This is a genomic window from Micromonospora cabrerizensis (genome assembly GCF_022230955.1).
Taxonomy (GTDB): Bacteria; Actinomycetota; Actinomycetes; order Mycobacteriales; family Micromonosporaceae; genus Micromonospora; species Micromonospora cabrerizensis.
In genome coordinates this window covers 1-53,458 of sequence record NZ_JAKKFI010000024.1, presented here as the reverse complement: position 1 = coordinate 53,458, position 53,458 = coordinate 1, and the positions used below count along the sequence as shown (strand labels likewise).

General features: G+C 71.6%; 48 protein-coding genes and 1 tRNA gene. 32 read left to right on the top strand and 17 right to left on the bottom strand.

Annotated elements, in window-relative coordinates; genetic code table 11:
• The 4 genes from LADH09A_RS03070 to LADH09A_RS03055 all read left to right on the top strand — a co-directional run.
• On the top strand, nt 1-700 hold a 700-nt coding region (locus LADH09A_RS03070; RefSeq protein ID WP_238643207.1), incomplete at its 5' end, for a TolB-like translocation protein.
• 224 nt (nt 701-924) lie between these two features.
• Entirely contained in the window at nt 925-1,692 is a 768-nt protein-coding gene (locus LADH09A_RS03065; RefSeq protein ID WP_238643206.1) for an SGNH/GDSL hydrolase family protein, read from the top strand.
• Nucleotides 1,693-1,694: 2 nt separating this feature from the next.
• A complete protein-coding gene (locus LADH09A_RS03060; RefSeq protein ID WP_238643205.1) occupies nt 1,695-2,141 on the top strand; it encodes an imidazolonepropionase-like domain-containing protein in 447 nt (148 codons plus the stop codon).
• A gap of 91 nt (nt 2,142-2,232) precedes the next feature.
• The gene (locus LADH09A_RS03055) at nt 2,233-3,135 is read left to right on the top strand and encodes a sulfurtransferase (protein WP_238643204.1); all 903 of its coding nucleotides are present in this window, start codon (nt 2,233-2,235) and stop codon (nt 3,133-3,135) included.
• Between the two features lie 82 nt (nt 3,136-3,217).
• Here LADH09A_RS03055 and LADH09A_RS03050 read toward each other — a convergent pair whose 3' ends face one another.
• The 3 genes from LADH09A_RS03050 to LADH09A_RS03040 form a co-directional block, all read right to left on the bottom strand.
• On the bottom strand, nt 3,218-4,399 hold the full coding sequence (locus LADH09A_RS03050; RefSeq protein ID WP_238643203.1) for a hypothetical protein: 1,182 nt from the start codon (nt 4,397-4,399) through the stop codon (nt 3,218-3,220).
• On the bottom strand, nt 4,396-4,944 hold the full coding sequence (locus LADH09A_RS03045; protein ID WP_238643202.1) for a SigE family RNA polymerase sigma factor: 549 nt from the start codon (nt 4,942-4,944) through the stop codon (nt 4,396-4,398). The genes LADH09A_RS03050 and LADH09A_RS03045 overlap by 4 nt, the downstream gene beginning before the upstream one ends.
• 68 nt (nt 4,945-5,012) lie before the next feature.
• Entirely contained in the window at nt 5,013-5,594 is a 582-nt protein-coding gene (locus LADH09A_RS03040; protein ID WP_238643201.1) for a TetR/AcrR family transcriptional regulator, read from the bottom strand.
• Between the two features lie 106 nt (nt 5,595-5,700).
• Here LADH09A_RS03040 and LADH09A_RS03035 point away from each other — a divergent pair, with 106 nt between their 5' ends.
• Complete coding sequence (locus tag LADH09A_RS03035) at nt 5,701-6,858, top strand: FAD-dependent oxidoreductase (protein WP_238643200.1); 1,158 nt, start codon at nt 5,701-5,703, stop codon at nt 6,856-6,858.
• On the opposite strand, the gene LADH09A_RS03030 is transcribed toward LADH09A_RS03035, so the two are convergent.
• Nucleotides 6,855-8,102: an MFS transporter gene (locus LADH09A_RS03030; protein ID WP_238643199.1), complete on the bottom strand. Its 1,248-nt coding sequence runs from the start codon at nt 8,100-8,102 to the stop codon at nt 6,855-6,857. The two genes, LADH09A_RS03035 and LADH09A_RS03030, sit on opposite strands and share 4 nt — an antisense overlap.
• A gap of 122 nt (nt 8,103-8,224) precedes the next feature.
• Between LADH09A_RS03030 and LADH09A_RS03025 the strand changes: the two genes are divergently transcribed.
• The 5 genes from LADH09A_RS03025 (at nt 8,225) to LADH09A_RS03005 (ending at nt 16,093) form a co-directional block, all read left to right on the top strand.
• Entirely contained in the window at nt 8,225-10,012 is a 1,788-nt protein-coding gene (locus LADH09A_RS03025; protein ID WP_238643198.1) for an HSP90 family protein, read from the top strand.
• A 2-nt stretch (nt 10,013-10,014) separates the two neighbouring features.
• Nucleotides 10,015-12,906 (top strand): tetratricopeptide repeat protein, encoded by a 2,892-nt coding sequence (locus tag LADH09A_RS03020; RefSeq protein ID WP_238643197.1) that lies wholly within the window; start codon nt 10,015-10,017, stop codon nt 12,904-12,906.
• Nucleotides 12,907-12,989: 83 nt separating this feature from the next.
• Complete coding sequence (locus tag LADH09A_RS03015) at nt 12,990-13,589, top strand: TetR/AcrR family transcriptional regulator (RefSeq protein WP_238643196.1); 600 nt, start codon at nt 12,990-12,992, stop codon at nt 13,587-13,589.
• 72 nt (nt 13,590-13,661) lie between these two features.
• Entirely contained in the window at nt 13,662-14,999 is a 1,338-nt protein-coding gene (locus tag LADH09A_RS03010; protein ID WP_238643195.1) for an acetyl-CoA carboxylase biotin carboxylase subunit, read from the top strand.
• Between the two features lie 182 nt (nt 15,000-15,181).
• A complete protein-coding gene (locus tag LADH09A_RS03005; RefSeq protein ID WP_238643210.1) occupies nt 15,182-16,093 on the top strand; it encodes a hydroxymethylglutaryl-CoA lyase in 912 nt (303 codons plus the stop codon).
• 60 nt (nt 16,094-16,153) lie between these two features.
• Here the strand turns inward: LADH09A_RS03005 and LADH09A_RS03000 are convergent, their stop codons facing one another.
• Entirely contained in the window at nt 16,154-16,714 is a 561-nt protein-coding gene (locus tag LADH09A_RS03000) for a snapalysin family zinc-dependent metalloprotease (RefSeq protein ID WP_238643194.1), read from the bottom strand.
• A 168-nt stretch (nt 16,715-16,882) separates the two neighbouring features.
• On the opposite strand from LADH09A_RS03000, the gene LADH09A_RS02995 reads away from it, so the two are divergent.
• The 3 genes from LADH09A_RS02995 to LADH09A_RS02985 all read left to right on the top strand — a co-directional run bounded on the left by LADH09A_RS02995 (nt 16,883) and on the right by LADH09A_RS02985 (nt 22,433).
• Nucleotides 16,883-18,415, top strand: coding sequence for an acyl-CoA carboxylase subunit beta (locus LADH09A_RS02995; RefSeq protein ID WP_238643193.1), 1,533 nt, complete (start codon nt 16,883-16,885; stop codon nt 18,413-18,415).
• Nucleotides 18,416-18,493: 78 nt separating this feature from the next.
• Complete coding sequence (locus LADH09A_RS02990; RefSeq protein WP_238643192.1) at nt 18,494-19,642, top strand: acyl-CoA dehydrogenase family protein; 1,149 nt, start codon at nt 18,494-18,496, stop codon at nt 19,640-19,642.
• A gap of 124 nt (nt 19,643-19,766) precedes the next feature.
• The gene (locus LADH09A_RS02985) at nt 19,767-22,433 is read left to right on the top strand and encodes an ATP-binding protein (RefSeq protein ID WP_238643191.1); all 2,667 of its coding nucleotides are present in this window, start codon (nt 19,767-19,769) and stop codon (nt 22,431-22,433) included.
• 257 nt (nt 22,434-22,690) lie between these two features.
• Here LADH09A_RS02985 and LADH09A_RS02980 read toward each other — a convergent pair whose 3' ends face one another.
• Nucleotides 22,691-23,194 (bottom strand): MarR family winged helix-turn-helix transcriptional regulator, encoded by a 504-nt coding sequence (locus LADH09A_RS02980; protein ID WP_238643190.1) that lies wholly within the window; start codon nt 23,192-23,194, stop codon nt 22,691-22,693.
• Nucleotides 23,195-23,293: 99 nt separating this feature from the next.
• On the opposite strand from LADH09A_RS02980, the gene LADH09A_RS02975 reads away from it, so the two are divergent.
• Both LADH09A_RS02975 and LADH09A_RS02970 read left to right on the top strand, forming a co-directional pair.
• Complete coding sequence (locus LADH09A_RS02975) at nt 23,294-23,875, top strand: YceI family protein (RefSeq protein WP_238643189.1); 582 nt, start codon at nt 23,294-23,296, stop codon at nt 23,873-23,875.
• 289 nt (nt 23,876-24,164) lie between these two features.
• The gene (locus LADH09A_RS02970) at nt 24,165-25,643 is read left to right on the top strand and encodes a glutamate-cysteine ligase family protein (protein ID WP_238643188.1); all 1,479 of its coding nucleotides are present in this window, start codon (nt 24,165-24,167) and stop codon (nt 25,641-25,643) included.
• A gap of 140 nt (nt 25,644-25,783) precedes the next feature.
• Here LADH09A_RS02970 and LADH09A_RS02965 read toward each other — a convergent pair whose 3' ends face one another.
• Nucleotides 25,784-27,166: a hypothetical protein gene (locus tag LADH09A_RS02965; protein WP_238643187.1), complete on the bottom strand. Its 1,383-nt coding sequence runs from the start codon at nt 27,164-27,166 to the stop codon at nt 25,784-25,786.
• Nucleotides 27,167-27,288: 122 nt separating this feature from the next.
• Here LADH09A_RS02965 and LADH09A_RS02960 point away from each other — a divergent pair, with 122 nt between their 5' ends.
• Together LADH09A_RS02960 and LADH09A_RS02955 are read left to right on the top strand one after the other, a co-directional pair.
• Nucleotides 27,289-27,987 carry a PASTA domain-containing protein gene (locus tag LADH09A_RS02960; protein ID WP_238643186.1) on the top strand — a complete coding sequence of 233 codons (699 nt, stop codon included), beginning with the start codon at nt 27,289-27,291 and terminating at the stop codon, nt 27,985-27,987.
• A gap of 158 nt (nt 27,988-28,145) precedes the next feature.
• Nucleotides 28,146-29,024: a PASTA domain-containing protein gene (locus LADH09A_RS02955; protein WP_238643185.1), complete on the top strand. Its 879-nt coding sequence runs from the start codon at nt 28,146-28,148 to the stop codon at nt 29,022-29,024.
• 7 nt (nt 29,025-29,031) lie between these two features.
• Here LADH09A_RS02955 and LADH09A_RS02950 read toward each other — a convergent pair whose 3' ends face one another.
• Both LADH09A_RS02950 and LADH09A_RS02945 read right to left on the bottom strand, forming a co-directional pair.
• Nucleotides 29,032-29,493, bottom strand: coding sequence for a hypothetical protein (locus LADH09A_RS02950; protein ID WP_238643184.1), 462 nt, complete (start codon nt 29,491-29,493; stop codon nt 29,032-29,034).
• A 98-nt stretch (nt 29,494-29,591) separates the two neighbouring features.
• A complete protein-coding gene (locus tag LADH09A_RS02945) occupies nt 29,592-29,876 on the bottom strand; it encodes a hypothetical protein (protein WP_088950844.1) in 285 nt (94 codons plus the stop codon).
• A gap of 625 nt (nt 29,877-30,501) precedes the next feature.
• On the opposite strand from LADH09A_RS02945, the gene LADH09A_RS02940 reads away from it, so the two are divergent.
• From LADH09A_RS02940 to LADH09A_RS02930, 3 genes are all read left to right on the top strand, one after another.
• Nucleotides 30,502-31,383, top strand: coding sequence for a helix-turn-helix domain-containing protein (locus LADH09A_RS02940; protein WP_030487606.1), 882 nt, complete (start codon nt 30,502-30,504; stop codon nt 31,381-31,383).
• The gene (locus LADH09A_RS02935) at nt 31,353-31,574 is read left to right on the top strand and encodes a DUF397 domain-containing protein (protein ID WP_238643183.1); all 222 of its coding nucleotides are present in this window, start codon (nt 31,353-31,355) and stop codon (nt 31,572-31,574) included. Before LADH09A_RS02940 ends, LADH09A_RS02935 begins: the two co-directional genes overlap by 31 nt.
• A gap of 214 nt (nt 31,575-31,788) precedes the next feature.
• On the top strand, nt 31,789-32,187 hold the full coding sequence (locus LADH09A_RS02930) for a hypothetical protein (RefSeq protein WP_238643182.1): 399 nt from the start codon (nt 31,789-31,791) through the stop codon (nt 32,185-32,187).
• Here LADH09A_RS02930 and LADH09A_RS02925 read toward each other — a convergent pair.
• The gene (locus LADH09A_RS02925) at nt 32,155-32,754 is read right to left on the bottom strand and encodes a hypothetical protein (protein WP_238643181.1); all 600 of its coding nucleotides are present in this window, start codon (nt 32,752-32,754) and stop codon (nt 32,155-32,157) included. The two genes, LADH09A_RS02930 and LADH09A_RS02925, sit on opposite strands and share 33 nt — an antisense overlap.
• Nucleotides 32,755-32,971: 217 nt before the next feature.
• Here LADH09A_RS02925 and LADH09A_RS02920 point away from each other — a divergent pair, with 217 nt between their 5' ends.
• Nucleotides 32,972-34,528, top strand: coding sequence for a S8 family peptidase (locus LADH09A_RS02920; RefSeq protein WP_238643180.1), 1,557 nt, complete (start codon nt 32,972-32,974; stop codon nt 34,526-34,528).
• Nucleotides 34,529-34,592: 64 nt separating this feature from the next.
• On the opposite strand, the gene LADH09A_RS02915 is transcribed toward LADH09A_RS02920, so the two are convergent.
• The 3 genes from LADH09A_RS02915 to LADH09A_RS02905 form a co-directional block, all read right to left on the bottom strand.
• Nucleotides 34,593-35,402, bottom strand: coding sequence for a WecB/TagA/CpsF family glycosyltransferase (locus tag LADH09A_RS02915; RefSeq protein ID WP_238643179.1), 810 nt, complete (start codon nt 35,400-35,402; stop codon nt 34,593-34,595).
• Entirely contained in the window at nt 35,399-36,514 is a 1,116-nt protein-coding gene (locus tag LADH09A_RS02910; RefSeq protein ID WP_238643178.1) for an NAD-dependent epimerase/dehydratase family protein, read from the bottom strand. Before LADH09A_RS02910 ends, LADH09A_RS02915 begins: the two co-directional genes overlap by 4 nt.
• Before the next feature lie 64 nt (nt 36,515-36,578).
• Nucleotides 36,579-36,664 (bottom strand) — tRNA-Leu (locus tag LADH09A_RS02905).
• A gap of 207 nt (nt 36,665-36,871) precedes the next feature.
• Here LADH09A_RS02905 and LADH09A_RS02900 point away from each other — a divergent pair.
• Genes LADH09A_RS02900 through LADH09A_RS02865 form a run of 8 tightly spaced genes read left to right on the top strand, consistent with a single transcriptional unit; the run spans nt 36,872 to nt 46,588 of the window.
• The gene (locus LADH09A_RS02900; RefSeq protein WP_007454122.1) at nt 36,872-37,660 is read left to right on the top strand and encodes an FHA domain-containing protein; all 789 of its coding nucleotides are present in this window, start codon (nt 36,872-36,874) and stop codon (nt 37,658-37,660) included.
• A gap of 6 nt (nt 37,661-37,666) precedes the next feature.
• On the top strand, nt 37,667-38,152 hold the full coding sequence (locus LADH09A_RS02895) for an FHA domain-containing protein FhaB/FipA (protein WP_110562905.1): 486 nt from the start codon (nt 37,667-37,669) through the stop codon (nt 38,150-38,152).
• Entirely contained in the window at nt 38,149-39,618 is a 1,470-nt protein-coding gene (locus tag LADH09A_RS02890) for a PP2C family protein-serine/threonine phosphatase (protein ID WP_238643177.1), read from the top strand. The genes LADH09A_RS02895 and LADH09A_RS02890 overlap by 4 nt, the downstream gene beginning before the upstream one ends.
• A gap of 30 nt (nt 39,619-39,648) precedes the next feature.
• Nucleotides 39,649-41,139 (top strand): FtsW/RodA/SpoVE family cell cycle protein, encoded by a 1,491-nt coding sequence (locus tag LADH09A_RS02885; RefSeq protein ID WP_238643176.1) that lies wholly within the window; start codon nt 39,649-39,651, stop codon nt 41,137-41,139.
• Complete coding sequence (locus LADH09A_RS02880; RefSeq protein ID WP_238643175.1) at nt 41,136-42,641, top strand: peptidoglycan D,D-transpeptidase FtsI family protein; 1,506 nt, start codon at nt 41,136-41,138, stop codon at nt 42,639-42,641. Before LADH09A_RS02885 ends, LADH09A_RS02880 begins: the two co-directional genes overlap by 4 nt.
• The gene (locus tag LADH09A_RS02875) at nt 42,641-44,050 is read left to right on the top strand and encodes a serine/threonine-protein kinase (protein WP_238643174.1); all 1,410 of its coding nucleotides are present in this window, start codon (nt 42,641-42,643) and stop codon (nt 44,048-44,050) included. Before LADH09A_RS02880 ends, LADH09A_RS02875 begins: the two co-directional genes overlap by 1 nt.
• Nucleotides 44,047-45,864, top strand: coding sequence for a Stk1 family PASTA domain-containing Ser/Thr kinase (gene pknB, locus LADH09A_RS02870; protein WP_238643173.1), 1,818 nt, complete (start codon nt 44,047-44,049; stop codon nt 45,862-45,864). The genes LADH09A_RS02875 and pknB overlap by 4 nt, the downstream gene beginning before the upstream one ends.
• A gap of 28 nt (nt 45,865-45,892) precedes the next feature.
• Nucleotides 45,893-46,588 (top strand): SanA/YdcF family protein, encoded by a 696-nt coding sequence (locus LADH09A_RS02865; RefSeq protein WP_238643172.1) that lies wholly within the window; start codon nt 45,893-45,895, stop codon nt 46,586-46,588.
• A 21-nt stretch (nt 46,589-46,609) separates the two neighbouring features.
• Here LADH09A_RS02865 and LADH09A_RS02860 read toward each other — a convergent pair whose 3' ends face one another.
• The 4 genes from LADH09A_RS02860 to LADH09A_RS02845 all read right to left on the bottom strand — a co-directional run bounded on the left by LADH09A_RS02860 (nt 46,610) and on the right by LADH09A_RS02845 (nt 50,289).
• A complete protein-coding gene (locus LADH09A_RS02860) occupies nt 46,610-47,260 on the bottom strand; it encodes an aminodeoxychorismate/anthranilate synthase component II (protein WP_238643171.1) in 651 nt (216 codons plus the stop codon).
• A 2-nt stretch (nt 47,261-47,262) separates the two neighbouring features.
• A complete protein-coding gene (locus LADH09A_RS02855) occupies nt 47,263-47,541 on the bottom strand; it encodes a hypothetical protein (RefSeq protein ID WP_238643170.1) in 279 nt (92 codons plus the stop codon).
• A 4-nt stretch (nt 47,542-47,545) separates the two neighbouring features.
• A complete protein-coding gene (locus tag LADH09A_RS02850; protein ID WP_238643169.1) occupies nt 47,546-48,439 on the bottom strand; it encodes a class E sortase in 894 nt (297 codons plus the stop codon).
• A 1,049-nt stretch (nt 48,440-49,488) separates the two neighbouring features.
• Nucleotides 49,489-50,289, bottom strand: coding sequence for a DUF881 domain-containing protein (locus LADH09A_RS02845; RefSeq protein WP_238643168.1), 801 nt, complete (start codon nt 50,287-50,289; stop codon nt 49,489-49,491).
• A gap of 220 nt (nt 50,290-50,509) precedes the next feature.
• On the opposite strand from LADH09A_RS02845, the gene LADH09A_RS02840 reads away from it, so the two are divergent.
• The 3 genes from LADH09A_RS02840 to LADH09A_RS02830 all read left to right on the top strand — a co-directional run.
• On the top strand, nt 50,510-50,773 hold the full coding sequence (locus tag LADH09A_RS02840) for a cell division protein CrgA (protein WP_088950861.1): 264 nt from the start codon (nt 50,510-50,512) through the stop codon (nt 50,771-50,773).
• Between the two features lie 208 nt (nt 50,774-50,981).
• Complete coding sequence (locus tag LADH09A_RS02835; RefSeq protein WP_238643209.1) at nt 50,982-53,180, top strand: (Fe-S)-binding protein; 2,199 nt, start codon at nt 50,982-50,984, stop codon at nt 53,178-53,180.
• A gap of 117 nt (nt 53,181-53,297) precedes the next feature.
• Nucleotides 53,298-53,458: CNNM domain-containing protein (locus LADH09A_RS02830; protein WP_238643208.1), on the top strand; the 161-nt coding region annotated here is incomplete at its 3' end.

Sequence of the window (53,458 nt, the reverse complement as noted above, 5' to 3'; positions counted from 1 at the left end):
CGGTCGGCGGGCCGCGTGGGTGGAGGCCTCCGCCGGCCGGCTGGTGATCAGCGACTTCGACGGCACGAACCAGCGCGCCGTCCCGACCCAGGGTCAGCAGACCTGCGCCCCGAGCTGGCTCGACTCCGGGCGGGTGCTGTTCGGCCTGGGCCGGGAGAACGACTGGACGGTCGTCGCCGTCAACGCCGACGGCACCGGCCGGAAGGTGCTCGCCAACCGGCAGGCGACCTGCCCGACGGTGTCCGGAGGGTGGATCTCCCGGTTCACCGACCGGGCGGTGCACGTCCGCGACGAGCGGGGTGCCGAACGTTCGATCACACCGCGCGTCCCGAAGAACCTCGTCATCGACGCGGTGGCCGGGATCTCCCGCGACGGTCGGTCCCTGGTGATCAGCACCCACGTGCCCAGTGCCGGTGGTTGCGCCTGCGGCTGGCAGTTCCGCACCTACCAGGTCGACGGGGCCAGTGGGGCGGCCACCGAACTGGCGCCGTTCGATCGGGCCTGGAGCAAGCCGACCGGCCACGGCCAGGCCATCGACGCGGTCACGCTGGCCGACGGTGATCTGGTGGTCCAGGTCAACACCGCGACGCCCGCCGACGACGCGCCGGCGTACCAGCTGGTCCGCTACGGCGCCGACGGCCGGGTGCGGGCCGGCGCGGCGGTTCCGGCCGGTCACCCGTGGGGTGGCCTGCTGGGCTGAGCCAACCGGTGCACCGCCACCGGTACGACGGGGACCGGCCGCTCACGTGGGTGGCCGGTCGCTCCTGTCGACCGCCTCGGCGCAGGCCGCCGGCATCGGGCGGCGGGGGTTGTCGCACGACCGGCCCATGACCTCCGCCACGTCCGCCGATCGGGGCGGTATCGAACGTGCCCGCGGTGAAAGACTGGTCGCCGCAGGCAACGAATGGCGTAAGGGGGGCGCGGGTGCGCTGGCGCAGTTTTGTCGCGGTCGGGGACAGTTTCACCGAGGGCATGGACGACGCGTACCCGGACGGCACCTACCGGGGATGGGCGGACCTGGTGGCGACCCGGCTCGCCGCCGACGCGGGCCCCGACTTCCGGTACGCGAATCTGGCCATCCGCGGCCGGCTCTTCCCCGGCGTGGTCGCCGAGCAGGTGCCGGCGGCGGTGGCGATGAAGCCCGACCTGATCAGCTTCGCGGCCGGCGGCAACGACGTGCTGCGCCGCAACTTCGACCCCGGCGCGCTGGTGGCCCGCTTCGACGAGGTGGTCCGGCAACTGCGCTCGGGCGGCGCGGACGTGCTGCTCTTCCGGTTCGCCGACGTGATGGCCCGACTGCCCGGCCAGCGTCTCGTCGCCCCCCGGGTGCAGTTGCTGAACCAAGCGGTCGGCGAGACCGCCGAGCGGCACGGGGCGATCATGGTCGACCTGTACGCCGACGACACCTTCCTCAACCCGATGCTCTGGAGCACCGACCGGCTGCACCTCTCCCCGGCCGGCCACCGCCGGGTCGCCGGGCAGGTGTTGAACGCGCTCGGTGTCGGGTGCGACGAGGAGTGGCTGATGGTCCCGCCGCACCCGGCCCCGTCGCCGTGGCTGGCCGCCCGGGCCGCCGACCTGCGGTGGGCCGGTCAGCACCTCGCGCCGTGGGTGCGGCGGCGGCTGACCGGTCGGTCGTCCGGCGACACGGTGACCGCGAAGCGCCCACTGCTCGGGCCGATCGTCGGCTGACCGTGCTCACCCTTCACACCGCGCCGCTGCTCTGGCGGGACCGGGTCGGCGAGGCGGTGCCGGAGCACGCTGTCCTGGTGGGCGGCGACCGGATCGAGGCCGTCGGACCGTTGGCCGAGCTGAGTGGGGCGTACCCGGGCGTTCGGGTCCGCCAATGGCCCGGCACCCTGGGGCCGGGTCTGCTGCACGACGGCCCGCTGCCGGCTGCGCCCACCCCACGCGAGCGGGTGCACGCGCTGCTGCGGAACGGAATGACGGCGGTGTTGGCCGAGCACCTGACCGACCCGCTGCTGCGGGCTGCCGTCGACAGGAGCGACCTGCTGGTGCTGCCCGTCGCGGTGTCGGCGGCGCTGCTTCCGGGCGGGCGCGCCGACCTTGCGGTTCACGGTGTCGACGGTGTCTGCCTGGTGACCGTGGTCGCCGGGCGCATCGTCCACCGCCGCGCCTGAACGGCACTATCAACGTTCCCCGCACCACATCTGCGGCCCCCGATCGTCGATGGCGGGCGTTCTGGTCGCAGTGCGGCGTAGTTTGGGGATCATGTCTGTGCCGAGCGATCCCGATCCCCGCCTCCAGTCGTACGCGGACCCGCAGCGGCTGGTCACCACCGAGTGGCTGGCCGAGCACCTGGGCGACGAGGGCCTCGTCGTTGTCGAGTCCGACGAGGACGTGCTGCTCTACGAATCCGGTCACATCCCCGGTGCCGTGAAGGTCGACTGGCACCTGGAGCTGAACGACCAGGTGACCCGGGACTACCTGGACGCGAAGAGCTTCGCCGAGCTGTGCGCCGCGAAGGGCATCGGCCGGGGCGACACCGTCGTCTTCTACGGCGACAACTTCAACTGGTGGGCCGCGTACGCCCTCTGGGTTTTCTCGCTCTTCGGCCACGCCGACGTGCGACTGCTCGACGGCGGTCGGCAGAAGTGGATCGCCGAGGGCCGCGAGGTGACCCGCGACAAGCCGGCTCGGCCCCGCGCCGACTACCCGGTGCCGCAGCGGGACGACGCGCCGCTGCGGGCCTACCGTGAGCAGGTCATGGCGCACATCGCAGCCGGCCGGCCGCTGGTCGACGTCCGGTCGCCGGGTGAGTACACCGGCGAGACGCTGCACATGCCGGACTACCCGCAGGAGGGCGCGCTGCGTGGCGGGCACATCCCGGGTGCGGTCAGCAAGCCGTGGAAGTCCGCCGCCAACGAGGACGGCACCTTCAAGTCCGCCGACGAGCTGCGGGCGATCTACGCCGACCAACTGGGGCTCAGCCCCGACGACGACGTGATCGCGTACTGCCGGATCGGTGAGCGGTCCAGCCACACCTGGTTCGTGCTGCGGCACCTGCTGGGCTACCCGCAGGTGCGCAACTACGACGGCTCGTGGACCGAGTGGGGCAACCTGGTCCGGGCACCCGTGGTCAAGGGCGACCAGCCCGGCGGCCTCGCCGCCTGACCAGCCCCGCTGCCTGAGCTGGCCGGCGGCCTGAGCGGCTCGGCCGTCCCCGCGCGATCACACCGTCGCGCGGGGGCGGCGCTCAGCCGGCAAGCGCGATCGTGCCGCGCAGGTCGCGGACGATGCCGGTGATCTCGCCGGTCTCCGGGTGCCAGCGCGCCAGCGCAGCCGGCTCCAGCCGAAGCAGGACGGCACCCTTGTTGTCCCAGCCCAGCACCTCGCAGCAGCCCTTGGCGCGATCCCGACCCAGGTCGAGCAGGTGGGCCACGGCACCCGTTCGCGCGTCCAGCACGGCCGCCCCCTCGGCGCCGTCGATCTCGCTGTTGGTGATCCACGCAGCGCGGGCCAGCCGCTCGCCGTGCAGCCAGCCCCGGCCGTAGAACTCGTTGACCTGGAACGGCGACGGCAGCGCCGAGGCGGTGACCGGCTGTTCGGCGCGAACCGCGCCGTCCTGGGCGGTCCGGGTGCGCAGTTTCAGGCCACCCCGCTCGCCGATCATCTCGATCAGCGCCGCCTCGCGGCCGGCCGCCGGGTCGGGTGCGACCACGTCCCAGGCCGAGACGCCGATGGTGCTCGCCGCGTCGGAATCCCGCTGCACCGCGTACGTCCGGTTGTCGCCGCCCACCAACACCCGGTCGCCCGACCAGACAACCAGCTCCAGGTAGCCGTCGAGCGGGATCCGGCGTACGCCCGGCCTGACGAGGTCGACCATGACCAGCTCGTTGGTCTGCGCGAAGGCGGCCCATCGGCCGTCCGGCGAGAGCACACCCGGCTTCACGGCGGGCGCCTCGTTGCCGCCCGCGTCCCTGGTGGGGGCCAGCGTCACCACGTCGAGACTGCGCACCACGCCGTCGTCGCCGAGCACCCGCACCGGGCCGTCCGCGTGATATTCCTCGTCCACCGGCTGGAACAGCGCCAGCGCCCGCTGGACCGGTCGCTCGGAGAGTCGCACCGTCGCCGGGTTGCCGAGCCGGGCCAGCGGATCGGGAGGGAAGGTCAACTGGGCGGGGGGCCGCTGCACGGGATCGGCGTGGGTGGGCTCGACGGTCGGCGCCACCGGATGGGTCGATGGCGGATCGACGGGCGGTCGCAGCAGCGCCACCGTGCCACCGCCGACCAGTGTCACGGCCAGGGCGACGGCCCCGACGGCCCGCCGATGACGCCGGGTACGCCGAGCCCGCTCCCATCCGACGGCGGCTGGCTGACTGGGCAGTACGTCCTCGACGCTGACGGTCAGCAGTCGACGCAGCTCCTGCTCGTTCACGGGTTCACCTCCAGGCCGTTGGTCAGGTCAGCCGAGCGACGGCTCGGACGGACATCCCGGGCGAGGTCCGGGGCAACCTCGCGGAGTCGGCGCAGCGCAGCGTGACACTGGCTCTTCACGGTGCCGACGGTCACCCCGAGCGCCTCGGCGGTGGCGACCTCGGTCAGGTCCTCGTAGTAGCGCAGCACCAGCACGGCCCGCTGCCGAGGTGGCAGCAGGCCCAACGCGTCGTGCAACGTCAGCCGCAGCGCGCCGTCCCGGTCGTGGGCCACCTGCTCCGGCGGCGTGGCGCTGAGCCATTCCCGCCGCCGGCGCCGCCACCACGACACGGCGTCGCGGTAGAGGATGGCCCGCACGTACGCGGAGGGGTCGCCGTCCCGGACCGAGGACCAGCGCAGCGCGAGCTTCAGCAGCGCGTCCTGGAGCAGGTCTTCGGCCTGGTGCCGGTTGCCGCAGATCAGGTACGCCGCGCGCAGCAGTCGGTGTTGGTGGGTCTCGACGAAGGCGAGGTAGCCGTCGCGTCCGTCGCTTCTCGTAGCTGCCATCCGCCCCCCTTCCGGCTGTCGCGATGCGCGTCACCTGGCAGACGCACGGGAAGGGGGAAAAGGTTGGGTCAGCTCCCCGGCGTTCCGGTCAGGTAGCGCTGGAGGGTCGGTGCGACCCAGGAGACCAGGTCCTCCGGCGTCGTGTCCACCATGGGCGGCAGGCGGACCACGTAACGGGTGTAGGCGAGGCCGAGGATCTGACTGGCCACCAGGCCGGCACGTCGGGCGGTCGTGGCCGGGTCGGTGCCGAACGTGGCCACGGCCGCGGTGAGCTGGTCGGCGAAGATGCCCCGCATCCGTTCGGCGGCACCGGGGTTGGTGCTGGCGGCCCGCAGCAGCGCCACGAGTGTCTCGTCGCCTTCCCAGCGGGTGAGGAAGTGCCGGACCAGCGTCTCACCGAGCTGTTGGGGTGGCACCGCGGCCAGGTCGGGCAGTCGGAGGTCGAACTCGGCCGCCGCCGCGAAGAGCCCCTCCTTGCTGCCGTAGTAGCGCATGACCATCGACGGGTCGATCTGGGCGTCGGCGGCGATGGCTCTGATCGTGGCCCGCTCGTAACCGTCCGCCGCGAACCGTTCCCGGGCCGCGCGCAGGATCGCCGCCCGGGTGGCGTCCGAGCGGCGGGGAGAGGTCGGCTGGGCAGGCGCTGTCATGTCAACGACCGTATGCCAACACCTGTTGACAGGCAATCAATAGGGATCTAGCGTCGCCAACAAGTGTTTGCCAACAAGTGTTGGCAACGGTCTTCCGGAGGTGGCCATGCTGCCCACGAGCACCGACGTCCTGGTGGTGGGCGCAGGCCCCACCGGCCTCGCCGCCGCGCTGACGCTGGCTCGGCGCGGGGTCGGGGTGACCGTGCTGGACCAACTGGCCGAGCCGCCGATCACCTCCCGCGCGGCCGTCGTGCACGCGTACACCCTGGAGGTGCTGGACCGGATCGGCGCTGCGGCGCCGCTGGACGCCCAGGGCGTGCGGACGCCGCGCTTCACCGTGCGCGACCGGGACCGGGTGCTGCTGTCGGTGCCGTTCCACGAGTTGCCGTCCCGGTTCCCCTACGCGCTGCTGGTCTCGCAGTCGGTCACCGAGGCGGTGCTTCTCGGGCAGTTGGCCGACCTCGGCGTCCGGGTGCGACGGCCGTGCCGGTTGACCGGGTTGACCACCACCGGTGACGGGGTGCTCGCGCAGGTCGACGGGGAGACGCTGCGCGCCCGGTTCGTCGTCGGCGCGGACGGCCTGCACAGCACGGTCCGGCAGTTGGTCGGCATCGGCTTCACCGGCCCGAGCGAGGAGGAGTCCTTCGTGCTCGCCGACGTACGGGTGCGAAGCGTTCTGCCCCGCGACGAGGCGGCGCTCTTCCTCGCCCGCTCCGGGCCGCTGATCTGGGCGCCGCTCCCGGACGGGGTGGTCCGACTGGTCGCCGCCGTGGCGGTGGCCCCGGCCGCGCCAAACGAGGCGTACCTCCAGGCGCTGCTCGACGAACGCGGTCCGAGGCGACGACCCGACCGGGTGACCGAGGTGCTCTGGGGCTCCCGGTTCCGGGTGCACCACCGGATCGCCGACACGTTCCGCGCCGGGCCGGTGCTGTTGGCCGGAGACGCCGGACACGTGCACAGCCCGGCCGGCGGGCAGGGCATGAACCTCGGCATCTGCGACGCGGTCGCCCTCGGCACCGCCCTGGCGGACGTGCTCGACGGTGGTCCGGACGCGCTGCTCGACGACTACACCGCCCGGCAGCGGCCCATGGCCGAGGACGTGCTGAGCTTCGCCGCCGGGCTGACCCGGCTGGCCACCGTCTCCCCGGCCCGCCGGCCGGCCCGTGACGTGCTGCTGCGGCTGCTCGGTGCCGTGCCACCGTTGCGCCGACGGATCGCGCTGCGCCTGTCCGGGTTGTCCCACCGGGATCGCACGCCGCACTAGGACGCCAGGTCCCGCGCGACCGGCACCGACTGGGCACCGACGGGCGGGTCGGTCGGCCGCAGTGTCCGCCACGCGGCCAAGGTGACCAGCGCGAACGTGCCGGCCGCCGCACCCGCCACCGGCGCCGTCCCGTACGCGGCGGCGGCCAGCCCGGCGAGCGCCGCACCGATGGGTGCGGTGAGCAGACCGACCATCCGCTGGGCCGCGCCGACCCGGCCGAGCAGCCCGGCCGGCACGTGCCGCTGCCCGTACGACGCCCACAGGCTGTTCCACACCACCGTCCCAGCGGCGAAGACGGCCAACGCGAAACCGCCCGGCACCGGATGCCGGGCCAGCGCGAACCCGGTCAGCGCCACGGTCTCCGCGGCGAGCACCACGCACAACGCCGGCACGGTGCCGAGTCGGGCGGCGAGCCGACCGGACCCCAGCGCCCCCGCCACACCCCCGACGATCGCGGCGGCGGCGAACAGTCCGTACCCGGCCGGCGGCACCCGTAGCACGTCCAACGCGTAGAGCACCAGCACCGCCATGATCCCGCTGATCGCCAGGTTGCTCGCGGCGGTGAGCAGGGTGACCCGCCACAGGGTCCGGTGCGCGCGCAGCCAGCGCAGCCCCTCGACGATCTCGCCCCACACCGACCCACGGCGTGCGCCGGGCCGGGCCTGCGTGCCCCCGACGGGCGCGAGGGCCAGCACGAGCAGCGCCGCCGCGGCGAAGGTGACGGCGTCGAGGACGAACGGGAGGGCCGGGGCGACGGCGAAGAGGACACCGGCGGCGGGTGCCCCGAGGAAACCGCCGGCGACCGCGGACCCCGCCTGCAGTCGACCGTTCGCCCGGGGCAGCGCGTCCGGTGGCACCAGCGCGGGCAACAGCGCGAACGAGGCGGAGTCGAACAGCGTGCCCAGCGTGGCGAGCAGGAACGCCGCGACCAGCAGCACCAGGACACCGACCCGGTCGAGTGCGACCGTCACCGCCAGTGCCGCCACCACGACGGCACGCGCGCCGTCGACCAGGGCCATCGTCCGCCGGCGGTCCCAGCGGTCCGCGTACACGCCCCCGAGCAGACCGAAGAGCAGCGGCGGCAACTGACCGGCCACGGTTACCGCCGCGATGACCCGGGGGTCGCGGGTCACGGTCGCGGCCAGCAGGGCCAGTGCCGGCGTACGCAGCGCGTCCCCGAACCGCGACGAGACGGCGGCGGACCAGAGCAGCCGGAAGTCCCGGCCCAGAGCTGAGGAGGTCATCCGGTGACCGTGCGGGTTCGACCGGGTCGAGGGTCAAGCAGCCGGGCGAAAGGGGGACGCGTGTGTCGGTGATCATCGGTACGGTGGGCGCCGGCATTTCGGTACCGGGGGAGAAGACACGCGTGGACCACACCTTCCAGGTCGACCTTCGTGGCGTGGTCGACCTGCTCAGCCATCACCTCTACGGCAGTCCGCGGGTCTACGTCCGAGAGCTGCTGCAGAACGCGGTGGACGCGATCACCGCGCGGCGCTCGACCGAGCCGGACGCGCCAGCCCTGGTCCACATCGAACCTCCCGAGATCACCGGCGACGGCACGCTGCGGGTGCACGACACCGGGATCGGCCTCACCGAGGCGCAGGTGCATGAGCTGCTGGCCACCATCGGCCGCAGCTCCAAGAGGGACGAGCTCGGCTTCTCCCGCCACGAGTTCCTCGGCCAGTTCGGCATTGGCCTGCTCTCCTGCTTCCTGGTCGCCGACGAGATCCAGGTGTTCACCCGCAACGGCGAACACCCCACGGTCCGCTGGACCGGTTACGCCGACGGCCGGTACGCGGTGAGCCTGGCACCACCGGAGGCCGCCCGCGCCGAACCAGGCACCACCGTCACGCTGGTGCCCCGTTGCGACGCCGACCAGTGGTTCACCACCCCGACCATCACCGACCTGGCCCGGCTCTTCGGTTCGCTGCTGCCGGTCACCGTCCGGGTCGGCGACGTGGTGACCACCACCGGTGAGCCGCCGTGGCCGACTACGCCGGGCGCGCCGGTCGACCGGGCGGCGCTGATCGCGTACGCCCGGGAGACGCTCGGCGTCGACCCGTTCGACGTGCTGCCGTTGACCGTGCCGGAGGCCGGGTTGACCGGTGTCGCCGTCATCCTGCCCACCCCGGTGAACCCGGCGGCCCGTGCGGGGCACCGGGTCTACCTCAAGCGGATGCTGCTCACCGAGCACGCCGACGGGTTGCTGCCGGACTGGGCGTTCTTCGCGCACTGCGTGGTGGACGCCACCGAGCTGCGCCCCACCGCCAGCCGGGAATCCCTCTACGAGGACACCCTGCTGACCGCGACCCGGGAGGCCCTCGGTGACCAGGTACGCGGCTGGCTGGTCCGGTTGGCGCGGCACGACCCGCACCGGCTGGCCGAGTTCCTCCAGGTGCACCACCTGGGTGTGAAGGCGTTGGCGCTGCACGATGACGAGATGCTCCAGCTGGTCGACCGGTGGTGGCCGATGGACACCAACGTCGGCACGCTCACCCTCGCCGAGTTCCGGGAGCGTTACGGCGTGCTCCGCTACGCGGCGAGCCTGGACGAGTTCCGCCAGCTCGCCGCGGTGGCTGCCGCCCAGGATCTGGCGGTGGTCAACGGCGGCTACACGTTCGACACGGAGCTGATCGAGCGGCTGCCGGCGGTGGACCGCTCGGTGCTGATCGAGCGTCTGGAACCGAGCGATCTCACGACCCGCTTCGACAGCCTCGACCCGCAGGTGGAGCTGGCGCTGCGGCCGTTCCTCACCGCCGCGCAGCGGGCCGTCGAACGTTCCGGCTGCGAGGTGGTGATCCGGGCGTACGACCCGGTGTCGCTGCCCGCGCTGTACCTGGTCAGCAGGTCGGCGGCGTTCAACGACCAGCTCGCGGCCAGCCGGGACCGGGCCGACGAACTGTGGGGAGGGGTCCTCGACGCGCTCGCCGCCACCGCACCACCGGACCGTCCGCAGTTGGTGCTCAACCACCGCAACCCGCTGGTCCGCCGCGTCACCGCGCTGGCCGACCCGGAGCTGGTCGGGCTCGCCGTCGAGGCGCTCTACGGGCAGGCGCTGCTGCTCGGTCACCATCCGATCCGCGCGGCCGACGCGGCCCTGCTGAACGATTCCTTCCTCGGCCTGCTCGGCCGGGCCGTGCCGGGACAGGAGTGAACATGAGCGACGAGGATCTGTGGCGGGTGCTGCGCGGCATCGCCGACATGCCGTACGGGGCGGGGCAGATCGCCGCGCTGGAGCAGTTGCTGCGTCGGGTCGACGCCGCCGACGACCGGCACCTTGCCTTCGTCACCCGGATGCAGGCCACCACCGGCTACATCTACGGCGGCGAGCCGGCAAAGTCCTTCGTGACCTTCTCCTGGTGCCTTTCCGAGTTCGACCAGGATCCGCAGCCCTACCACCAGCGTCACCTGCACAACCTGCTCTGGCACTTCAAGTACATGGTCAACGGCCTGCTGAACTTCCCGGAGGTGCCACTCGACCGTACGTACGCCGTGCTGGACGACATGGAACGCCGCTACCGGGCCGGTGGGCACAGCCTGCAGGCCGTCCACAAGAATCGGTTCCGGGTCGCCAACCACGTGGGCGACGCCGAGGCGGCCGCGCACTGGTACCGGCTCTGGCAGACCACCCCGCGCGACGAACTCTCCGACTGCGCCGGCTGTGACCCGACGAGCCAGGTGAACTACCTCGCCGAGACCGGGCGGGACGCGGAGGCGGTGACGCTGTCCGAGCCGGTGCTCGCCGGCCGGCTCACCTGCAACGAGCAGCCGCAGGCGATCCTCACCGCGCTGCTCCTGCCGTACCTGCGGACCGGGCGGGACGAGTCGGCGCGGGACGCGCACCGGGAGGCGTACCGCCGGTTGCGCGGCAACCTCGCCGACCTGTGGGACATCGGCGACCACGTCGAGTTCTGCACGGTGACCGGCAACGAGGCGCGGGCGGTGGAGCTGGTCGAACGGCACCTGGACTGGCTGGACCGGGCACCGTCGCCGGCCGCCGCGATGCACTTCGCGGCGACGGCCGCCGCCGCGCTGCGCCAGGCCGCTCGGAGCGGCGAGACGACCCTGTACCGCCGGGCTGCCGAGGGCCGACCGGCCGGCGAGGTGTCGGCGTCGGTGCTCGCCGACGAGCTGACGCGGACCGCGACCGGGCTGGCGGAGCGCTTCGACGCCCGCAACGGCACCACCCACCAGTCCGAGTGGATCGCCCGCCGGCTCACTGTGCGGCCGCGCGGTGAGCACCTGCCGCTGTCCGCGAGCGTCCGCCGCCGCCCGCCCCGCCCGAGCGAGGGTGAGTCGACCACTCCCCCGAGCAGGGCCTCTGCGGCGGCTCGCGACGCGGTGCGCGCCGGCAGGTCCGAAGCGGTCGCCGTGGCGGTGCCCGCCGACGCCGGGCCGGACGAGCTGCTGAACCTCGCCGAGCAGCGCTGGGGTCGGCACGACCCGGCCACGTTCCGCGCGGTGCTGGCCGCCTACGACGAGCGGTTCGGTTCGGCCGAGCTGTCCCCGCGTACGGTCGCCCACCGGTTGGCGATGCGGGCGGCCGAGCGCGGCGACGCGGACGACATCCCGGGCGCGATCGAGATGAACCGGGCGGCACTGGAGGTGTACCGGACGGCGGGCGATGAGTTGTCCGCCCAGGTGGTCGCCGGGCGGCTCGGCGTGCTGCTGACCCGGTCCGACGACGACGCCGACGAGGGGTTGGCGTTGGTCCAGAAGGCAGCCGAGGTTCTGGACCGCGACGGCGACGCCCGGCAGCGGGCCGCCGCCCACGACCGGGTGGCGTTGGCGCTGCTGCATCGGGAACGCTGGGACGACGCGCTCGCGGCGTTGGACCGGGTGCCGCCCGACGCGGGGGGCGATCCATACCTGGCGGCCCGGGTCGCACTGCACCGGGCGCACCTGCTGGAGCGGGCCGACCGTGTCGAGGAGGCGAGCGCCGCCGCCGCCGAGTCCCGTCGGATCGGCCGTGAACTGGGCGTCGGTGAGCTGGTCACGGCGGCCTGCCTGGCGTACGCCCGAACGGTGGACGACCCGGCCGACGCGGTGACCGCCTGCGACGAGGCACTGTCGTCGGCATCGGCGGACGCGGAGTTGCCGGTTCGCGTCGCCCGGGCCCGCGCGTTGCTCGCCGCAGGCCGGGCCGCCGACGCGGTGGACGACTTCATCGAGGCGGTGACGCTCTGCGTGGAGCGGGGTGCCGAGGGGGACGCGTTCCTGCGTTGGGAGCTGGCGAACGCGTACCGGGTGGTGGGTCGGCTCGGCGAGGCGGCCGAGGTCGCCGAGGAGGCCCTCCTCGCTTTCGACCGGCTTGGCGCCCAGGCCGAGGCGGACCGTTGTCGGCACCTGCTGGCCGGCGTGTACGCCGGGCTCGGCGAGATCGACCCGGCGCTGGCCCTGCTGGAGCAGTTGGCCGACAACCTGAATGGTCCGGACAACCTCCCGTATCGGGCGCAGGTGCTGGAGGAGGCCGGAGGCATCCTCTACGACGCGGACCGGGACGCGGCCGGCGCGGAGCGGTTTGCCGCAGCCGCCTCGGCGTACCGGCTGGGCAGCATGCCTCTGGACGAGTTGCGGGCGCGTCGGCGGGAGGCGTACGCCTGGTTCTGGGCCGACGACCGGCCGGCGGCGATTCGGGCCGTCGAGCAGGTGGACGCGCTGGCGGCGACGCTGGCCGGGCAGCCGGAGCCACCGGTGACGTACGAGCTGGCGATGGCCGCCGAGGCCGGGGCTCGGGTGCTGACGGCCGAGGGCCGGCCGGACGAGGCGCTGGCGCGGCTCACCGGGGTGCCCGACCGGCTGCGGTCGATCGAGGCCTTCGGTGAGGCCGTCCAGGTGGAGGTTCTCACCGGTGAGCTGTTGCTTCGACTGGAACGGCCGGCTGAGGCGGAGCCGCTCCTGCGGCGTGTCCTCGGTGGGCTGCCGGCCGACTCGCAGCCGGTCCGCCAGACCGCCTGGCTCCTGGCCCGTGCCCTGGATCTGCTGGACCGGCCGGCCGAGGCCGCCGTGCTGCGGACGGAGCACGACCTCGACCCGGACGACGACTGAGCGCACCCACCAGCGCCGAGGTGTGCCCAAGCGCTTGGTAACCAGCGGCCCCCCGTGCTCGCGTCGCGGTCTACGCTTGCCCGGTGACGGTGGAGCAGCAGGCACGGGGTGCGGCGGGTACGGGCCGGCGCAGGTCCCGCAAGGACGAGATCCTGGAGATCGCGGTCGGTCTGTTCGCCGCCCGTGGCTACCACGGTGTGTCGATGGACGACATCGGCGCGGCGGCGGGGGTCACGGGTCCGGCGCTCTACCACCACTTCGCCGGCAAGGAGGCCATGCTGGCCGCCGCGCTGATCCCGGTCAGTGACGGGTTGCTGGCCGGTGGGCGGGAACGGGCCGCCGGCCGCCCGGACGACCCGCGGGGCGTGCTGGAGTCGCTGATCGACTTCCACGTCGAGTTCGCGCTGGCCAACCCGGCGGTGATCGCGTTGCACCTGCACGAGTTGGACCGCCTGCCGGAGGAGCCGCGACGGCGGATCCGTCGCCTGCAACGGCTCTACGTCGAGGAGTGGGTGACCGTGCTCACCGCACTGCACCCGGGCATGCCCGACGGTGAGGCGCGGGTGATCGCGCACGCCGCGTTCGGCCTGATGAACTCGACCCCGTTCCTCGGTGGCGAGGTGGACCGCCGACGTCGTGCCGAGCTGCTGCGCGGCGCGACGCTGGCCGCGCTGCTCGCCTAGCCCGACTCGTCAGAAGCCCGTCGGTCATGATTCCCTGACTACCGTCCCACCATCCGGACGCCGGGAGGAAACATGATCGAGTCACTGCTGGTCGCCAATCGGGGCGAGATCGCCCGCCGGATCATCCGGACCGCCAAGCGGCTCGGCATCCGCGCGATCGCGGTGTACTCGGAGGCCGATGCCGACCTGCCGTTCGTCGCCGAGGCGGACGAGGCCGTCCTGATCGGCCCTCCGAACCCGGCGCAGAGCTACCGCAACGCCGAGGCGATCCTCGCCGCCGCGAAGGCGACCGGTGCGCGGGCCATCCACCCCGGGTACGGCTTCCTGTCGGAGAACGCCGAGTTCGCCCGTACCGTCGAGTCGAGCGGCCTGATCTGGGTCGGGCCCGACGCGGACGCGATCACCGCGATGGGCGACAAGATCAATGCCCGGAACCTGATGGCGGCGGCCGGCGTCCCGGTCGCCCCCGGCACCACCGACCCGGCTGCCGACCTGGACGCGGCGGTGACGGCCGCCGCCGGGATCGGCTACCCGGTGATGGTCAAGGCCGCGGCCGGTGGCGGCGGCATGGGCATGGGCGTGGCCGTCGACGAGGCCGCGCTGCGCACCGAGTACGACAAGGTGCGCGCGTTCGCCGAGCGGATGTTCGGCGACGGCTCGGTGCTCATCGAGCGGTACTTTCCCCGGGTACGCCACGTCGAGGTGCAGATCCTCGGTCTGGCCGACGGCCGGGTGGTGGCTCTCGGCGAGCGGGAGTGCTCGGTGCAGCGACGCAACCAGAAGCTGGTCGAGGAGTCGCCGTCCCCGGCGGTGTCGCCGGAGTTGCGATCTCGCCTCCTGGCGGCGGCGGTTCGCGCGGGTGAGGCGGTCAGCTACCGCAACGCGGGCACCGTGGAGTGCCTGCTCGATCCAGCCACCGGCGAGTTCTTCTTCCTGGAGATGAACACGCGCCTCCAGGTGGAGCACCCGGTGACCGAGTACGTCTACGGCGTCGACCTGGTCGAGGAGCAGTTGCGGGTGGCGTCGGGGCTGGCGCCGACCTTCGACCCGGACGCGTTGACGCCGCGTGGCCACGCCATCGAGCTGCGGATCAACGCCGAGGACCCGAAGCGCTTCCTGCCCGGCCCCGGCGTGGTCAGGACCTGGGTGGAGCCCACCGGCGAGGGTGTCCGGGTCGACTCCGGCTACACCGAGGGCAACACCGTCACCCCGTTCTACGACAGCCTGCTGGCCAAGCTCATCATCAGCGGCGCCACCCGCGACGAGGTGCTGGAACGGGCGAGGGCCGCGGTCGCCGCCTTCCAGATCGAGGGCCCGAAGAACAACGTCCCGTTCTTCGCCGAGCTGCTGACGAACGACGAGTTCCTCTCCGGCGCCTACGACACCGGCATCGTCTCCCGTATGCGCTGACCGGCCAGTCCGTCGCCCCTGCGGGGGAGGCAGGACTGGTTCGTCCGCCCTTTGCTCTGCTTACCTATAGGCGACAGCGGTTGCCCGATGACGGACAGTAGCCGTCGCACATAGGGCAGCAGAGCAAAGGGGCCGACATGCTGTCCCGATCCGACGTCACAGCGAGGTGACCGATGAGTCAACTGCCAGATTCCGTCTCCATCCGTGAGGTCGGGCCGCGCGACGGGTTGCAGAACGAGGACCCGATCCCGACCGACGCCAAGGTGCGGCTGCTCGACGCCCTCTCCGCCACCGGCGTACGTCGGATCGAGGCGGTCTCGTTCGTGCACCCCAAGGCGATCCCGCAGATGGCCGACGCCGACGAGGTGTGGCAGCGGGCGGTGAGGGCCGACGGGGTGCGGTACTCCGCGCTGGTGCCGAACACCCGGGGCGCCCAGCGGGCCCTCGCTGCCGGCTTCACCGAGATCGAGGTGGTGGTCTCCGCCAGCGACACGCACAACCGGCGCAACGTCAACCGGTCGACCGACGAGTCGCTGGACGACATCGCCGAGCTGATCGACCTGCTGCACGGCGCGTCGGCGCGGGTGGAGGTGATCGTCGCGACCAGCTTCGGCTGCCCGTACGAGGGCGACATCGACCCGGCGCGGGTGGCCGGCATCGTCGACCGGGTGGTCCGCGACGGCGCGGACCGGGTCGCGTTCGGCGACACCACCGGCATGGGCACTCCACGCCGGGTCCGTGAGCTGCTGACCGCGGTACGCGACCGCAACGCGAACGTGCCGGTGCTGCTGCACTTCCACAACACCCGGGGTACGGCGCTGGCCAACCTGTTGACCGCGCTGGAGCTGGGGGTGACCGAGTTCGACGCCAGCGTCGGTGGCCTGGGCGGCTGCCCGTACGCGCCGGGGGCGAGCGGCAACCTGGCCACCGAGGAGGCCGTGCACATGCTGCACGACATGGGCGTCGACACCGGGATCGACCTGGCGGCCCTGATCGAGGCGGCGGAGCTGGCCGAGGAGCTGCTCGGCAAGAAACTGCCGTCCGGCGTGCTGCGGGCGGGCCCACGCACCCGACTCACGCCGATGCCGGGCTGAGCGGTTCGGGACGCGGGGAGGGGCCGGCGCGATGCCGGCCCCTCCGACGTACCCGGTCGATCAGCCCACCGGGGTGAGCACGCTCGGCCAGCTGTCGCGGAAGACGTCCGCGCTGCGGTCGGTGGCGCTGAACGTGCCGGCGAAGAGGTTGCTCACCCGGTTCGCCTCGGCGGTGCTCGGGTAGGCGTTGGTGCAGCTGGTGCCGGCGCTGCCGCCGGACATCAGCAGCGCGCAGTTGCCGTTGTAGTTGTCGGGCAGGCCGAGGATGTGCCCGATCTCGTGGGTCATGATCCGCAGCACGCTGTACTGGGCGGCCTGCTGGGTGTCGATGTAGACCCGGCCGTTGCCGAGGCTGGTCCGCACGGCGTAGGAACCGCCGCCGGTGATCCGGTAGATCCGCAGGTTGGAGCCGCAGTTCGCGGAGAGCGTCAGGTTGACGGTGGCGTTGTTCCAGATCGAGGCGGCCTGGTTGGCGACGCTGGCGTAGCTTCCCGCCTGGCTGGTGTTGTAGCAGATTGTCATGGCGGCGGACGCGGGTGCGGGGTTGGCGACCGTGACGCCGACGGTTGCGAGTGCCGTCGCGAGGAACGCGACCGCGAGCCGATTGAGTCGTGAGGTCATCGCTGACTCCAATCCGGGAGGAGGGGTGCCAGGAGCCTAGCGATAAGCATTCATGTTTTTCAATGTCTTGCGTCAGGCTTCGCCATCTGATCCGCCCGTGGGTCGCCGACGGTCGTGCTGATGCGCTAGCCTAACGATCGTTCAGGTCGTTATGGCGAGGGAGTCGGCGTGACGCTCGACGGTGAGGCACTGGAGCAGCTGCGCAAGCGGGCCCGGTCCGGCGGCGCGGACAAGTACCACGCGGCCAACGCGGCCAAGGGCAAGCTCTTCGCCCGTGAGCGGGTCGCGCTCCTGGTCGACGAGGGTTCGTTCGTCGAGGACGGGCTCTACGCCAACACGATGGCCGACGGGCTGCCCGCCGACGGGGTGGTCACCGGCACCGCCACGATCGACGGCCGGCAGGTCTGCCTGATGGCCAACGACTCCACCGTCAAGGCCGGCAGCTGGGGCGCCCGCACCGTCGAGAAGATCATTCGGATCATCGAGCGGGCGTACGGCGCCGGTGTGCCGATGGTCTACCTGGTCGACTCGGCCGGCGCCCGGATCACCGACCAGGTCGACCTCTTCCCCGGCCGCCGTGGCGCCGGCAAGATCTTCTGGAACCAGGTGCGCGCCTCGGGTTCCATCCCGCAGGTGTGCGCGCTGTTCGGCCCCAGCGCCGCCGGTGGGGCGTACATTCCGGCGTTCTGCGACGTGGTCGCCCTGGTCGACGGCAACGCGAGCATGTATCTGGGCTCGGACCGCATGGTCGAGATGGTCACCGGTGAGAAGACCACCCTGGAGGCGATGGGCGGGGCCAAGGTGCACACCGCCGAATCCGGCGTCGGGCACTTCCTCTGCAAGACCGAGGCCGACGCGCTCGACGTGGTGAGGACCTACCTGTCGTACCTCCCGGCGAACTGGACGCAGGCGCCGCCGACCGCGCCGGCCGTCGCCGCCCCCGCCAAGGCCGACCTTGCCGCGCTCGTGCCGGCCAGCGAGCGGCAGGCGTTCGACATGCGGCGCTACGTCAAGGGCCTGCTCGACGAGGGTTCCTTCTTCGAGATCCAGGCCCTCTGGGCCAAGGAGCTGACCATCGGCTTCGGCCGCCTCGACGGCCAGGTCGTCGGTGTGATCGGCAACAACTCGATGTTCAAGGGTGGCGTGCTCTTCGTCGACTCGGCCGACAAGGCGACCCGGTTCGTGCAGCTCTGCGACGCGTTCAACGTGCCGCTGCTGTTCCTCAGCGACGTACCCGGCTTCATGGTCGGCAGCGTCGTGGAGAAGCAGGGCATCATCCGGCACGGCGCGAAGATGATCACCGCGATCTCCGAGGCGACGGTGCCGAAGATCTGCGTGGTGGTCCGCAAGGCGTACGGCGCCGGCCTCTACGCGATGGCCGGTCCCGGGTTCGAGCCGGACGCCACGATCGCCCTGCCGACCGCGAAGATCGCCGTGATGGGCGCCGAGGCCGCCGTGAACGCGGTCTACGCCAACAAGATCGCCGCCATCGCGGACGAGGACGAGCGGGCCGCCTTCGTCGCCGCCAAGCGGGCCGAGTACGAGCAGGACATCGACGTCGTCCGCCTCGCCAGCGAGCTGGTGGTGGACGCCATCGTCGAGCCGCACGACCTGCGCACCGAGCTGGTCCGTCGCTTCGCGGCGGCGCGTACGAAGGATCGGCACTTCTCCCGCCGCCGGCACGGCGTCACCCCGGTCTGATCCTCGACCCGGGCCCCCCACAGCGACCCGTCCTGGCGTCACGAGCGCCGGGCGGGACCGTCCTTACAGGAGGATGAGATGGACTTCCGGCTCACCGACGAACAAGCGGCGCTGCGGGACAGCGTGCGGGACTTCGCGCGCGAGGTGGTCGCCCCGGTCATCGCCGAGCACTACGAGCAGCACACCTTCCCGTACGAGGTGATCCGGCAGATGGGCAAGATGGGCCTGTTCGGCCTGCCCTTCGGCGAGGAGCACGGCGGCATGGGCGGCGACTACTTCGCCCTCTGCCTGGCCCTGGAGGAGATCGCCCGGGTCGACTCCAGCGTGGCCATCACGCTGGAGGCGGCGGTCTCGCTGGGCGCGATGCCGATCTACCGCTTCGGCACCGAGGAGCAGAAGGCGACCTGGCTGCCCAAGCTGCTCAGCGGCGAGGCGCTGGCCGGGTTCGGGCTCACCGAGCCGGGCACCGGCTCGGACGCCGCCGGCACCCAGACGCGGGCGGTGCTGGACGGCGACGAGTGGGTGATCAACGGCTCGAAGGCGTTCATCACCAACTCGGGCACCGACATCACGACGATGGTGACCGTCACCGCGGTGACCGGCACGAACCCGGACGGCTCCAAGGAGCTGTCGACCATCATCGTGCCGACCGGCACGCCCGGGTTCACCGTGGCGCCGGGCTACTCCAAGGTGGGCTGGACGGCCTCGGACACCCACGAGCTGACCTTCGACGACTGCCGGGTGCCGGCCGCCAACCTGCTGGGTGCGCGGGGTCGGGGTTTCGCCCAGTTCCTGCGGATCCTCGACGAGGGCCGGATCGCCATCGCCGCGCTGGCCGTCGGCCTCGCCCAGGGCTGCGTCGACGAGTCGATCAAGTATGCGAAGGAGCGGCACGCCTTCGGCCAGCCGATCGGCGCCAACCAGGCGATCCAGTTCAAGATCGCCGACATGGAGCTGAAGGCGCACACCGCCCGGCTGGCCTACTACGACGCCGCCGCCCGGATGCTGGCCGGTGAGCCGTTCAAGCGGCAGGCCGCCATCGCCAAACTGCACGCCAGCACGATCGCGGTGGACAACGCCCGCGAGGCCACCCAGATCCACGGCGGGTACGGCTTCATGAACGAGTACCCGGTGGCCCGGTTCTGGCGGGACTCCAAGATCCTGGAGATCGGCGAGGGCACCAGTGAGGTGCAGCGCATGATCATCGCTCGCGATCTGGGCCTCTGAGAGATCACACCGTCCACCCGTACCGGGTGGACTGCCCGTACGGCTGTCGGGTTTCGGCGGGTGGGCGTCAATAGCCCGACGTTCGACTGCCGACCGTCGGAGTCGATCCGTACTCTTCGTGCCCATGACTCCGGATCATGATCGGTCCCGGAGCCCGGCTGGTCGTACCCCCCTGCCGGAGCTGCTCCGCGAGCATCGCCGCGCCGCCGGTCTGACCCAGGCCGAGCTGGCGTCCCGGGCCGGGGTGGGTGTGCGGACGGTGCGTGACCTGGAGCGCGGTCGGGCGGTCCGGCCCCAGCGCACCACCGTTGACCTACTCGCCTCGGCATTGGCGTTGACCGGCAGCAGCCGGTCGGCGTTCCTCGCCGCGGCCCGCGGCGCCGCCGGTGAGCTGGCCCGATCGGACACCACCTCGACGGCGCTCGCGGTCAGCGGCAGAACCCCGTCGGCCGACCGACCGGCAACCCTCCCGCCACCGACAGCACTGATCGGTCGGGACCGTGACCTCACCGAGCTGACCGGGATGCTGACGGCGGAGCGTGGGCCCCGGCTGGTGAGCCTGGTCGGGTTGGCCGGGGTCGGCAAGACCGCCCTGGCGACGTCGGTGGCGCACGTGGTGGCCTCGGCCCACCCGGCCGGTGTGGTCGGGGTGCTGATCGGCGAGGGCTCGGACGGGCCGGACGTGCTCGCCGCGTCGATGTCCGTGCTCGGCGCGGCACGGCTGCCGGACCTCGTGGCCCGGCTCGCCGGGCAGCCGGCGCTGCTGGTGATGGACGCGGTGGAACGTGCCCCGGGCCCGGTGGCCGCGACGCTGCACCGGCTGCTCGCGGCCCTGCCCCCGCTGCGGGTGCTGGTCACCGGGCGACACCCGGTCGGCCTACCCGGTGAGCGGGTCTGGCCGGTCGCCCCGCTCGACGTGCCGCCACCGGACGCCGAACTCTCCGGGCTGGCCGCGCTCGAATCGTGGCCGGCGGTCGCGTTGTTCACCGCCCGGCTCGCTCAGGTCCGCCGGGAGACACCCACGCCCGACGAGCTGCCGGCCCTCGCCGCGCTGGTTCGTCGTCTGGGAGGGCTGCCGCTGGCCATCGAGCTGATGGCCGCCCGGGGCCGGCTCCTCGACCTCACCGAGCTGCTCGACCGGTACGGCGACCGGGTGCTCGACCTCGCCACCCCCGCCGATCCCGCGGTCCACCCCGGTTGGGACGCGCCGGACACGCTCACTCCCGGGGCGAGCGGCCCGGGCAGCACCCGTGCGGCGGTCGCCACGGTCACCCTGCGGGACGCGGTGGCGACCAGCTACCGACTGCTGGCACCGGCCGAGCGGGCGGCGCTGCGGCAGCTCGCCGTGTTCGGCAACCGCTGGTCGGTGGAGTTGGCCGAGGAGATGCTCGCCGACGAGGCCGACCGGGACGGCACGGTGGCGATCGACCCCGTCCCGCTGTTGGACCGGCTCGTCGAGCTGGGGCTGCTGAGCGTACGCGGCACCGGGTCCTTCCGGTTCCGGCTGCTCGACGCGGTCCGTGACTATGCCGTCGAGCAGGCGGCCGGCGAGGGCGAGCTGACCTGCATCCGGCGGCGGCACGCGGAGGTGATCGCGCGGTTGGTGGCACGGACCGCGGTCGACCTGGTCGGCCCACGGTTGCCCGACGCGGTGCACCGGCTGGACGAGATGAGCAGTGACATCAGCTCGTCGCTGTCCCACGCGGCCACCGACGACCCGTTGACCGCGCTGCGGTTGGCAGCCTGTCTGACTCGCTGGTGGCGGTTCCGTGGGCGCGACGTCGTCGGTCGGCAGTGGCTGCACCGGCTGCTGGCGGACCCGCGTACCGCCGACGCCGATCCGGTCCTGCGTGCCTGGGCCGCGCTCGGGGTTGCCCGGCTCGCGGCCGAGCACGCCGCGGGCGCCGAGGAGCTGCCGACGGCACGCGCGGCGTTGGACACCTTCCTGAAGGCCGGCGACGTCACCGGGGAGTTGGAGGCGCGCAACGTGCTCGGCGCGCTGTTGATCTCCGTCGGTCGGCAGGACGAGGCTCGCGAGCAGGCCGAGGTGGTGTTGCGGCTGGCTGCCCGCAACGGGCGGACCCGCGACCTGGCGGTGGCCCAGAACAGCCTCGCCTGGCACGAGATCCGGGTGGGTGACCTGGCTGCGGCCCGACGTCGGCTCGCCGCGGCGGATCGACTCGCCGCCGAGAGCGGGGAGCAGCGGCTGCGGGTGCTGGCCTGGGCCAGTCGCGCCGAGGTCGCCCGCCTGGAGGGCTGGTACGCGGACGCCGTCGACCAGGGCCGGCGGGCGATGGCGGCGTTCTCCGAGCTGGGCGATCCCGGGCACCGCCGCCGGGTGCTCGGGACGGTCGGGTTGGCGCTCGCCCAGGACGGGCGTGGTGCGGAGGCGACCGAGGTGCTCACCGAGCTGCGCGCAGGGGTGGCCGAGGCTGCGGCGGCCGGGTCGGGGCGAGCCCTGCCGCGTCCGCGCTCCGGTGACACGGAGCTGTCCTGGGGTGGGCCGGACGCCGGGCTGTGCGCGTTGATCGAGGGGAATCTCGCCCTGCACCGGGGTGACCGGGAGTTGGCTGCCGAGTGGTTCGCCGCCGCCGCCGACGACGTGGGCCAGGATCGCCGCGACGTGGTGGAGGCGCTGGTGGGGCTGGCCGCGAGCACTGCCGACCCGGCAGTGCTCGACCGTCTCGACCGGGTCTGCCAGGAGAGCGGTATCCAGCTGCTGTCGCAGGAAACGGGCCTGCTCTACGCGTTGACCGCCGGTCGGGAAGGGCCGACAACCCAGTGGCCCTGACGGGTCAGGTGCCAGAAAACGTGCCAGGGACGCTGCCGAGGATGACCGGGGGCGAGAGAGTGGCGCGGGCGAAGAGCCCCCTTGGTGCTACCCCTCGCTGATCGCCCGCGCCGTCACCCCCCGGTGATCCCCGGTGCACGAAGCCTGCCACCGCTACGACGGCAGAAAGCCGGCTTCGCCCGGATCATCCAGCTTGCCGGAACGACTTCTGCCGGTCTTTCTGCCGGTGCTGCCATCTCGCCCACCCTCGGGCGTGCTCAGGACCGGCTGGCGTCGGCCTGCTCGAAGCTGGTGTCGTCGCTGCCTGCGGTGGCGCACGGGTGCGCGGCGTCGCGGACCCGGCGCAGCCCGTCGAGCAGGGCCGCCAGTGCCTCGGGGTCGAGTTGGCCGGTGAACCACTGCTCGATCATCTGCAGGTGCCCGGGCAGCGTCTCGTTCAGTCGCTGCATCCCCGCGGCGGTGACCACCGCGTACGAGCTGCGCCGGTCGTTCGGGCAGGCGCGCCGGGTGAGCAACCCGTCGCGTTCCATCCGGTCCACCACGCGGGTCACCCCGCTGGTCGACAGTGAGGTCTGAGCGGCGAGGTCGGTCATGCGGAGCTGGTTGCCCGGTGAGCGGGCCAGCCGGGTGATGACCTCGAACTCGACAGCGGAGAGGCCGTGCTCTTCGAGTTGGGCGGTGAACCGGGCTGACAGCCCGGCGTGTGCCTCGAAGAGCAGGCCGACGGCGGTGATCCGGGGATCGTCGAAGACGTTGGTCACCGGTTCATCGTAGCAGTACTTGACACGAGGAATATTGCAGCGGTTATAGTTGCTCAGGCAGTCGTTGGGCTACTAAACAATCTCCTGGAGGACAGCAGCATGACCAGCAGCATCGATGCGGTTACCCGCGACTGGGACGGCCTCACCATCCCGACGGCCGGCACCTACGCGCTCGACGTGGCGCACAAGCGGGTCGGCTTCGTTGCCCGGCACATGATGGTGAGCAAGGTCCGCGGTGAGTTCAACGAGGCGACCGCCACCATCACCATCGCCGAGGACCCGCTGCAGTCGTCGGTCGTCGCGACCATTCAGGCCGCCAGCATCGACACCACCCAGACCGACCGGGACGCACACCTGCGCAGCCCCGAGTTCCTGGACTCGGAGAAGTTCCCGACGCTCGAGTTCCGCAGCACCGGGGTCAAGTCCCGTCGCGGCAACGAGTTCGTGCTCACCGGTGAGCTGAGCATCAAGGACGTCACCCGCCCGGTCGAGCTCGAGGTGGAGTTCGAGGGTGTCGGCCGCAGCCCGTTCGGCCAGGACATCTTCGGTTTCTCGGCGCACACCGAGATCGACCGCGAGGAGTTCGGCCTGACCTGGAACGTCGCCCTGGAGACCGGGGGCGTGCTGGTCAGCCGCAAGATCAAGATTGAGATCGAGGGCGAGGCCGTCCGTCAGGCCTGATCCCTCCCGGATCATCACGCAGGGCCCGCGCCGCACGTCGGCGCGGGCCCTGCGTCGTCTCGAAAACCGCCGACGTCGTGGTAATTGTCACGAGTTGTTCGCACCCCTACCGGGTCCCGGCGGCAGGCGACGGGGTACTGATGCCGCCACGAGCAGCGTCCGCCCGGGTCGATGTCGGATCACCGCCGTCGGGCTCTGGCCCCGGTCAGGTGGGCGCTCTTACCGTGATGGTTCACAATGCGCTTTCGGGACGGCAGGATCCCGGCCGCGCCGGTTGTCGGGAGGACACATGGGCAGGGACGTCTCGCAGGGTGCCTTCACCCGGGACGATCGCGTCCGCTACCGGCAGAAGGTACGGCGGTGCCTGGACGTCTTCGCCCTGATGCTGGACGACTTCGGCTTCGACGCCGACCGGCCGATGACCGGCCTGGAGATCGAACTCAACCTGGTCGACTCGGCGGCCGAGCCGGCGATGCGCAACGAGGAGATCCTCGCCGACATCGCCGACCCGCTCTTCCAGACCGAGCTGGGGCAGTTCAACCTCGAACTCAACGCCGAGCCCCGACTGATCGAGGGCACCGGCTTCGCCGACTACGAGCACGACCTGCGCGGCAGCCTCTCCCGGGCCGACGAGCGCGCGGCCAGGTCCGACGCCAAGATCGTCCTGGTCGGCATCCTGCCCACGCTCACCGAGGGGCACCTGGTCGAGGACAATCTCTCCACCAACGAGCGCTACCGGGTGCTCAACGACCAGATCGTCGGCGCCCGGGGCGAGGACATCGAGCTGGACATCCGTGGGGTCGAACAGCTCCGGACACACACCGACTCGATCGCCCCCGAGGCCGCCTGCACCAGCCTCCAGTTCCACCTCCAGGTGGCACCGGACAGCTTCGCCGACTACTGGAACGCGTCCCAGGCCATTGCCGGCGTGCAGGTGGCGGTCGGCGCGAACAGCCCCTTCCTCTACGGGCGCCAACTCTGGGCCGAGACCCGGATCGCCCTGTTCCAGCAGGCCACCGACACTCGTCCGGATGAGCTCAAGGCGCAGGGCGTACGCCCCCGGGTGTGGTTCGGTGAGCGGTGGATCACCTCGATCTTCGACCTGTTCGAGGAGAACGTCCGGTACTTCCCGCCGCTGCTGCCGATCTGCGAGGACGAGGACCCGGTGGAGGTGCTGCACGCCGGCGGGGTGCCGCAGCTCGGGGAGCTGAGGCTGCACAACGGGACGGTCTACCGGTGGAACCGCCCGGTCTACGACATCATGAACGGCCGCCCGCACCTGCGGGTGGAGAACAGGGTGCTCCCGGCCGGTCCGACGGTGGTGGACATGCTCGCCAACGCGGCCTTCTACTTCGGCCTGGCGCGCGGGCTGGCCGAGGCGGACCGCCCGATCTGGAGCCAACTCACCTTCAGCTCCGCCGAGGAGAACTTCCACGCCGCCGCCCGACGTGGTCTCGACGCCGTGCTGCACTGGCCCGGGCTCGGTGACGTGCCGGTGACCAAGCTGGTGCTGGAGCAGTTGCTGCCCACCGCCGCACTCGGCCTGGACGGCTTCGGTGTCGCCCCGGCCCAGCGCGACCGGCTGCTCGGCATCATCGAGCAGCGCTGCCGCACCGGCCGCAACGGTGCCGTCTGGCAGACCGAGGCGGTCTGGGCGGCGGAGCGGCGGAACGGCATGGACCGGAAGGACGCCCTGCACCACATGGTCCAGCGCTACGCGGAACTACAACGCACCAACAACCCCGTCCACACCTGGCCAGTCCCCTAACCCACCCACCCCACCCAACCCACCCACCCGCGTCCCGCCGCGTCGATCATGAAGTTGTTGCCACGACACGCCGGTCCGGAGGGCAACAACTTCATGGTCAACAGGGTGAGGCGGGCCGGGCCCGGGTGGGCGGGGCGTTTTCAGTCTGTTGCGGGGCGGGTTGCGCGGCGGGTTGCGCGGGTGCGCCGGGCGCTCGACGTCGGATCGTCGGTGGTGGGTGGGGCGACAACCGGGACGTCCGGGTTCGTGCGTGGTGCGGGCACCCTGGGTGTCGCACCCTCGTTCGGCGGGGCGCCCGCCCCGGTTGCCTGCGGTGTCGCGTCCGCCCTGCTGCGCCGACCTGCGCCACGGGCCGACGAATCGGGGGCCGGTGCCGCGGAATCGGCTTCGGCGACCGGAGTGGTGGTCGCCCGAGCGGTCGGAGTCGGCCCACCGGCGGCAGCCGGGGTCAACTCGGGGGCAACGGTCGAGGTCGGGTCGGTGGTCGTAGCCGGTGAATCCACGCTCCGGTGCGCCGCCCGGTGCCGTTCGGCTCGCTCGGCCAGGACGGCGGCCAGCACCGAGCCGCCGACCCCGGCGATCACCGCGTACGGGGCGATCAGTTGGGTGGACAACTGCGCGGGGCCCAGGGTGGACCAGTGCGGCAGTGTGGTCAGGTAGGCGAGCGCCACGAGCACCGGGCCGGCAGCGCCGGAGGCTGCCGCACCGACGCGGTGCCCAGCCTGGCGGGCGGCCCGACGGGCGGCCAGCAGACCGATCAGCAGCGCGGGTACGAGCGCCAGCAGAGCGCCGGGCCAGTAGATCTGGTCACCGATCCAGTACCGGGAGTGGTCCGGGTCGAGCTGCCAGGTGCCCAGTTGAGCGCCGGTCAGCCCTCGCCCGACGCGTACCCCGTCGATCACCGAGACCACCGCGAGCAGCCAGAGCCAGGCGGCCGTCGCGGTCACGTTGACCGCGGCTGCCCGGGAGCGGAGCGCCCAGATCGCGACGAGTACGCCCAGCAGGATGCCCAGCGTCGCCTGGACGGCGGCGGTCCGTTGCGGTGCGCCGGTGTCCGCGCCGGTCGCGACCCGCGCGGGTACGGCGATCAGCAGCACCGTCACCAGGCCGCCGATCCCGGCGCCGAGCGCGAGGGTCACCCGGCGCAGCAGGCCGCCCCGGTCGTCGGGCGCAGTCACCTGCCCCGCCTGCGGGTCGCTGGTGTCAACGGCAGGTGAGGCCTCGCCTGCGGGGGTCGCCTGCTCCGGCACGGTGGCGGGGGCCGTCACCTGCGGCTCGGCTGTCGTCGGTGCGGTGCGTTGGTGCAGTCGCTGCGCGCAGACCGCGCCGAGGACCGTTGAGCTGGCAGCGAGCCAGGTGGCCCAGGCGAGGCCGTCCGCCCAGGCGGTGTCGGTGGCACCGGCGTCGGTGGGCGTCCAGGTGATCACGCCGAGCCCGTAGCCGAAGCCCAGTTGGGCGGCACCCGCGCCGGCAGCGACCCCGATCGCCGTGGCGATCGACACTCCCCAGCCCTGTCTGGCCATGCCGGGCAGCGTAACGTCCCGTCGTCGGCGCGGCGAGTCGCACGACCCGCCGGTATGAGCGGCCCGGCGCAACAGGTTGGGCGGCGGGCGGTACGGTCGCCGGTGATGAGGCGGTGGGCGGTATGACGGACACGAACACGGGCCGACAGGATGCCGTCGGTGGCCAGGACGGCGGCGGTGCCGGTCGGGCCAGCGTGCTGCTGGGCGGAGGGCTGGCCGCTGTGCTGCTTGCTGCGGTCGGCGCGACCGGCGGTTGGCTGCTGGCCGGCGAGGACGGCACACCCTCGGGGGACCCGTTGGCGGTCGCGAGCGCGACCGGTTCGCCGACCAGCCGGGCCACCGCTTCCCGGCCGAGCACCGGCCGGACGACGCCGTCGGCCGTCCGGACCTCCGCCACGGCGACCAAGGGGTCGGGCCTGACCGTGCCACCGGTGATCGGCACCGACTTCGTGCAGGCCCGGGACACGCTGCGCAAGCAGCGGCTGGGCTGGCGGCTGGTCTTCGGTGGCGGCGCCGGTCGTACGGTCGAGAGCACCTCACCCGATGTCGGCACCGAGGTCGCCCGGGGCACGACGGTGCAGCTTCAGGTGTCCGGGCCGGCGCCGGCAGCCGAGGTGCCCGACGTGGTCGGGGACAACTGCGACAAGGCCGTCAACGAGCTGATCGACGAGGGCCTCTACCCGCGATACGTCAGTGGGCGCAGCGGAAAGGTCACCCGGCAGGAGCCGGCCGAGGACGGCCCTGCCCGCTGGAACGACGAGGTCAGCATCTGGTGTGGGGCGGGCGCCCCCGAACAGCCGACCGCGAAACCCACCCCCTGACCTGGGCGACCGCGGATTGGTTCGCGCGTCCGCAGTGAGGACCGGTGCGCCGCGTCCCCGGCGCGGCTCGACACGCTGGTCCCCACCGATGGCGGTACGGCCGACTAGGTTGGCGGTCGAGGGCCATGACGCCCGTCCGGTCCGGGAAGGGACGTGCGATGAGCGACGACCGCCAGGAACCTCCCGCCGGCGAGCACGACGACGACCGGACCCGTCCCCTGCCACCGCCCGCCGACCGGTCCGAGTCACCGCCACCGGCCCAACCCGCCCCCGCGCCGGACGAGACCGCGCCGGTCACTCGGCCTGCCGCGCCGGACGAGACCGCGCCGCTCGACCGCGCCGCGCCGGACGAGACCGCGCCGTCGCCGGACCAGACCATGCCGATTGATCGTTCGGCTGGTACACCTCCGGGTGCGGCGAGCGACCAGACGACGCGGATCCCCGCGGGGCCGCCGAGCCCGCCGCCGACCCCACCGTCGTGGTCTGGACGGGCTGAGGTCCGACCGCCCCGGTCGGCGGAACCCGCCGGGGAGTGGTACGTGGAGGAACAGGGTGGCCGGCGATGGTGGCTGCCGATCCTCTGGGGTGTGCTCGCGCTGCTGCTTGCCGGCCTGCTCGGGGGCGCCCTCTGGTTGGTGCTCTCCAGCCGGGAAGAGGATCGCGACAGCCCCCGGTCCACCCCGTCCGCCAGTGCGACCAGCGCCGCACCGACGAGCGCGTCCCCGACCTCGGCAGCGCCGACCAGCGAGACGCCGAGCAGCTCGCCGACCACCACGGCACCGGAGGAGGTGCCGGTGCCGCCGCTCACCGGTCTGCCGCAGGCCACTGCCGAGGGGCTGCTGGACCGGCTCGGCCTCGCCTACCGGGTGGTCTACCGGCCGTCGGAACTGCCCCCGGGCACCGTGGTGGGCACCGAGCCGGAGGCAGGCACGTCCGTGTCGACCGACGACGAGGTGCTGTTGGTGATCTCCCAGGCCCGGCCCTCGACCGGGGCGAGCCCGACCACGCCGAGCCCCACGGTGACGAACACGCCGTGAGCGGCGGTCACCACATCCGGCGGCGCGTGCCGACCAGGCCGAGGCCGGCCAGCGAGATGGTGAGGCCGAAGATTCCGGACCAGAACAGGGAGCGGCGGACGTCCGTCGCGGTGTGCCCGGCCGGAGCTGCTTCGGTGAGCTCCTGACGCCCGTCGGACTGGCCGCCAGCACCGTGGCCGGCCACCGGGGCGGTCGGGTCGGCAACTCCGGCCTGGCTGCTCCGAGCATCGGCGCCGGTCCAGCCAGGCTCGTCGCGCACCGATGGATCTGCGTCGGACGGAGGGTCGACGTCGACGACGGTGATCTCCGGTGCGGGCACCGGCGCGGTCAGCCGGGTGGACGACATCGCTGGGTCGCGGAAGAGGACAAGCAGTGTGGCCATGGCCCCGAGGAGGGCGAGTAGGCCGAATGCGTAGGCGATACGGGAGCGGTGGTGCCGCCGCAGGGCGGGCTGATTGACCATGACCATCCCAGGGTCAGGGTCCTGGACGCGCGGGTGGAACGGTGCCGGGGTGGGCGTACCGATTCTATGGCGACGGCACGCCCACCGGCGGCGGATCGGGTCGGTCAGCCCACCCGGAGTGGGGTACGGGCGACCGGCCGTCGGGCCCGCACGGTGTGCGGACGGGGCTCGGGGGCGGCCTGCAGTTGCTCCAGACCGGCCCGCTGGACGAAGATCGAACGTCGGTTGACCGCGTCGCCCGCGGCGTTCAACTCGTATCCGTCGAGCCAGAGCCAGCCGTCATAGGTGGGCCAGTCGAGCACCCGGATCACCCGGAACTTGATAGGCCTGAGGAACTGGACACTCGCCGCGCGAGTCACGTGCAGTACGTCACCGGTGCGGGGAAGCACATGGGCTCCTGGGGAGGATCGGCCGGCGGTGGTGCCGGCGGTGCCTGAACGGGGGACGTCTCGGCCGGCGACGGGGTCGTGCCTCGTGAACCGGTGGTGCGGATGGTGGTGGTCGGGCCGTACTCCGCTGGTGACGTGCCGCCACCCGACCACCACCCGACTGCTTCCGGGAACCGCGCCCGCCGCCGCAGCTTGCCGGCTTGCAGCGGCGGGGTCATTACCCCGGAGCAGGTCTCGTTGTCGTCGGCCGGGCCCGCGTCGTGTCCGGCATCCCCGGCTCGGTGGGGTCACCACTCCGAGGGACCGAACGGAGACGCTGAGTGATCCGTGCCATACGGACAGAGTGCATCAGGGACGTGCTTCATGCAAGTTGCACGTCGACTTTTGCCAATACGTGAGCGTGTCGCGCGAAAGGCCTATTGAAGCCTTCCGCGTGCGGACGGCACACTGAGGGCCGGTATCGCCCGTCGCGGCCGGCCGAGGACCGGCACCACTCCCTTCGTCGCGAACGCTCGCCGGTCGACGGTCGCGCCCCCGGCGGGTGTCACCAGTGGCGCGTGACCGGAGGTAGCCCGAGTGGGGTCGAGCAGCCAGCGTCGGGGACCAGTGGCGCACGGGTTGCGCCATGAGTGAGCGGCGCAGTCCCACCATCAGACGGCGACGGCTCGGTGCCGAGCTGCGCCGCCAGCGGGAGTCCGCCGGAATCACCATCGAGGTGGTCGCCGAGCAGTTGGAGTGCTCCGCCTCGAAGGTCTCCCGGATCGAGACCGGCCACACCACGGCCACCCCTCGCGACGTGCGGGACATGCTGCGGATCTACGGCGTGGTCGGTGCCGAGAGCGACGAGCTGGTGCAGATCGCCCGGGAGGCGCGCCAGAAGGGCTGGTGGCACCCGTACAGCACGGTGCTCGTCGGCGCGTACGTCGGGCTGGAGGCGGCGGCCAGCTCGATCCGGGCGTACGAACAGCAGGTCGTGCCGGGTCTTCTGGAGACCGAGGAGTACGCCGGAGCCATGATCCGTGCCGCTCGGCCGGACTTCACCGCCGATCAGGTCCACCAAAGGGTGCGTGTCCGTCTGGGCCGTCAGTCGTTATTGACCCAGGACGATCCGGTCGATCTGTGGGTGGTGCTCGATGAGGCGGTGGTAAGTCGGCCGGTGGGCGGGGACGAGGTGATGCGCGGCCAACTCAAGCGGTTGGTCGAGGTGGCCGAGTTGCCGAACGTGACGCTGCAGATCCTGCCGTTCGAGGTGGGTGCGCACGCCGGCATGGACGGCACTTTCACGATCCTCAGCTTCCCTGAGCCCGGTGATCCGGATGTTGTGTACGCGGAGAACGCCACGGGTGGGCTTTTCCTCGAGAAGAGCGACGAACTGCAGAAGTACAGCTTCATCTTCGATCACATCCGCGCTGCGGCCATACGTCCGGAGGAGTCCGTCGCACACATCGCAAAACTGGCAGAGGAGCCGTTGTGGAAATGGCGACCAAGGGGTTCCCCGTGGACCTGACGCAGGCAGCATGGTTCAAGAGCTCGAAGAGCGGGCCGAACTGTGACAACTGCGTGGAGGTGGCATACGTGACGGGGGCGGTCGGAGTGCGGGACTCGAAGGACAAGGCGGGCCCAGCCCTGGTCTTCGCGCCGGGTGACTGGCACGCCTTCGTCTCCGGCACCCGTGGCGGTGCGTTCGGCGTGGCCTGACCGAGTGGTCAACGAGTCCCCGTCCGGTCCGCCGGGCGGGGACTCTGCCGTGTCCGGGGAAAAGCCCTGGTGGGCGGTCGGTTCGTGACGGTGTTCGGTGATGTTCCGGAGGCAATCCCGTCGCCACAACGCGCCCGTCTCGTTGAACCGGTCGGTACGGCGCTGGTCAACGACCCGTCGCACTGACCCGAAACCGAGCGAGTAGGCGAGACGGATGACGACGATCGGTTCAGACAACCTCACCAGCGGTCCGGCCAAGCCGGAACGATTCGGTGGCAAGTATCGCGGGGCCCGTCGGGACACCGTTCTGACCGAGGTGGTCTCTTCCGACCAGGAACTGAGCGGTCGGGAGGGGTCCTCCGAGTCGACGGATCCGCCGCTCTCGCTGCCTTCGCTGGACCCCAACCCGCTGATCGAGCCGTCGTTTCCGCCGGCTGGATGGCCGATGGAGCCCACCGAGTCCTTTGCCGACCACCCGTTGCTGCGTGGCCTCCTGATGGAGTTGCCGCCGAAGGGCAGCGTGCCGTCGCAGGACTGGCTGGACCGTTGGTTCGAGGCGACCAGGGCGATCCTGGAGTTGCTATACGTGCAGGGGGCCGGTCGCCCGCGTTGACCGTGGCGCGTCGGGCTGGGCCCGCTCGGCGAGGCGGCTGTGGCGTAGCGCGTGCCGGACAGCGATGGCGGCCACCGCGAGCGCGCCGACGGTGATCGCCGGCCCGGTGACACTCGGATCGGCGCCGAGGTCGGTGCCCACCGCCGCGATCACCGCAGGCACCGTGGCCAGGGCGGTCACCTGCAGTGGCAGCCCGAGCAGCGGGTGGGCCGCGGCGGCGCGCAGCCCGTGCGGCGCGGGTGCGGCGGGCGCGTTGGCGAAGGCGCCCGCACCGGCCCACAACCGGCGGACCCGCCGCACCGAGCAGACCGACGCCACGAGCGCCGGCCCGGCCGCCAGGCCGAGCCCCGCGGCGGCAAGATCGACCGTCGTCGTGCCGGCGCTGAGCAGACCGCCGCCGAGCACGGCCGCGGTGAGCGCCGCCCCGGTGAGGGTCAACACCAGCAACCATCCGGTACGCCGGCGCAGCGCGCGGGTGTTGTGCAGCCGAGGAAGGCCGTCGGCAACGACACCGGCGGCCAACCAGAGGGCGGCGACCGGAAGCAGGATGGTGAGCTGACTCTCCATGTTCGAGAGTCTTTCCCGGATCTCGGCGGCGCGAATCCGGGCCGGTCCCCCGTTCGCCCCGGACGTCGGGCCCGTAGGGGGCATCCTCCTGGAGTTATGGACGTTTCGACATGTCCAACTGCCCGGGCACTGATCTACCCTCAGCTAGATCGGCAATTGTCGATTGATGTTGGGGACCGGGGGTCGCGATCCGCCGCCGGTCGGAGGGAGGTAGGAAATGGGTCTTCCACGAAGGTCCGTGCTGGTCGGGGTGGCCGCGGCCACGATGTTGGCCGTCGGCACCCCAGCGCTGGCCGCCGAACCCACCGGTGCGGTCCGGGCCGCCGGCGGTGCCACCGCCGTGCCGGACAGCTACATCGTCGTACTCAAGGACAGCGCGGTGGCCCGGGACCGGGTCGGTGACACCGCGAAGCGACTCTCCGGCCGACACGGCGGCACGGTGGCCCGCACCTACGGCGCGGCGCTGCGCGGCTTCGAGGTCAAGGTCAGCGCGGGCGCGGCAGCGCGGATCGCGGCCGACCCGGCGGTGGCGTACGTCGAACAGAACCACACCGTGTCGATCTCCGGAACACAGGCCAACCCGCCCTCCTGGGGCCTGGACCGGATCGACCAGCGCAACCTGCCGCTGGACAGCTCCTACACCTACCCCAACACGGCGAGCAACGTGCACGCCTACATCATCGACACTGGCATCCGCTTCTCCCACAACGACTTCGGTGGTCGGGCGACCTCCGGCTACGACGCGGTGGACGGCGGCTCGGCCGACGACTGCAACGGGCACGGCACGCACGTCGCCGGCACCGTCGGCGGATCCGCGTACGGGGTGGCCAAGGCCGTCCAGCTCGTCGGCGTACGGGTGCTGAACTGCTCCGGCAGCGGCACGAACGCCGGTGTGATCGGCGGCGTCGACTGGGTCACCGCAAACGCGATCAAGCCGGCTGTGGCCAACATGAGCCTCGGCGGCGGCGCGAACAGCTCGCTGGACAACGCCGTCCGCAACTCGATCGCCTCGGGCGTGACGTACGGCCTGGCGGCCGGCAACGACAACGGCGCGAACGCGTGCAACACGTCGCCGGCGCGTACCACGGAGGCCATCACGGTGGGCTCGACGACCAGCTCGGACGCCCGCTCGTCGTTCTCCAACGTCGGCACCTGCCTGGACATCTTCGCGCCCGGGTCGTCGATCACCTCGGCCTGGTACAACAGCAACACCGCGACCAACACGATCAGCGGCACGTCGATGGCCACGCCGCACGTGGTCGGAGCGGCGGCCCTGGTGGCCAGCGCCAACCCGGGCTGGACCCCGGCGCAGGTCCGCAACCAACTGGTGGCCAGCGCGACGCCCAACGTGGTCTCCAACCCCGGCTCAAGCTCGCCCAACCTGTTGCTCTACGTGGGCACCGGCACCACCCCGCCGCCGCCCACCGGCTGCACGGGCACCAACGGCTCCGACGTGTCGATCCCGGACGCCGGCGCTGCGGTGACCAGCTCGATCACCATCTCCGGCTGTGGACGCAACGCCTCGTCGACCTCCACCGTCGCGGTGAACATCGTGCACACCTACCGCGGTGACCTGGTCATCGACCTGCTCGCGCCGGACGGCAGCGCGTACCGGTTGAAGAACAGCAGCACCTCGGACAGCGCCGACAACGTGAACGCCACGTACACCGTCAACGTGTCCGGTGAGGCCGCCGACGGCATCTGGCGGCTCCAGGTGCGGGACACCTACTCGGCCGACACCGGCTACATCAACACCTGGACCCTGACCGTCTGACCGGTCTCCCACGGCCGAGGCCCCACCGGAGGACCGGTGGGGCCTCGTGCCGTACGGGATCGGATCAGACCGAGAAGGTGGCCGGCATCTCGGTGGCCGGTGCCGGCGGGCGGGCCTTCCACAGGCCGGTCTTCTGCGCGGCGAGCCGGCCCAGGTAGGCCGGGTTGAGGATGACGTAGCGGCGCCAGAGCCTCTTCGGCTCCAGACCCAGACGCCAGAACCACTCCAGGCCCGCACGCTGCATCCACGGCGGGGGCTGGCGGAGCAACCCGGCGTGGTAGTCGAAGGCCGCACCGACCGCCATCAGCGGCATGTCGAGCAGCGGTCGCATGGCGTACGTGAAGACCTCCTGGCGCGGGCAGCCGAGCCCCACCAGGACCAGCCGGGCACCGCTGGAGCGGATCCGGTCGGCGATCTCGGCATCCTCACCGGGCTGGGCGGCGCGGAACTTGGACGGCTCCACCCCGGCGATCTTCAGCGCCGGGAACATCCGCTCCAGGGCCGGGATCAGCCTGGCGAGGGTCTCCTCGGTCGAGCCGTACAGGTAGACCGGCAGGCCCTCGTCGGCGAAGCGTGACAGCACGTGCAGGGTCAGCGTCGGCCCGTAGACCCGGTCGGTGAGCCCGGCCTGGTGCAGCAGGTTGAGCGCCCAGCGCACCGGCTGCCCGTCCGGGGTGACCATGTCGAAGGAGTTGAGCCGCGCGTTGTGGGCCGGGTCCAGCACTCCGGTCATCACGCCGTGCACGGCCAACGCGGTCAGCGCCAGCGGGCGCCGCTCGTGCGCCGCGGTCACCACCGCATCGGTCGCCGTGGAGTAGTCGGTGGCGTCGACCAGAACACCGAGCACGTTGCGCTTGGTCCGTGGTGTGGTCATGACTGGGGCACCCACTTGCCCACGTTGGCCTCGTAGATCTCGCGCAGGATCATCGGCACGTCGTATGTGATCTTCCAGTCCGGGTACTGCGCCTCGAAGCGGGCCATGCTGCTGACGTACCACTGGTGGTCGCCGGTGCGGTTCTGCTCGACGTAGTTGATCTGCGCCTCGCGGCCGGTGATCTCCTCGGCGATCCGGAACGCCTCGATGTGGGAGGTGTTGGAGTGCCGGCCGCCGCCCAGGTTGTAGACCTCGGCGGAGCGCGGGGCCCGGAAGAACGCCTCGAACGCGGTCAGCACGTCATGCGAGTGGATCGCGTCGCGGACCATCTTGCCCTTGTAGCCGAACAGGTTGTACGTGCGGCCCTCCATGACGCAGCGCATCAGGTAGGCCAGGAACCCGTGCAGCTCGGCCGCGGAGTGGGCCGGGCCGGTCAGCGTGCCGCCCCGGAAGCAGGCGGTCTTCATGTCGAAGTAGCGCCCGTACTCCTGGACCATCACGTCCGCGGCGACCTTGGAAGCGCCGAAGACCGAGTGCAGCGAGTGGTCGATCGACATCTCTTCGGTGATGCCCTGGTGCCAGCGGTGGTCCTCGGGCAGCTCGTACCGTGTCTCCAGCTCGACCAGCGGCAGGCTGTTCGGCCGGTCGCCGTAGACCTTGTTGGTCGAGCAGTGGATGAACGGCGCGTCGATCGCGTGCAGGCGGGTGTTCTCCAGGATGTTGAGCGTGCCGCCGGCGTTCACGTCGAAGTCCGTGTACGGCTCCTTGGCGGCCCAGTCGTGGCTCGGCTGGGCGGCGCTGTGGATCACCACGGCGATGTTCGAGCCGTACTTCTTGAAGACCTGCTCCAGGCCGTCCCGGTCCCGGATGTCCACCGCGAAGTGCGTGTACGAGTTGCCCAGGTCACGGCCGAGCCGCTCCAGGCTCCACGAGGTGGAGCCGTCCTCGCCGAAGAAGTACCGGCGCATGTCGTTGTCGATGCCGACGACGTCCAGACCGAGGCCGGCGAAGTGCCGGACCGCCTCGGAGCCGATCAGGCCACCCGACCCTGTCACCAACGCGACACTCACACGCCACTCCTGGTCCATCGGAGGCAGAATCCATCGCAGCATAGCGTGGCGTCCGGCACGTCCCGATATGACGGAAGGGCCCCGCATCAAGCGGAGCCCTCGTCGGTGGTGGGGATGGGGGGAGTTGAACCCCCACGCCCTTTCGGGCACACGGACCTGAACCGTGCGCGTCTGCCATTCCGCCACATCCCCGTGGCACGACCCGGAACACTGTAGCCGCCCCGGTCCCCCTGTCTCCAGCGGGCCTCGGGAATACTACGCTGTCCCTGGCGCTCGCCACGAACGATTACCGTTCGTGGCGGACGAAAGATTAGCACGACAGTCCCGGCCCTTCCGAACGGGCCGAGAGCAGGCGGCCGAGCGGCGTGTGAGCTGCGCGCGCGCCGGCCGGATACCATCATGTCCTCGGGACCCGAGGAGGAGCCGGTGAGCGTGCTGCAACGCTTCGAGAAGCGTCTGGAAGGCCTGGTCGAAGGGGCCTTCGCCAAGGTCTTCAAAGGGGTGGTCCACCCCGTGGAGATCCTCAACGCCATGCAGCGGGAGGCCGAGGCGCACAAGGCGATCCTGGCCGGTGGGCGCACGTTGGTGCCCAACCGCTACGTGATCGATCTCTCGCCGTTCGACCACAGTCGGCTGGCGCCGTACGCCGCTGCCCTGGCCCAGGAGTTGGCCCAGTCGCAGGCGGAGTTCATCGGCGAGCAGGCCTGGACTGTCTACGGCGACGTGATCGTCGAGATCGAGCGAGGTGAGGGCCTGGACACGGGCATGTTCCGTGTCACGGCCGAGGTCTACACCGGCGGCGAGGTCGCCCCGGTGTCGGCACCCGGCTACGACGCCGGTCCACCCGCCTACCCCGCGTACGACCAGGGCGGTGGCTACGGCCCCCCGCCCGGGCACGGTGGCGGTCGCAACGTGCGGCTGGTCTCCGGCGACGGTCGCACCTACCCCCTCCAGATGGGGTCGACGGTGATCGGCCGTGGCGACCAGGCCAACCTGCGCCTGCCCGACGTCGGCATCTCCCGGCGACACGCCCGGCTGGATTTCGACGGCGGCCAGGTCGTGCTGACCGATCTGGGGTCGACCAACGGCACCATGGTCAACGGGCAGCGGGTCTCCGCCGTCGCACTGAACCCCGGTGACATGGTCCAGCTCGGTACGACGACGCTGACCTTCCGCGTGGACGGCTGACCCGCCTTGCCGGAACTGGTCATCACGGTTGCCCGGTTCGGGTTCCTGATCCTGCTGTGGATCTTCGTGTTCACGGTGGTCGGTGTGATCCGCAGGGATCTCTTCGCGGGCGCCCGGTCCGGTCGCCTGGTCGCCGCACCACGCGCGGTGGGAGCCTCGACCGGGCAGGCGGCGAAGCCGGCGAAGGTGAAACGGGGCAGGGCGGCACACCAGATGGTGGTGACGGCCGGTCAACTGGCCGGCACCAGGATCACTCTGGGTGAAGCGCAGATCACCATTGGTCGGGCCGAGGACTCCACCCTGGTCATCACCGACGACTACGCCTCCGCGCGACACGCCCGGCTCGTGCCGCGCGACGGGCAGTGGTACGTCGAGGACCTCGGCTCGACTAACGGCACGTACCTCGATCGCGCTAAGGTCACCGGACCAACCCCCGTCCCCCTCGGCGTGCCGATCCGGATCGGCCGCACTTCCCTCGAATTACGGCCATGACTCTGACCCTGCGCTATGCGGCCCACAGCGACCGCGGTCTGATCCGAGACGGCAATCAAGACTCCGTCTACGCCGGACCGCGGCTACTCGCCGTTGCCGACGGCATGGGCGGTATGGCCGCCGGTGACGTCGCCAGCAACATCGTCATCGGTGCCATGGCGCCGCTCGACGAGGACGTCCCGGGGGACGCCCTCGTCGATGCGTTGCGTTCGGCCGTGGGCACCGCCAACCAACAACTCCGCGACACGGTGGACGCCAACCCGCAGTTGGAGGGGATGGGCACCACACTGACGGCGACCCTCTTCACCGGCAGCAAGCTGGGAATGGTCCACATCGGTGACTCGCGGGCCTACCTGCTGCGCAACGGCGAGTTCGCGCAGATCACCAAAGACGACACCTACGTCCAGATGCTCGTCGACGAAGGCCGGATCAGCGCCGAGGAGGCGAGCAGCCACCCGCAGCGGTCGCTGCTCACCCGCGCGCTGGACGGCCGGGACATCGATCCGGAGTACTCGGTGCGCCAGGTTCTCCCCGGCGACCGGTACCTGATCTGCTCCGACGGCCTCTCGGGTGTGGTCAGCGCCGAAACCATCGGCGAGACCCTGCGGGAATACGTCGACCCGCAGCAGTGCGTCGAGCGGCTGGTGCAGCTCGCGCTGCGCGGCGGCGGCCCGGACAACATCACGGTGATCATCGCCGACGCGACGGATCAGGACATCGTCGAGGCGACCCCGATCGTCGGCGGCGCCGCCGCCCGCGACCGGGGCATGGCGACGTCCGCGGACGACTCGACCCCGGCCGCCCGGGCCTCGGCGCTCTCCGCGCCGCGCCCGCCCGCGCCGGAGGAGCCGGCGGCTTCGGACGACGACTCGGACCGGCCGAAGCGCCGTCCGGTACGGACCGCCGCCATGACGTTGGCTCTGCTGGTCATCGTCGGCGGAGCAGCCTTCGGTGGCTGGACGTACACCCAGCGGCAGTACTACGTGGGAGCCACCGAGGAGGGCCAGGTCGCCGTCTTCCGTGGCGTCCAGGGTCAGATCGCCGGGATGGACCTCTCCACCGTGCACCGGCGCAGCGGCACCCGACTGGACGACCTCACGGTCGCCGCGCAGGACACTGTCAAGGTCGGCATCCGGGCCAAGAACGAGCCGGACGCCGAGCGTCAGCTCGCCGAGCTGACCAGTGACACCCCGGCCAACCCCAACCTGAAGCCGCTCTGCCCGCTCGACCCGACCGCCACGGTGGGCGGCACTCCGACGCCCCTGCCGACCGGTACGACGCCGACCCCGAACGGCAGCCCGAGTGCCGATGCGTCGGTGACCCCCAACGGGGTTGTCAGCGCGAGCCCGACCGTCGGTGCCACCGACGCCATCGGTGCGACCGGCCAGACCACCACACCCGACCTCACGCCCTCCGATTCGGCCCCACCGGCGCTCGACCCGGCCGGTTGCCGGTCTCCTGAGTGAGCGTCGGCTGAGATCCAGAGGACTCCACCCGTGACCGTAGCGGCCACACCGGCACCCTCGCCCGCCACCGCGGGCGAGCAGTCCGGCGTACGCCTGGCGCGGTCGCGCCGCAACGCCGAGCTGTCCCTGCTGCTGCTCGCGATGGTGCTGGTGGCCGCGTACGGGGCGACCGTCGAAGCGAACCTGCTGGACACGGTCACCTCGGACTTTTGGATGCCCGCAGCCGCTCTCGGTGCGGTCTTCCTCGGGCTGCACCTGGTCATCCGGTTCCTCGCCCCGTTCGCCGACCCGGCCCTGCTGCCAGCGGTGGCCCTGCTCAACGGGCTCGGGGTGGGCTTCCTGCGTCGGATCGACCTGGGCGACGCCCCGGTGCCCGAACGGGAGACCCTGGCCATCTTCGCCGGGATCGGGGGGCGGCAGCTCGCGTGGACGCTCGCCTCGGTGATCCTCGCCGCCGCGCTGCTCGCCCTGATGCGCGACCACCGGTCGATCTCGCGGTACGCGTACACCCTGGGGTTGGCCGGCATCGTGCTGGTGATGCTCCCGGCGGTGCTGCCGGCCAGCATCTCCGAGATCAACGGCGCGAAGCTGTGGGTCCGGGTGGGCGGTTTCTCCATCCAGCCGGGTGAGTTCGCGAAGCTGGCGCTGCTGGTCTTCTTCGCCTACTACCTGGTGCGCAAGCGCGAGGTGCTCTCGCTGGCCAGTCGGCGCTTCCTCGGCATCGACTTCCCCCGCGGCCGGGACCTCGGCCCGGTGGTCGGCGTCTGGGTGGTCAGCCTCCTCGTCCTGGTCTTCGAGAAGGACCTGGGCACCTCGCTGCTCTACTTCGGCATGTTCGTGGTGACGCTCTACATCGCCACCGAACGGGTCAGCTGGCTGCTGATCGGCCTGGTCCTCTTCTTCGGCGGCGCCTATCTCGCGTACGTCCTCGGTTCGACCATCGGCGGGCCGTTCGCCAACTTCTACGTGCGGGCGGAGATCTGGCTGGACCCGTTCGCCGACCCGACCGACAAGGGTTACCAGCTCGTCCAGGGGTTGCTCGCCCTGGGCACGGGCGGGCTCTTCGGTGCGGGGCCGGGCGGCGGTCAGCCGGAGATCCTGCCGGAGGTGCAGAACGACTTCATCTTCGCCGGCCTCGGTGAGGAGCTCGGCCTCTTCGGCCTCTCCGCGCTGCTGGTCGTCTACCTGCTGATCGTGGAGCGGGGGCTGCGTGCCGCGCTCGCGGTCCGGGACTCGTTCGGCAAGCTGCTCGCCGGCGGTCTGGCGTTCACCCTCGGCCTCCAGGTCTTCGTGATCGTCGGCGGGATCAGCAAGCTCATCCCGCTGACCGGTCAGACCACCCCGTTCCTGTCCGCCGGTGGCTCGTCGTTGATGGCCAACTGGTTGCTCATCGCGGTGCTGCTGCGGGTCTCCGACGGAGCCCGCCGGCCGGTGGGCGGGAGCGCCAGCAAGGCTGCTCGACCCGCCGGCGCCCCGCCCGAGCAGCTACACGGTGCTCCCACGGAGGTGATCAAGCCGTGAACGCACCACTGCGCCGGGTCGGCGTTGTCGTCATGGTCCTGTTCGGCCTGCTCTTCGCGAACCTCAACTGGGTCCAGTTCCAGAAGGCCGACGAATACCGCACCAGTGACTACAACGGTCGGGTCCAGGTCGCCGAGTACGACCGGAAGCGCGGCAACATCGAGGCTGGGGGCGCCGCCGTGGCCACCAGCAAGGAGACCACCGGCAACCTCAAGTTCCAGCGCACCTATCCGAGCGGCGCCAAGTACGCCCACGTGCTCGGCTACAAGCCGGTCAACCTCGCCGAGACCGGCATCGAACAGGTGGAGAACGACTTCCTGGCCGGCACCAGCGACCAGTTGATCGGCGACCGGGTGAAGGACATGTTCACCGGCGACGACACCGGTGGCGGCAACGTGCTGCTCACGCTCTCCAAGCGGGCCCAGGACGTGGCGTACGACCAGTTGCGCAACAACCAGGTGGGGGCGAAGCGGGGCGCGGCCATCGCCATCGACCCGCGTACGGGTGCCGTGCAGGCGCTGGTCTCCATGCCGAGCTTCGACCCGAACCCGCTGGCCAGCCACAGCACGAACGAGGCGGCGGCGGCGTACAACAAGCTGGAACAGGACCCGGACGGCCCGCTGAAGAACCGCGCGCTCTCCGAGACGCTGCCTCCGGGCTCCACCTTCAAGATCGTGGTGGCCGCGGCGGCGTTGGAGAACGGGATCACCAAGACGACCCAGATCCCGGCCGGCTCCAGCTGGACCCCGCCCACCTCGGGCAGCCCGATCCGCAACGCCGCCGCGTCGATCTGCCCGGAGCCAAAGGTGACCCTGCTGGAAGCGGTCACCGAGTCGTGCAACACCGGCTTCGCCCAGCTCGGCGTGCGGCTCGGCGCCGACACCCTGAAGGAGAAGGCCCGCCAGTTCGGTTTCGAGCAGGACGACCTCTCCGTCGGTCACCTCGGCGAGGGCGGCCTGCGCACCGAGGCCAGTCGCACCGGGGACATGCAGAACCCGGACGGCAGCACCGACCCGGCCGCGTTGGCCCAGTCCTCGATCGGCCAGAACAACGTGCGGATGACGCCGCTCGAAGGCGCGATGATCGCCAGTGCCGTCGCCGACCAGGGCAAGCAGCAGCGGCCGTACCTCGTGCGTCAGCTCCTCGCCCCGGACCGCACCACCAGTTACTACAACGCCAAGCCCCGTGAGCTGCGCCAACCGGTCAGCCCGCAGGTCGCCGCCGACCTGCGGGAGATGATGGTCAGCGTGGTCCAGAACGGCACCGGCAGGAAGGCCGCGATCAGCGGCTACACCGTCGGCGGCAAGACTGGCACCGCGCAGTCCGCCCCGGACCGGCCCGACCACGGTTGGTTCATCGGCTTCGCGCTGGACAAGAACGGCACGCCGGTCTCCGCGGTCTGCGTGATGTTGGAGCAGGCCGGCTCCGGCGGCAGCGCCGAGGCGGCCCGGATCGCGGGCCAGGTCATGCGGGCCGCAATTCAAGACCCCGGGGGCCGCTGATGCTGAGCCCCGGCGTCCAGCTCGGCAACCGCTACCGTCTCGACGAGCGGATCGCCAGCGGCGGCATGGGCGACGTCTGGCGCGGCACCGACCAGGTGCTCGGCCGGACGGTTGCGGTCAAGAGCCTGCTGCCCGCGCTGCTGGACGACCCGGACTTCGCCGAGCGGTTCCGCGGTGAGGCCCGCACCATGGCCACCATCAACCACCCCGGTGTGGTCGACGTCTACGACTTCGGCAACGACCAGCAGATCGCTTTCCTGGTCATGGAGTACGTCGAGGGCGACGCCCTGTCGTCCACGCTGAGCCGGGTCGGCCGGCTCACCCCGGCCCGCACGATGGCTCTCGTCGCGCAGGCGGCGGACGCGTTGCACGCGGCGCACGAGAAGGGCATCGTGCACCGCGACGTGAAGCCGGGCAACCTGCTGGTCCGGCCGAACGGCACGCTGGTGCTGACCGACTTCGGCATCGCCCGCTCCGACCTCGTCGGCCAGCTCACCGCCGCCGGCTCGGTGCTCGGCACCGCCTCGTACATCTCGCCTGAGCAGGCCACCGGCGGCGTGGCGACCCCGGCTTCCGACGTGTACGCGCTCGGCGTGGTCGCCTACCAGTGCCTGGCCGGTCGGCGTCCGTTCGAGGGCGACAACCCGCTCGACATCGCGATGCAGCACGTGCGGGAGAAGCCCCGGCCGTTGCCCGCCGACATCCCGCCGCAGGTGCGCCAGGTGGTGGAACGCGCGCTGGCCAAGGACCCGGCCGCCCGGTGGCCGAGCGCCGCCGCACTCGCCGGGGTCGCCCGCCAGCTCAAGGCCGCGCTCTCCCAGCAGGCCAGGGCCGCTGGCAACTCCGGGCCGGTTTCCGCGGCCCCGGCTTCGCCCGCCGCGCCCGGCCGGGCCCAGGTGCCGCAGGCGCACCAGATGCGCCCGCCAGGTGCCCGCCCGCCGGCCGCCGCACAGAGGCCGACCGCGGTCGTGCCGGCTCAGCAGCCGCGCCCCACCGCCGTCGCGCCGGCAGTCCAGCCCGCCCGGCCGCCGATGGCACCGAACGGTTATCCGCGCGGCGCCGCCGCGGTGCCGTCGGCACCGCCCCGTCAGGAACACCCACCGGCGTACGTCCGGCAGGCCGGTCCGTCGGTGCCGTCACCTGATCCCCGTCGGTCCCGGCCCGGAATGGTTCTTCTCGCCATCCTGCTGGCCGTGCTGGTCCTACTTTGCTCCGGCGTGATTTCCTACAACCTGCGGAAGCAGTCACAGGCCGGTGCACCCGCCGGGCTGACTCCACGTGCCGTGACGTCCGGCGCGCTACGACTCGACGGGCGCGACGATCCGACCCTAACGTCGTACCGTCGGGAGATACGACTCCAGCCGGGCAACGGCGGGACGACGACGAGCGAAGGACGACAGACGCGATGACAGCGCAGGCCCGCCTGCTCGGTGGCAGGTACCAGGTCGGCGAGCTGCTCGGCTACGGCGGCATGGCCGAGGTGCACCGCGGTCGCGACCTCCGGCTCGGTCGGGACGTCGCGATCAAGATGCTCCGTACCGACCTGGCTCGGGACGCGACGTTCCAGATGCGATTCCGTCGGGAGGCGCAGAACGCCGCCTCGCTCAACCACCCGGCGATCGTGGCGGTCTACGACACCGGCGAGGAGACCGCGCCGACCGGCGAGACACTGCCGTTCATCGTCATGGAGTTCGTCAACGGGCGGACCTTGAAGGAGGTCCTCGGCGCCGAGGGTCGGTTGCAGCCGCGCCGGGCGTTGGAGATCTGCGCCGACATGTGTGCGGCGCTGGAGTTCAGCCACCGGCACGGCATCATCCACCGCGACATCAAGCCGGGCAACGTGATGCTCACCCAGACCGGCCAGGTCAAGGTGATGGACTTCGGCATCGCCCGTGCGCTCGCCAGCGGTGCGACCACCATGACGCAGACCAGCGCGGTGATCGGCACGGCGCAGTACCTGTCCCCGGAGCAGGCGCGCGGCGAGGCCGTCGATGCCCGCTCCGACGTGTACGCGGCCGGTTGTGTGCTCTTCGAGCTGGTCTGCGGGCATCCGCCGTTCGTCGGGGACAGCCCGGTCAGCGTCGCCTACCAGCACGTACGGGAGACGCCGCCGACGCCGAGCGACATCAACCCGGACGTCACCCCGGCCATCGACGCGATCGTCCTGAAGGCGCTGTCGAAGAACCCGCTCAACCGCTACCAGAGCGCCGGCGAGATGCGGGCCGACCTTCTCCGTGCCGCCGCCGGCCGACCCGTCCTGGCCACCCCGGTCATGCGTGAGGCAGAGACGGTCGCGATGGCCCCGGCCGGCGGTGGGGGCGGCTATGCGCCTCCCGCCGGTGGTGCGCAGACCCGGCAGATCCCGGCCCGGGTGGGTGACCCGCGCCAACGCAAGGCGTCCTCCTGGCTGATCGCGACGTTCAGCGCGGTCGGTGTGCTGGCGGTGATCGCCCTGGTCGCGGCCCTGCTCTGGACCCAGCAGCAGAACAAGGCCAACAAGTCGGTGCCGAGTCTGGTCGGCAAGAGTCAGGCCGCCGCCGTCGCCGAGATCCGTGGCGCCGACCTTCAGCCGCAGGTGGGCGACTCCGTTCTGGCCAACGACTGCACGAAGGGCACCGTCGCCAAGCAGGATCCTGCGCCGAACACGCGGCTGAAGCAGGCCAGCACGGTGACCATCCAGCTCTGTGGTGGCAAGCCCGACGTGAAGATCCCCGCTGGGCTGATCAACTCCCAGATCGAGAACGTCAGGCCTCAGCTCGAGGATCAGGGGTTGGTGGTCGAGGAGAAGCAGGTCGACAACCCCGCGCAGAAGGGCATCGTCCTCAAGCTGACCCCGCCGTCGGGGACCACCGTCGCGCAGGACAGCAAGGTGATCGTCGAGGTCTCCAGGGGCAACGTCAACAAGGTGCCCAACGTGGTCAACTCCACTCGCGACGAGGCCGCCCAGGAGCTTCGCGAGGCGGGTTACAAGGTCGAGTTCCGCAACGGTGACGAGGTGCCGGCCGACCAGGCCGGTCGGGTCCAGAAGCAGAGCCCGAACGCGGGCACCGAACTGGCCAAGGACAAGACCGTGACCATCGAGATCGGCATTCCGGAGAAGGTGGACCCGACGCCCTCCGTGACGCCGTCCGGCACGCCGTCGGCCACGCCGACCACTCCCGGCAACGGCGGCGGCATCGGTCTGCCGTTCCCGCCCCCGCCGACCCGGCTTCCGGAGGACTAGTCCGACGCCATCGGGCTCGGGCATCGGTATGACAGACCTCGAAGCCTCCGGCGCCGGGCCGGCGAGCGGCCGGTCTCGTCGCCTTCGCCGGGCGGTCGTCCTGGGCATCGCCGTGCTGGTCCTCGTCAGCCTTCCGTGGCTGTGGACGACGTTCGCCGCGCGCGGCCACGTGCACGACGAGGCGGACGCGCCGTCCGCAGACGTGGTGATCGTCCTCGGCACCGCCGTGTCGGCCGATCGGCAGCGGCCAGGTGATCGGCTCGCCGGCCGCCTGGACACCGCCGCGGCGTTGGTGACCAGCGGCCGGGCCAGGGTCGTCCTCGTGTCGGGCGACGGCGGCGGCACATCGGGTGACGAGCCGGCGGTGATGACGTCGTACCTCACCGAGCGCGGTGTCGACCCGCGGCGCGTCGTGGCCGACCCGTTCGGTCTGGACACCTACGACAGTTGCGCTCGGGCGCGCGAGGTGTACGGCATCGAGCGGGCCCTGATCGTGACCCAGTCCTACCACCTGTCCCGGGCGGTGACCCTGTGTCGGCATCTCGGCCTCGACGTCGACGGGGTGGTCGCCCGGTGCGACGGGTGCGGCCCTGCCCTGCTGGCCGAGAAGTCGGTCCGGGACTACTTCGCCAGTGGCAAGGCGGCGTGGGACGCGCTCCGGGGCCGTGCGCCAGCAGTCCGGTCGCCCGCTGACCCGGCGGTCCAGGACGCGCTGCGGAGTTGACCCGGCCCGGGCGGGGCAGCCTCAGCTGGTGGCGAACGCGGCCCGTCGGCGGGCGTTGACCTCGGCGGCGAGCGCGGGTGCCCGCTCCAGTGCCTCCTGGTGACCGCAACCGGCCAGCCAGTTCGCCAACATCAGGTGGCCGCCCTCGGTGAGCACCGACTCCGGGTGGAACTGGACGCCCTCGATGGGCAGCGTCCGGTGCCGCATCGCCATCACCACGCCGGAGCCGGTCCAGCCGGTCACCTCCAGCTCGTCGGGGAGCGTCTCGGGGAGCACGGCGAGTGAGTGGTACCGGGTGGCGGTGAACGGGTCGGGCAGGCCGGCGAGGACGCCCACCGAGTGGTGCCGTACCTCGGAGGTCTTGCCGTGCAGCAGCTCGGGGGCGCGGGTCACGGTCGCCCCGAACGCCTCGCCGATCGCCTGGTGGCCGAGGCAGACGCCGAAGATCGGCAGCTCGCCCGCGTACTCGCGGATGACGTCCAGGCAGATGCCGGCGCGCTCGGGGCTGCCCGGCCCCGGTGAGAGCAGGATGCCGTCCGCACCGACCCTGCCCACCTCCGCGACGTCGATCTCGTCGTTGCGGCGGACGTCGCAGTCCACGCCGAGCTGGCCCAGGTACTGCACGAGGTTGAAGACGAACGAGTCGTAGTTGTCGATCACCAGAACCCGCATGGTCACCTGCTCGGGGAGGACGGCACGGGGTTGTTCTGCTCGGTGTCGTACGGCAGCTCGTGCTCGTCGCCGGCCGGGGTTTCCCCGGTCACCGGGGCGTTGTCGCCCGGCTCCGCGGGAACGCCGGATTCGACCTGCACGTCGTCGAAGGGCAGCAGGGGCTCGGCCCACGGGAAGGCGACATACCAGAGCAGGGCCACTGTGGCGGCCACCAGGAGCACCGAGCCGGTCAGCTTTCCGACCAGGCCGAACGGCAGCTTGCGCCAGATGAACGCGTACATCGGGTCAGCCTCCCAGCTCCGCCGGGCGGCCCGCTGACTTGGGTTGGCTGCGGTCCAGTTCGGCGTGGATGATCAGGCGCTGGTAGTTGTCGAACTTCGGGTTGCACGTGGTCAGGGTGAGCATCCGCTTGGTCGCCTTCTTGTCCGGCTCGCCGGGCACCGGTGCCACCACCTCCACCTGTGTCGGGCGGACGATCCGCGACTGCGACACCCGGTAGACGTACCAGTCGGTCTTGCCCTCGACGACGATCGCGTCGCCGTCGTTGAGCTCGTCCAGTCGCCAGAAGGTGGCCCGGTTGCGGTGGCCGGCGACGGAGAAGTTGCCCACCTGGCCGGGCAGCGCACTGGCCGGGTAGTGGCCCGGGGCGTAGCGGATGTCCTGTTGGGTGACGCCTTCGACCACGACCCAGTTCTTGTCGAGCTTGGGGATGTAGAGGCCCGCGATCGGCTTGCCTCGTACCGGTGGCGACGGTTTGACGCTCGGGCCTGCCGACGGCACCACGGTCGGGTCGTCGGTCGGGCCCCACGCCTGCGCGAGTTGGCTGTTGAGGTCGTTCTGGTGGGCGTCGACGATCGCCGACTTGCCCCACACCTCGTAGCCGGCGAAGAGCAGCACGACGAGGCCGAAGGTGATCAGGACCTCGCCGGTGACGCGGATGCCGCTGCGGATCCGGGAGCCGAGCGACGGCCGGGTGAGCTCGGAGTAGACGCTCTTGTAGCCCTCGCCGGTCTGGTGTGGCCGGAGTTGGACCACGCGTTCGCCGCGTCGGGGTCGGGGAGGCTCGGCGGGGTTGTCGCCGCCACCGGTCTGCTCGTCGGGCACCGAGGTACGGGGCACGGCACCCATCAGCGCCGTCGAGTCCATGGCTGGCGGCCGGGTCGCGGGTGTGGCGGGCACGGTCGGGATCAGCGCGGTGGCGCCGGGGTCGACGGCGCGATCGGGCCCCGCGGGAGAGACCCGACCCGGCCCTGCGGGCGAAACCCGGCCGGGCCCGGGCGGCGGGACACGGCCCGGCCCGGTCGGAGAGAGGCTGTCCTGCCCGGCTGCCGGCACGCGGTCGGGGGCGGCCGGTGAGATCGGCACGGCCGGGGAGCCGGTGGGGCGCGCGGGTCGGGCGGTGACCTGAGGTATGAACGCGGTCGGCGAGTCGGCGACCGGCGGGGTCGACGGGCCGGACGGGACGGGCCGGCCTGTCGCGCCTGCGGTCGGGTGGGTCGGCATTCCGCCGGAAGCACCCGGGCTGCTCGGGGCTGCACTCTGCCCCCCGGCGGTCGCCGGTGGCGGGGTGGGTGCGGCGCCGGCCGGTCGGGTGGACGAGGCGCTGGGCCAGGAAGGTCGGGTCGGGGCGTTGCCGGGCGCAGCCGGCCGAACCGAGGCCTGGTTCATCGGGGTCTGCGGTAGGCCGGGGGTCACCGGAGGGGGAGGGTTTGCCCCACCCTGCGGGCTCGGCCGGTGCGCCGTGTTGCCCGGCCAGGGCGGAGGGGCTTCCACGCCAGGGCGACCCGGGGTGCGGGCCGGATCGGGTCGACCGGTCGTCGGCCGTCCGAGATGGTCGGTGGTCGGCGTGCGGCCAGGCGGCGGCACAGCGGGCCGAGCCTCCCGAGGAGGCTCGGCGGCGCGGGGCGGCTCCGAGGTGCGGGGAGCTTCAGCGGCGCGATTCGGCTCGACGGCGCGATTCGGCTCAGCGGCGCGGGGAGCTTCGGCGGCGCGGGGCGGCTCCGAGGCGCGGGGAGCTTCAGCGGCGCGGGGAGGCTCGGCGGCGCGGGAAGGTTCGGGGGTGGTCGGCGGGCGCGACGCGGCGGGTCGCGCGGGCAACACCGGCTCGGGCCAGTTGCCGGCCGGGGTCGGCCGGGGTGCCGGCTCGGGACGGTCGACCTTGGGCAGGAAATCGGTCGGCTCGTCGGTCTGATTCCGGTGTCGCCCGTCGCGATGCTCGTCCGGCCCGGTCATTTGGGCACCGTAGCCGAGCGCAGGGCGGTCGAGTCCTCGAATGCCGGAACCCGCACCGTGGAGGTCGTCTCCTCGTAACCGAGCTGGTAGTCGTCGACCGCGTCCTTGAACAACCGGACTCCCTCAGAGCTGGCGAGGGCCTGCTGGAGGGCAGCGGGATCGCCGATCGCCACGATCTTGAACGGTGGGGAGTACACCCGACCATGGAGCAGCAGGGTGTTACCGACGCAGCGTACCGCGCTGGTCGTGAGCACGCGGACATTCATGATTGACATGGCCTCCGCCCCGCCGGCCCAGAGCGCGTTGACCACCGCCTGGACGTCCCCCTGATGCACCACCAGGTCGTCGTTGCTGGCGTCCGACTGGGTCTGGTCGAGCTGCGGTGCGTCGTTCAGCTCAACCGTCACACCGGGCCCGGCGAGGGCGGTGAACCCGGCGGACTGGAGGCTGCCCTGGGCGCGGTTCTGCTGGTTCTTGATCGGGACGTCCGAGCCGGCGAGTGTGTTGGTGCGTTGCTCGACCTCGCCGCGCAGCGTGGCGGCCCGTCGCTCGCTCGCCGCAACCTGCTCGCGCCGGTCCTCGATGAGCTGGTTGAGCTGGGGTCGCCGGTCCTCGCGCAGAGCGGTGCCGTCGGCGGTGGTCGCGGAAGTGGTGAAGAGCAGCCCCGCCGCGGCGGCGATCAGGGGCACCCCGATCGACCAGCCCGGACGCCGTTGACGCGGTCGCCGGGGCAGCAGCCCGGCGGCGGCCCGGCGCAGGACCTTCTGCCAGGAGGTTGCGCCGGATGTGTACTCCACCGAGCGTTCCTTCCACGTATCAGGGATCGGTCCGCTCCGGCTGGGCCGGTGATGCGAACAGTCCCGCCTCTTTCGGTCACTCCGTGCACCGGCCTGACCCCATTCGTGGTCCGGGCGGGCAATCGGGACTACGCTAGCTCTCGACATTATTGGCCATGGACCGTCGCCCCCGCGCCCGGTTGTCAGGCCGGACGAGGTCGTCACCCCTCTGGAGAGCGCCGTGCCCAAGTCTCAGGTTCGTAAGAAGAAGGTGTACACCCCGCCGACGGACGTCCGTCCGACGACGACGGCGTCGTCGCGCAAGCCTAGCCCGGTGTGGTTGCCGGTCACCGCGGTCGCCCTGATCGTCGCCGGGATCGGCTGGCTGGTCGTCTACTACCTGTCCGAGCAGGAGTACCCGGTCATGGCGTGGGGCTACTGGAACCTCGCGGTCGGCTTCGGCGCGATGGTCGCCTCGCTGGCGTTGCTCTCCCGCTGGCGCTGAGCCGGCTCGGCGTCGCCGCACCGGCGGTCACGCGTCACCTCACCGAGCCCCTGCCCGGCAGGATCGGGTGGGGCCCCCTATGGTGTCCGCAGGCAGCGTGGCCTACTGCGAGATGACTCACGTTACCGCTGGGTAACCTTCGCGTAGGCTGCATTGCATGACCGAGCGCAGCGAGGTCATCAGGCAGCAGACCGGGGAGGCCAACTCGATGGGCAGCGTCCAGATCGTCACCACGATCCTCGCGGCCGCCATCACCGCCGTGGCGGTGTGGCTTGCGGTGCGTGCGGTCCTGAAGATGGTGGCAGTCATCCGGCTCGGGCAGCCCGCGCCGGAGCGGTTCACGGACAAGGTCACCCGCGCCAGGACCATGCTGGTGGAGACCGCCGGTCACACCCGGATGCTCAAGTGGGGCGTGGTGGGTGCCGCGCACTGGTTCGTGATGGTCGGCTTCGTCGTGCTGTCGCTGCTGGTGCTCGAGGCGTACTTCGAGGTGGTCAGCCCGACCGGCGGGCTGCCGATCATCGGGCACTGGACGATCTTCGGTCTGGCCACCGAGGTCATCACCGTGCTGAGCGTGGTCGGCATCCTGGTGCTGATGGCGATCCGGCTTCGCAACCGGCCGAGCCGGCCGGGCGGGCGGTCCCGGTTCACGGGCTCGACGATGTGGCAGGGCTACTTCGTCGAGTGGATCGTGCTGCTGGTCCTCATCTTCGGGTTGGTGATCCGCGGCTTCAAGGTCGCCACCGACCACTTCGAGTACCCGTTCTGGGCCACCCCGGTCAGCCACGCCGTCGGCGCGGTACTGCCCGACTGGCAGGACGGTACGAGCGTCGCCGCGGTCATCAAGATCATTATTTCGATGACCTGGCTGATCGTCATCTCGCTGAACGTCACCATGGGTGTCGCCTGGCACCGTTTCCTGGCGTTCCCCAACATCTTCTTCAAGCGCGAGCCGGCCCGGCCGGCCGGCTCCGGCCTCGGGGCGCTGCGCCCGATGACGAGCCAGGGCAAGCCGCTCGACTTCGAGGAGGCCGACCCCGAGAAGGACCAGTTCGGCGTCGCCCACGTCGAGCAGTTCAGCTGGAAGGGTCTGCTGGACTTCAGCACCTGCACCGAGTGCGGTCGCTGCCAGTCGCAGTGCCCGGCCTGGAACACCGGCAAGCCCCTGTCGCCCAAGCTGCTCATCCTGAGCCTGCGCGACCACGCCTACGCCAAGGCGCCCTACCTGCTGGCCGGTGGCGGCAAGGACCTGACCGGCGAGGAGAAGGCCACCCAGGCGCAGCTCGCGCACCTGGACGTGCTGGCCCTGGCCGAGGCCGACAAGCCGTTGATCGGCACCGCCGAGGAGGGCGGTGTCATCGATCCCGACGTCCTCTGGTCCTGCACCACCTGCGGCGCCTGCGTCGAGCAGTGCCCGGTGGACATCGAGCACGTCGACCACATCGTCGACATGCGCCGTTACCAGGTGCTGATCGAGTCGAGCTTCCCCTCCGAGGCCGGCGTGATGCTGCGCAACCTGGAGAACAAGGGCAACCCGTGGGGCGCCCCGCAGAACACCCGCGAGGACTGGACCAAGGGCCTGGACTTCGAGGTACCCCGCGTCGGCGAGGTGGACGACTTCGAGTACCTGTTCTGGGTCGGTTGCGCCGGGGCGTTCGAGGACCGGGCCAAGAAGACCACCCGGGCCGTGGCCACCCTGCTCAACGAGGCCGGGGTGAAGTTCGCGATCCTGGGCGAGGGCGAGACCTGCTCCGGTGACCCGGCCCGGCGGATCGGCAACGAGTTCGTCTTCCAGATGCTCGCCCAGCAGAACGTCGAGACGCTGAACGAGGCGTTCGAGGGTCGGGAGAAGGCCAAGCGCAAGATCGTGGCGACCTGCCCGCACTGCTTCAACACCCTGGGCAACGAGTACGGCCAGCTCGGCGGTGAGTTCGAGGTGGTCCACCACACCCAGCTGCTGGCCCACCTGGTCTCCACCGGCAAGCTCACGCCGGTGCAGCCGGTCGACGGCGGGGTCACCTACCACGACCCCTGCTACCTGGGCCGGCACAACCGGGTCTTCGCGGCCCCCCGCGAGGTGCTCGGGGACGCCATCGAGGGCGACCTCACCGAGATGCCGCGCAACAGCGAGCGTTCCTTCTGCTGCGGCGCCGGCGGTGCCCGGATGTGGATGGAAGAGAAGATCGGCAAGCGGATCAACGTGGACCGGGTCGAGGAGGCCATGGCCACCGGGGCGAGGACGGTCGCCGTCGGCTGCCCGTTCTGCTCGACGATGCTCAGCGACGGCGTCAACGGCAAGGGCGCCGGCGAGCAGGTCGAGGTGATCGACGTGGCGACCGTGCTGCTCCGTTCGGTCAAGCCGGAGCAGCCGCAGGGCGGCAAGGAGACGGCGCCGGTCGGCGGCTGAGGCGCGTACTCCTGGGATCTGGACATCGACGGCGGCGGCCCCCTGAGGGGTCGCCGCCGTCGTGCAAGAATCTCGCCGAGGTGAGGCGACATCGACGGCCTGCTCTTGACGACGCTGTTGCCGCTGGTCGGGTTCGTTGCCCTGACCGCGGGCAACGCGTTCTTCGTCGCGGCCGAGTTCGCCCTGGTCACGGTCGACCGCGCCGAGATCGACCGGCGGGCCGCCGCGGGCGCCCCCGCCCCCCCCGCGGCCCCGCTCGCCCCGCGCCCGCCCGACTC

Bases quoted from the DNA above. Each gene is read 5' to 3' on its own strand.
- LADH09A_RS02835 (WP_238643209.1), top strand. From the start codon at position 50,982: ATGGGCAGCGTCCAGATCGTCACCACGATCCTCGCGGCCGCCATCACC.
- LADH09A_RS02890 (WP_238643177.1), top strand. From the start codon at position 38,149: ATGACTCTGACCCTGCGCTATGCGGCCCACAGCGACCGCGGTCTGATC.
- LADH09A_RS02900 (WP_007454122.1), top strand. From the start codon at position 36,872: ATGTCCTCGGGACCCGAGGAGGAGCCGGTGAGCGTGCTGCAACGCTTC.
- LADH09A_RS02985 (WP_238643191.1), top strand. From the start codon at position 19,767: ATGACTCCGGATCATGATCGGTCCCGGAGCCCGGCTGGTCGTACCCCC.
- LADH09A_RS02950 (WP_238643184.1), bottom strand. From the start codon at position 29,493: ATGGTCATGGTCAATCAGCCCGCCCTGCGGCGGCACCACCGCTCCCGT.
- LADH09A_RS02910 (WP_238643178.1), bottom strand. From the start codon at position 36,514: ATGCTGCGATGGATTCTGCCTCCGATGGACCAGGAGTGGCGTGTGAGT.
- LADH09A_RS03035 (WP_238643200.1), top strand. From the start codon at position 5,701: ATGCTGCCCACGAGCACCGACGTCCTGGTGGTGGGCGCAGGCCCCACC.
- pknB (WP_238643173.1), top strand. From the start codon at position 44,047: ATGACAGCGCAGGCCCGCCTGCTCGGTGGCAGGTACCAGGTCGGCGAG.
- LADH09A_RS02935 (WP_238643183.1), top strand. From the start codon at position 31,353: ATGGCGACCAAGGGGTTCCCCGTGGACCTGACGCAGGCAGCATGGTTC.
- LADH09A_RS03020 (WP_238643197.1), top strand. From the start codon at position 10,015: ATGAGCGACGAGGATCTGTGGCGGGTGCTGCGCGGCATCGCCGACATG.
- LADH09A_RS03055 (WP_238643204.1), top strand. From the start codon at position 2,233: ATGTCTGTGCCGAGCGATCCCGATCCCCGCCTCCAGTCGTACGCGGAC.
- LADH09A_RS02965 (WP_238643187.1), bottom strand. From the start codon at position 27,166: ATGGCCAGACAGGGCTGGGGAGTGTCGATCGCCACGGCGATCGGGGTC.
- LADH09A_RS02975 (WP_238643189.1), top strand. From the start codon at position 23,294: ATGACCAGCAGCATCGATGCGGTTACCCGCGACTGGGACGGCCTCACC.
- LADH09A_RS02915 (WP_238643179.1), bottom strand. From the start codon at position 35,402: ATGACCACACCACGGACCAAGCGCAACGTGCTCGGTGTTCTGGTCGAC.
- LADH09A_RS02940 (WP_030487606.1), top strand. From the start codon at position 30,502: ATGAGTGAGCGGCGCAGTCCCACCATCAGACGGCGACGGCTCGGTGCC.
- LADH09A_RS02925 (WP_238643181.1), bottom strand. From the start codon at position 32,754: ATGGAGAGTCAGCTCACCATCCTGCTTCCGGTCGCCGCCCTCTGGTTG.
- LADH09A_RS02930 (WP_238643182.1), top strand. From the start codon at position 31,789: ATGACGACGATCGGTTCAGACAACCTCACCAGCGGTCCGGCCAAGCCG.
- LADH09A_RS03045 (WP_238643202.1), bottom strand. From the start codon at position 4,944: ATGGCAGCTACGAGAAGCGACGGACGCGACGGCTACCTCGCCTTCGTC.
- LADH09A_RS03000 (WP_238643194.1), bottom strand. From the start codon at position 16,714: ATGACCTCACGACTCAATCGGCTCGCGGTCGCGTTCCTCGCGACGGCA.
- LADH09A_RS03030 (WP_238643199.1), bottom strand. From the start codon at position 8,102: ATGACCTCCTCAGCTCTGGGCCGGGACTTCCGGCTGCTCTGGTCCGCC.
- LADH09A_RS03010 (WP_238643195.1), top strand. From the start codon at position 13,662: ATGATCGAGTCACTGCTGGTCGCCAATCGGGGCGAGATCGCCCGCCGG.
- LADH09A_RS02955 (WP_238643185.1), top strand. From the start codon at position 28,146: ATGAGCGACGACCGCCAGGAACCTCCCGCCGGCGAGCACGACGACGAC.
- LADH09A_RS02960 (WP_238643186.1), top strand. From the start codon at position 27,289: ATGACGGACACGAACACGGGCCGACAGGATGCCGTCGGTGGCCAGGAC.
- LADH09A_RS02860 (WP_238643171.1), bottom strand. From the start codon at position 47,260: ATGCGGGTTCTGGTGATCGACAACTACGACTCGTTCGTCTTCAACCTC.
- LADH09A_RS02875 (WP_238643174.1), top strand. From the start codon at position 42,641: ATGCTGAGCCCCGGCGTCCAGCTCGGCAACCGCTACCGTCTCGACGAG.
- LADH09A_RS02865 (WP_238643172.1), top strand. From the start codon at position 45,893: ATGACAGACCTCGAAGCCTCCGGCGCCGGGCCGGCGAGCGGCCGGTCT.
- LADH09A_RS02855 (WP_238643170.1), bottom strand. From the start codon at position 47,541: ATGTACGCGTTCATCTGGCGCAAGCTGCCGTTCGGCCTGGTCGGAAAG.
- LADH09A_RS02970 (WP_238643188.1), top strand. From the start codon at position 24,165: ATGGGCAGGGACGTCTCGCAGGGTGCCTTCACCCGGGACGATCGCGTC.
- LADH09A_RS02990 (WP_238643192.1), top strand. From the start codon at position 18,494: ATGGACTTCCGGCTCACCGACGAACAAGCGGCGCTGCGGGACAGCGTG.
- LADH09A_RS02920 (WP_238643180.1), top strand. From the start codon at position 32,972: ATGGGTCTTCCACGAAGGTCCGTGCTGGTCGGGGTGGCCGCGGCCACG.
- LADH09A_RS03040 (WP_238643201.1), bottom strand. From the start codon at position 5,594: ATGACAGCGCCTGCCCAGCCGACCTCTCCCCGCCGCTCGGACGCCACC.